At 62.7% G+C, this 55,388-nt stretch carries 56 protein-coding genes (2 of these 56 cut by a window edge); 23 read left to right on the top strand and 33 right to left on the bottom strand.

Features of this window, described 5'->3' with window-relative positions; genetic code table 11:
• Positions 1-2,177: the 5' portion of a DNA mismatch repair protein MutS gene (mutS, locus tag AC07E3_RS02865; RefSeq protein ID WP_478360270.1), read on the bottom strand. The gene continues 472 nt to the left of window position 1, outside the view; 2,177 of the gene's 2,649 nt are visible here — the first part of the coding sequence; the start codon lies at positions 2,175-2,177; its stop codon lies off the left edge, out of view.
• A 225-nt stretch (positions 2,178-2,402) separates the two neighbouring features.
• On the opposite strand from mutS, the gene AC07E3_RS02860 reads away from it, so the two are divergent.
• Positions 2,403-4,688, top strand: coding sequence for an NADP-dependent malic enzyme (locus tag AC07E3_RS02860; RefSeq protein ID WP_478360244.1), 2,286 nt, complete (start codon positions 2,403-2,405; stop codon positions 4,686-4,688).
• A gap of 273 nt (positions 4,689-4,961) precedes the next feature.
• Here the strand turns inward: AC07E3_RS02860 and AC07E3_RS02855 are convergent, their stop codons facing one another.
• From AC07E3_RS02855 to sppA, 10 genes are all read right to left on the bottom strand, one after another.
• Complete coding sequence (locus AC07E3_RS02855; protein ID WP_478360243.1) at positions 4,962-5,591, bottom strand: DUF3800 domain-containing protein; 630 nt, start codon at positions 5,589-5,591, stop codon at positions 4,962-4,964.
• Positions 5,592-5,702: 111 nt separating this feature from the next.
• Positions 5,703-6,578, bottom strand: coding sequence for a l-ornithine N(alpha)-acyltransferase (olsB, locus tag AC07E3_RS02850; RefSeq protein WP_478360242.1), 876 nt, complete (start codon positions 6,576-6,578; stop codon positions 5,703-5,705).
• Positions 6,579-7,001: 423 nt separating this feature from the next.
• Complete coding sequence (locus tag AC07E3_RS02845) at positions 7,002-9,290, bottom strand: PAS domain-containing hybrid sensor histidine kinase/response regulator (protein WP_478360241.1); 2,289 nt, start codon at positions 9,288-9,290, stop codon at positions 7,002-7,004.
• 73 nt (positions 9,291-9,363) lie between these two features.
• Positions 9,364-10,359, bottom strand: coding sequence for an acrylyl-CoA reductase (NADPH) (gene acuI / locus AC07E3_RS02840; RefSeq protein WP_478360240.1), 996 nt, complete (start codon positions 10,357-10,359; stop codon positions 9,364-9,366).
• Between the two features lie 63 nt (positions 10,360-10,422).
• Positions 10,423-10,920: a signal peptidase II gene (lspA, locus tag AC07E3_RS02835; RefSeq protein WP_478360239.1), complete on the bottom strand. Its 498-nt coding sequence runs from the start codon at positions 10,918-10,920 to the stop codon at positions 10,423-10,425.
• Entirely contained in the window at positions 10,917-11,777 is an 861-nt protein-coding gene (locus tag AC07E3_RS02830; protein WP_336071898.1) for a TrmH family RNA methyltransferase, read from the bottom strand. The genes lspA and AC07E3_RS02830 overlap by 4 nt, the downstream gene beginning before the upstream one ends.
• Positions 11,774-12,802: an RsmD family RNA methyltransferase gene (locus AC07E3_RS02825; protein WP_478360238.1), complete on the bottom strand. Its 1,029-nt coding sequence runs from the start codon at positions 12,800-12,802 to the stop codon at positions 11,774-11,776. Before AC07E3_RS02825 ends, AC07E3_RS02830 begins: the two co-directional genes overlap by 4 nt.
• 99 nt (positions 12,803-12,901) lie before the next feature.
• A complete protein-coding gene (locus AC07E3_RS02820; RefSeq protein WP_065817265.1) occupies positions 12,902-13,228 on the bottom strand; it encodes a lipopolysaccharide assembly protein LapA domain-containing protein in 327 nt (108 codons plus the stop codon).
• 40 nt (positions 13,229-13,268) lie between these two features.
• A complete protein-coding gene (locus AC07E3_RS02815) occupies positions 13,269-13,559 on the bottom strand; it encodes an integration host factor subunit beta (RefSeq protein ID WP_007008125.1) in 291 nt (96 codons plus the stop codon).
• A 75-nt stretch (positions 13,560-13,634) separates the two neighbouring features.
• The gene (sppA, locus tag AC07E3_RS02810) at positions 13,635-14,597 is read right to left on the bottom strand and encodes a signal peptide peptidase SppA (protein WP_478360237.1); all 963 of its coding nucleotides are present in this window, start codon (positions 14,595-14,597) and stop codon (positions 13,635-13,637) included.
• A 487-nt stretch (positions 14,598-15,084) separates the two neighbouring features.
• Between sppA and lptC the strand changes: the two genes are divergently transcribed.
• The 6 genes from lptC (at position 15,085) to ptsN (ending at position 20,123) form a co-directional block, all read left to right on the top strand.
• Entirely contained in the window at positions 15,085-15,789 is a 705-nt protein-coding gene (gene lptC / locus AC07E3_RS02805) for an LPS export ABC transporter periplasmic protein LptC (protein ID WP_478360236.1), read from the top strand.
• Positions 15,790-15,833: 44 nt separating this feature from the next.
• Positions 15,834-16,391 (top strand): LptA/OstA family protein, encoded by a 558-nt coding sequence (locus AC07E3_RS02800; RefSeq protein WP_065817268.1) that lies wholly within the window; start codon positions 15,834-15,836, stop codon positions 16,389-16,391.
• 6 nt (positions 16,392-16,397) lie between these two features.
• Complete coding sequence (gene lptB, locus AC07E3_RS02795) at positions 16,398-17,201, top strand: LPS export ABC transporter ATP-binding protein (protein WP_007008121.1); 804 nt, start codon at positions 16,398-16,400, stop codon at positions 17,199-17,201.
• Between the two features lie 94 nt (positions 17,202-17,295).
• On the top strand, positions 17,296-18,789 hold the full coding sequence (gene rpoN / locus AC07E3_RS02790; RefSeq protein ID WP_478360235.1) for an RNA polymerase factor sigma-54: 1,494 nt from the start codon (positions 17,296-17,298) through the stop codon (positions 18,787-18,789).
• A gap of 223 nt (positions 18,790-19,012) precedes the next feature.
• Complete coding sequence (gene hpf, locus AC07E3_RS02785) at positions 19,013-19,588, top strand: ribosome hibernation-promoting factor, HPF/YfiA family (RefSeq protein WP_292898768.1); 576 nt, start codon at positions 19,013-19,015, stop codon at positions 19,586-19,588.
• A 70-nt stretch (positions 19,589-19,658) separates the two neighbouring features.
• Positions 19,659-20,123 (top strand): PTS IIA-like nitrogen regulatory protein PtsN, encoded by a 465-nt coding sequence (ptsN, locus tag AC07E3_RS02780; RefSeq protein ID WP_007008118.1) that lies wholly within the window; start codon positions 19,659-19,661, stop codon positions 20,121-20,123.
• Between the two features lie 53 nt (positions 20,124-20,176).
• Here the strand turns inward: ptsN and AC07E3_RS02775 are convergent, their stop codons facing one another.
• The 3 genes from AC07E3_RS02775 to AC07E3_RS02765 form a co-directional block, all read right to left on the bottom strand.
• Entirely contained in the window at positions 20,177-21,232 is a 1,056-nt protein-coding gene (locus tag AC07E3_RS02775; RefSeq protein WP_478360234.1) for a C45 family autoproteolytic acyltransferase/hydolase, read from the bottom strand.
• Positions 21,233-21,386: 154 nt separating this feature from the next.
• Complete coding sequence (locus AC07E3_RS02770) at positions 21,387-21,644, bottom strand: BQ00720 family protein (RefSeq protein ID WP_007008116.1); 258 nt, start codon at positions 21,642-21,644, stop codon at positions 21,387-21,389.
• Positions 21,645-21,752: 108 nt separating this feature from the next.
• Complete coding sequence (locus AC07E3_RS02765) at positions 21,753-22,178, bottom strand: Hsp20 family protein (protein WP_478360233.1); 426 nt, start codon at positions 22,176-22,178, stop codon at positions 21,753-21,755.
• A 113-nt stretch (positions 22,179-22,291) separates the two neighbouring features.
• Between AC07E3_RS02765 and AC07E3_RS02760 the strand changes: the two genes are divergently transcribed.
• A complete protein-coding gene (locus AC07E3_RS02760; protein WP_478360232.1) occupies positions 22,292-23,233 on the top strand; it encodes a nucleoside hydrolase in 942 nt (313 codons plus the stop codon).
• 25 nt (positions 23,234-23,258) lie between these two features.
• Here AC07E3_RS02760 and AC07E3_RS02755 read toward each other — a convergent pair whose 3' ends face one another.
• From AC07E3_RS02755 to AC07E3_RS02745, 3 genes are all read right to left on the bottom strand, one after another.
• Entirely contained in the window at positions 23,259-24,155 is an 897-nt protein-coding gene (locus tag AC07E3_RS02755) for a ribokinase (protein WP_478360231.1), read from the bottom strand.
• An 86-nt stretch (positions 24,156-24,241) separates the two neighbouring features.
• Positions 24,242-25,126, bottom strand: coding sequence for a methylated-DNA--[protein]-cysteine S-methyltransferase (locus AC07E3_RS02750; RefSeq protein ID WP_223004639.1), 885 nt, complete (start codon positions 25,124-25,126; stop codon positions 24,242-24,244).
• A gap of 106 nt (positions 25,127-25,232) precedes the next feature.
• Positions 25,233-25,718, bottom strand: coding sequence for a DUF2244 domain-containing protein (locus tag AC07E3_RS02745; protein ID WP_478360230.1), 486 nt, complete (start codon positions 25,716-25,718; stop codon positions 25,233-25,235).
• 21 nt (positions 25,719-25,739) lie between these two features.
• Between AC07E3_RS02745 and nth the strand changes: the two genes are divergently transcribed.
• On the top strand, positions 25,740-26,480 hold the full coding sequence (gene nth, locus AC07E3_RS02740; protein ID WP_478360229.1) for an endonuclease III: 741 nt from the start codon (positions 25,740-25,742) through the stop codon (positions 26,478-26,480).
• A gap of 13 nt (positions 26,481-26,493) precedes the next feature.
• Here nth and AC07E3_RS02735 read toward each other — a convergent pair whose 3' ends face one another.
• Positions 26,494-27,228 carry a sulfate transporter family protein gene (locus AC07E3_RS02735; RefSeq protein WP_336071871.1) on the bottom strand — a complete coding sequence of 245 codons (735 nt, stop codon included), beginning with the start codon at positions 27,226-27,228 and terminating at the stop codon, positions 26,494-26,496.
• A 168-nt stretch (positions 27,229-27,396) separates the two neighbouring features.
• Here AC07E3_RS02735 and AC07E3_RS02730 point away from each other — a divergent pair, with 168 nt between their 5' ends.
• The gene (locus AC07E3_RS02730; RefSeq protein WP_336071869.1) at positions 27,397-28,389 is read left to right on the top strand and encodes an adenosine kinase; all 993 of its coding nucleotides are present in this window, start codon (positions 27,397-27,399) and stop codon (positions 28,387-28,389) included.
• Here AC07E3_RS02730 and AC07E3_RS02725 read toward each other — a convergent pair.
• The 3 genes from AC07E3_RS02725 to hrcA all read right to left on the bottom strand — a co-directional run bounded on the left by AC07E3_RS02725 (position 28,381) and on the right by hrcA (position 30,983).
• The gene (locus AC07E3_RS02725; RefSeq protein ID WP_065817276.1) at positions 28,381-29,013 is read right to left on the bottom strand and encodes a trimeric intracellular cation channel family protein; all 633 of its coding nucleotides are present in this window, start codon (positions 29,011-29,013) and stop codon (positions 28,381-28,383) included. The two genes, AC07E3_RS02730 and AC07E3_RS02725, sit on opposite strands and share 9 nt — an antisense overlap.
• Positions 29,014-29,117: 104 nt before the next feature.
• Positions 29,118-29,777, bottom strand: a complete 660-nt coding sequence (grpE, locus tag AC07E3_RS02720; RefSeq protein WP_065817277.1) for a nucleotide exchange factor GrpE — start codon at positions 29,775-29,777, stop codon at positions 29,118-29,120.
• A gap of 120 nt (positions 29,778-29,897) precedes the next feature.
• The gene (hrcA, locus tag AC07E3_RS02715; RefSeq protein WP_065817278.1) at positions 29,898-30,983 is read right to left on the bottom strand and encodes a heat-inducible transcriptional repressor HrcA; all 1,086 of its coding nucleotides are present in this window, start codon (positions 30,981-30,983) and stop codon (positions 29,898-29,900) included.
• 164 nt (positions 30,984-31,147) lie between these two features.
• On the opposite strand from hrcA, the gene rph reads away from it, so the two are divergent.
• Genes rph through hemW form a run of 4 tightly spaced genes read left to right on the top strand, consistent with a single transcriptional unit; the run spans position 31,148 to position 34,100 of the window.
• On the top strand, positions 31,148-31,864 hold the full coding sequence (rph, locus tag AC07E3_RS02710; RefSeq protein ID WP_065817279.1) for a ribonuclease PH: 717 nt from the start codon (positions 31,148-31,150) through the stop codon (positions 31,862-31,864).
• A gap of 18 nt (positions 31,865-31,882) precedes the next feature.
• Positions 31,883-32,296, top strand: coding sequence for a VOC family protein (locus tag AC07E3_RS02705; protein ID WP_336071864.1), 414 nt, complete (start codon positions 31,883-31,885; stop codon positions 32,294-32,296).
• Entirely contained in the window at positions 32,293-32,940 is a 648-nt protein-coding gene (rdgB, locus tag AC07E3_RS02700) for an RdgB/HAM1 family non-canonical purine NTP pyrophosphatase (RefSeq protein ID WP_322339900.1), read from the top strand. The genes AC07E3_RS02705 and rdgB overlap by 4 nt, the downstream gene beginning before the upstream one ends.
• Entirely contained in the window at positions 32,937-34,100 is a 1,164-nt protein-coding gene (gene hemW, locus AC07E3_RS02695; protein ID WP_336071860.1) for a radical SAM family heme chaperone HemW, read from the top strand. Before rdgB ends, hemW begins: the two co-directional genes overlap by 4 nt.
• Before the next feature lie 3 nt (positions 34,101-34,103).
• Here hemW and AC07E3_RS02690 read toward each other — a convergent pair whose 3' ends face one another.
• Entirely contained in the window at positions 34,104-35,321 is a 1,218-nt protein-coding gene (locus AC07E3_RS02690) for a penicillin-binding protein activator (protein ID WP_478360228.1), read from the bottom strand.
• A gap of 88 nt (positions 35,322-35,409) precedes the next feature.
• Here AC07E3_RS02690 and rsmI point away from each other — a divergent pair, with 88 nt between their 5' ends.
• Positions 35,410-36,318 carry a 16S rRNA (cytidine(1402)-2'-O)-methyltransferase gene (rsmI, locus tag AC07E3_RS02685; RefSeq protein ID WP_478360227.1) on the top strand — a complete coding sequence of 303 codons (909 nt, stop codon included), beginning with the start codon at positions 35,410-35,412 and terminating at the stop codon, positions 36,316-36,318.
• The gene (locus AC07E3_RS02680; RefSeq protein ID WP_478360226.1) at positions 36,308-36,676 is read left to right on the top strand and encodes a YraN family protein; all 369 of its coding nucleotides are present in this window, start codon (positions 36,308-36,310) and stop codon (positions 36,674-36,676) included. Before rsmI ends, AC07E3_RS02680 begins: the two co-directional genes overlap by 11 nt.
• An 811-nt stretch (positions 36,677-37,487) precedes the next feature.
• On the opposite strand, the gene AC07E3_RS02675 is transcribed toward AC07E3_RS02680, so the two are convergent.
• Together AC07E3_RS02675 and AC07E3_RS02670 are read right to left on the bottom strand one after the other, a co-directional pair.
• Positions 37,488-40,895, bottom strand: a complete 3,408-nt coding sequence (locus AC07E3_RS02675; protein WP_478360225.1) for a class I SAM-dependent DNA methyltransferase — start codon at positions 40,893-40,895, stop codon at positions 37,488-37,490.
• A gap of 215 nt (positions 40,896-41,110) precedes the next feature.
• Positions 41,111-42,481, bottom strand: coding sequence for a cytochrome P450 (locus tag AC07E3_RS02670; protein WP_478360224.1), 1,371 nt, complete (start codon positions 42,479-42,481; stop codon positions 41,111-41,113).
• A gap of 165 nt (positions 42,482-42,646) precedes the next feature.
• Between AC07E3_RS02670 and AC07E3_RS02665 the strand changes: the two genes are divergently transcribed.
• Positions 42,647-42,844 carry a CsbD family protein gene (locus tag AC07E3_RS02665; RefSeq protein ID WP_223004629.1) on the top strand — a complete coding sequence of 66 codons (198 nt, stop codon included), beginning with the start codon at positions 42,647-42,649 and terminating at the stop codon, positions 42,842-42,844.
• A 77-nt stretch (positions 42,845-42,921) separates the two neighbouring features.
• Here the strand turns inward: AC07E3_RS02665 and aztD are convergent, their stop codons facing one another.
• Both aztD and znuA read right to left on the bottom strand, forming a co-directional pair.
• Complete coding sequence (aztD, locus tag AC07E3_RS02660) at positions 42,922-44,145, bottom strand: zinc metallochaperone AztD (RefSeq protein WP_478360223.1); 1,224 nt, start codon at positions 44,143-44,145, stop codon at positions 42,922-42,924.
• 415 nt (positions 44,146-44,560) lie between these two features.
• Entirely contained in the window at positions 44,561-45,628 is a 1,068-nt protein-coding gene (gene znuA, locus AC07E3_RS02655; protein WP_478360222.1) for a zinc ABC transporter substrate-binding protein ZnuA, read from the bottom strand.
• 156 nt (positions 45,629-45,784) lie between these two features.
• Here znuA and AC07E3_RS02650 point away from each other — a divergent pair, with 156 nt between their 5' ends.
• From AC07E3_RS02650 to AC07E3_RS02640, 3 genes are read left to right on the top strand one after another with little or no spacing between them, the layout of a single operon-like run.
• Positions 45,785-46,657, top strand: a complete 873-nt coding sequence (locus AC07E3_RS02650) for a metal ABC transporter ATP-binding protein (protein ID WP_336071830.1) — start codon at positions 45,785-45,787, stop codon at positions 46,655-46,657.
• Complete coding sequence (gene znuB, locus AC07E3_RS02645) at positions 46,587-47,480, top strand: zinc ABC transporter permease subunit ZnuB (RefSeq protein WP_418793237.1); 894 nt, start codon at positions 46,587-46,589, stop codon at positions 47,478-47,480. The genes AC07E3_RS02650 and znuB overlap by 71 nt, the downstream gene beginning before the upstream one ends.
• Positions 47,477-47,872, top strand: a complete 396-nt coding sequence (locus AC07E3_RS02640; RefSeq protein WP_223004625.1) for a Fur family transcriptional regulator — start codon at positions 47,477-47,479, stop codon at positions 47,870-47,872. The genes znuB and AC07E3_RS02640 overlap by 4 nt, the downstream gene beginning before the upstream one ends.
• A 12-nt stretch (positions 47,873-47,884) precedes the next feature.
• Here the strand turns inward: AC07E3_RS02640 and AC07E3_RS02635 are convergent, their stop codons facing one another.
• Positions 47,885-48,820: an Abi family protein gene (locus tag AC07E3_RS02635; protein ID WP_478360221.1), complete on the bottom strand. Its 936-nt coding sequence runs from the start codon at positions 48,818-48,820 to the stop codon at positions 47,885-47,887.
• Positions 48,821-49,009: 189 nt separating this feature from the next.
• On the opposite strand from AC07E3_RS02635, the gene AC07E3_RS02630 reads away from it, so the two are divergent.
• From AC07E3_RS02630 to AC07E3_RS02620, 3 genes are read left to right on the top strand one after another with little or no spacing between them, the layout of a single operon-like run.
• Positions 49,010-49,468, top strand: coding sequence for an Rrf2 family transcriptional regulator (locus tag AC07E3_RS02630; RefSeq protein ID WP_478360220.1), 459 nt, complete (start codon positions 49,010-49,012; stop codon positions 49,466-49,468).
• A 2-nt stretch (positions 49,469-49,470) separates the two neighbouring features.
• Complete coding sequence (locus AC07E3_RS02625) at positions 49,471-50,358, top strand: NAD(P)/FAD-dependent oxidoreductase (RefSeq protein ID WP_478360219.1); 888 nt, start codon at positions 49,471-49,473, stop codon at positions 50,356-50,358.
• Positions 50,359-50,366: 8 nt separating this feature from the next.
• A complete protein-coding gene (locus AC07E3_RS02620; protein ID WP_478360218.1) occupies positions 50,367-51,056 on the top strand; it encodes a class I SAM-dependent methyltransferase in 690 nt (229 codons plus the stop codon).
• Here the strand turns inward: AC07E3_RS02620 and AC07E3_RS02615 are convergent.
• The 6 genes from AC07E3_RS02615 to AC07E3_RS02590 form a co-directional block, all read right to left on the bottom strand.
• Positions 51,049-51,591 (bottom strand): P-loop NTPase family protein, encoded by a 543-nt coding sequence (locus tag AC07E3_RS02615; protein ID WP_478360217.1) that lies wholly within the window; start codon positions 51,589-51,591, stop codon positions 51,049-51,051. The genes AC07E3_RS02620 and AC07E3_RS02615 overlap by 8 nt on opposite strands.
• Positions 51,592-51,693: 102 nt before the next feature.
• Complete coding sequence (gene hisD, locus AC07E3_RS02610; protein ID WP_478360216.1) at positions 51,694-53,025, bottom strand: histidinol dehydrogenase; 1,332 nt, start codon at positions 53,023-53,025, stop codon at positions 51,694-51,696.
• A 129-nt stretch (positions 53,026-53,154) separates the two neighbouring features.
• Positions 53,155-53,610 carry a GNAT family N-acetyltransferase gene (locus tag AC07E3_RS02605; RefSeq protein WP_478360215.1) on the bottom strand — a complete coding sequence of 152 codons (456 nt, stop codon included), beginning with the start codon at positions 53,608-53,610 and terminating at the stop codon, positions 53,155-53,157.
• Positions 53,603-54,532, bottom strand: coding sequence for an ABC transporter ATP-binding protein (locus AC07E3_RS02600; RefSeq protein ID WP_478360214.1), 930 nt, complete (start codon positions 54,530-54,532; stop codon positions 53,603-53,605). The genes AC07E3_RS02605 and AC07E3_RS02600 overlap by 8 nt, the downstream gene beginning before the upstream one ends.
• Complete coding sequence (locus AC07E3_RS02595) at positions 54,529-55,338, bottom strand: ABC transporter ATP-binding protein (RefSeq protein WP_478360213.1); 810 nt, start codon at positions 55,336-55,338, stop codon at positions 54,529-54,531. The genes AC07E3_RS02600 and AC07E3_RS02595 overlap by 4 nt, the downstream gene beginning before the upstream one ends.
• Positions 55,335-55,388, bottom strand: the end of a protein-coding gene (locus AC07E3_RS02590) for an ABC transporter permease (RefSeq protein WP_336071814.1). The gene runs 855 nt beyond the window's last position; the window shows 54 of its 909 coding nt (coding positions 856-909); its start codon lies beyond the right edge, outside the window; its stop codon occupies positions 55,335-55,337. Before AC07E3_RS02590 ends, AC07E3_RS02595 begins: the two co-directional genes overlap by 4 nt.

Below are 55,388 nucleotides of genomic sequence, written 5' to 3'. Positions count from 1 at the left end.
ATGGAGAGGCCATCGAAGGTCGCCGTGCCGCGGCCAATCTCATCGAGGATCACCAGCGCACGCGGCCCCGCCTGATTGAGGATCGCCGCGGTCTCCACCATCTCGACCATGAAGGTCGAGCGGCCGCGCGCCAGATCGTCGGACGCCCCGACGCGGCTGAAGAGCCTATCCACCACGCCGATGCGCGCAACGGACGCCGGAACGAAGGAGCCCATCTGCGCCATCACGGCAATGAGTGCGTTCTGGCGCAAAAATGTCGATTTACCGCCCATGTTCGGACCGGTCAGAAGCCAGATCGCGCCCGCCTGCTCCTCACCTGTCGGCGACAGGTCGCAGTCATTGGCGACGAAGGGTTCGGCCAGTTGCCTGCGCAGCGCCTGCTCCACCACGGGATGCCGTCCACCCTCGATGTGAAAGTCGAGACTGTCATCCACCTGCGGGCGGCAATAGTTTTCCGCTTCCGCAAGCTCGGCAAGGGCGGCCGAAACATCGAGCACCGCCAGCGCATCGGCGGCAGCGCGGATGCGGTCGGCGGCGGACACGGCTTCCGACAGCAGCTGATCGAAGACGCCGAGCTCGATCTGCAGGGCCCGGTCGGCGGCATTGGCGATTTTCGTTTCCAGTTCCGCCAGTTCCGTTGTGGTGAAGCGCATGGCGTTGGCCATGGTCTGGCGATGGATGAAGCGCGCCTTCGCCTCATCCGTTCCGATCATCACGCCGGCATTGTTGGCCGTGACCTCAATGTAATAGCCAAGCACATTGTTGTGCCGGATCTTGAGCGACTTGACGCCGGTTTCATCGACAAGCTGCCGCTCCATCTCGGCGATCACCCGGCGCGACTGGTCGCGCAGCGCGCGCATCTCGTCGAGCTCGTCATTGTAGCCCGCGCGGATGAACCCGCCGTCGCGCTTTAATAGCGGAAGCTCATCAGAAAGCGCGCGCGCAAGATGGGCGGCAAACTCCATGGGAAGACCGGCTATGCCGGAAAGCGCTCCGGCGATCTCCGCAGGCGCGTCCCTGCCCTGAAGCAGCGCCGCCACGCCATGCGCCGCCTCGAAACCGGAGGCGAGCGCGCCGAGATCGCGCGGGCCGCCACGGTTGAGCGCCAGGCGCGAGAGCGCGCGGGCAATGTCCGGCACGCCCTTCAGAAGCCGGCGCACATCTTCGCGCAGGCCCGGCTCGGAAAGAAAGAACGAGACCGCATCGAGCCGCGCGCCAATCGCTTCCGGATCGGTGAGCGGTGACATGAGCCGCTCGAACAAAAGCCGGCTGCCCGCCCCCGTCACCGTGCGGTCGATGGCTTTGGCAAGGCTGCCATCGCGGCTGCCCGAAAGCGTCCGGCCAAGCTCCAGATTGGCGCGGGTCGCCGGGTCGATGAAGAGGCTCGCGCCTTCATCGTCGCGTTCCGGGCGGCCAAGCGGCGGACGCTCTGCCTTCTGGGTCTTCTCCACATAGGCGACAGCACCGGAAATGGCCGAAAGCTCGGCGCGGGAATAACGGCCAAAGCCTTCCAGCGTCGCCACGCCATAAAAGCGCGTCAGGCGCATTTCGGCGGAGGCGGAATCGAACAGGTTCGCCGGCTGTGGATTGGCCACCCGTCCCAGAACATCGAAGGCAGACCGGAAGGCATCGTCGTAATAGACGGCCTCGGGCACGATCAGCTCGCGCGGGTCGATGCGCAGCACATCGGCCAGAAGCCGGTCGGGGCGCGTGGGCGCGACGCGGAACGCGCCGGTGGAAATGTCGATCCAGGCAAGCGCAAGGCTCTCATCCCCGCCCTTCACCCGGCCAAGCGCCATCAAATAATTGGCCTCGGAGGGATCGAGCAGCTTTTCCTCGGTGATGGTGCCCGGTGTGACCAGCCGGATCACATCGCGCTTTACCACGGATTTCGAGCCGCGCTTCTTCGCCTCGGCAGGGTCTTCCATCTGCTCGCAGACGGCCACGCGATGGCCAAGGCCGATCAGCTTCTGCAGATAATCGTCTGCCGCATGCACCGGCACGCCACACATGGGAATGTCGTCGCCCTGGTGCTTGCCGCGCTTGGTGAGCGTGATGCCCAGCGCTCGACTGGCGATTTCCGCATCCTCGAAGAACAGCTCGTAGAAGTCGCCCATGCGGTAGAACAGGAGCGAATCGGGATTGGCCGTCTTGATCTCGATATATTGTGCCATCATGGGCGTCGCCCCGGCGGCGGCCTGCATTGCCTTGTGGCGCATGGGCGTTTCGTCGTTCAAGGAGGGCTCCCCAGCCTTTGCATTGGCTTTGTACTGGCTTCAAATCAACAGCTTCAATCTGCTTGGCCATTTACTGGGCAAAAGTGTAGCCTTATGCACCCGTCACTGGCAAAACTCCACAGAAAGCATAAGCCAGAGCCCGTCTCCCGGAGGAAACAAGCCGACATGCCCAACGATAAAAAGTCCGAACGTCAGGGACCGTCCGTCAGCCCGCAGGAAGCGCTGGACTTCCACTCATCCGGCAGACCCGGCAAGCTGGAAATCACCCCCACCAAGCCCATGGCAACGCAGCGCGATCTTTCGCTCGCCTATTCTCCGGGCGTGGCCGTGCCCGTTCAGGCCATTGCCGAAGACCCGAGCCGCGCCTTCGACTACACGACGCGCGGCAATATGGTGGCCGTCATTTCCAACGGCACGGCGATCCTCGGCCTTGGTAATCTCGGCGCGCTTGCCTCCAAGCCGGTGATGGAGGGCAAGTCCGTCCTCTTCAAGCGCTTTGCCGATGTCGATTCCATCGATCTCGAGGTCGACACGGAAGACGCCGACGCCTTCGTCAACTGCGTCAAGCTGCTCGGCCCCTCCTTCGGCGGCATCAATCTGGAAGACATCAAGGCGCCCGAGTGCTTCATCATCGAAAGCCAGTTGCGCGAGCTGATGGACATTCCCGTCTTTCATGACGACCAGCACGGCACGGCGATCATCGCGCTTGCCGGCCTCATCAACGCGCTGCACCTCACCGACCGCGACATCAAGACGACAAAGCTTGTCTGCAATGGCGCGGGGGCTGCCGGCATTGCCTGTATCGAGCTTGCCAAATCGCTTGGCCTCGCGCCGGAAAACGTCTTCCTCTGCGATACGAAGGGCGTGGTCTACAAGGGCCGCGAGGAAGGCATGAACCAGTGGAAATCCGCCCATGCCGTCGAAACCGAAAAGCGCACGCTGGCCGAGGCGCTGGAAGGGGCGGATGTGTTTTTCGGCCTTTCGGCCAAGGGCGCGCTGACGCCGGCCATGGTGCAGTCCATGGCGAAAAACCCGATCATCTTCGCCATGGCCAATCCCGACCCGGAGATCACGCCGGAGGAAGTGGCCGAAATCCGCACCGACGCCATCATGGCGACAGGCCGCTCGGACTATCCCAACCAGGTCAACAACGTCCTCGGCTTCCCCTATATCTTCCGTGGTGCGCTCGATGTGCGCGCGACCACCATCAACGACGCGATGAAGGTGGCCGCCGCCGAGGCGCTGGCCGAGCTTGCCCGCAAGGACGTGCCGGACGATGTGGCCGCCGCCTATCAGGGCAACCGCCCCAAATATGGCCCCAACTACATCATCCCCGTGCCGTTCGATCCGCGCCTCATCTCGGCCGTGCCGGTGGCTGTTGCAAAGGCGGCGATGGATTCGGGCGTTGCCCGCCGCCCCATCCTCGACATGCAGAAATACGAAAACGAGCTTTCGGCCCGCCGCGATCCGCTCGCCTCGACGCTGCAGCGCATCTACGACCGGGTGCGCCGCCAGCCCAAGCGCGTGGTCTTTGCCGAGGGCGAGGAAGAACAGGTGATGCGCGCTGCCGCCTCCTATGTGAACCAGAAGCTCGGCACCGCCATCCTGCTCGGCCGGGAAGAGCAGATCCGCGAGACGGCGCGGCAGGCGGGCGTCGATCTTTCCAAATCCGGCATCGAGATCATCAATGCGCGGCTTTCGCGCCGCAACAGCATCTATGCCGACTACCTCTATGAGCGCCTGCAGCGGAAGGGCTATCTCTTCCGCGACGCGCAGCGCCTGATCAACAACGACCGCAACCATTTCGCCGCCACCATGGTGGCGCTGGGCGATGCGGATGCGATGGTGAGCGGCGTGACGCGCAACTATTCCACCGTGCTCGACGATGTGCGCCGCGTGATCGACGCGCGCCCCGGCCACCGGGTCATCGGCGTCACGCTGGCGTTGTGCCGCGGGCGCACCGTGCTCGTGGCCGATACGGCGGTGCACGACATGCCCAATTCCGAGGAGCTGGCCGACATTGCCGAGGAGGCCGCCGGACAGGCCCGCCGCATGGGCTATGAACCGCGCGTGGCGATGCTCGCCTATTCCACCTTCGGCCACCCGCCGGGCGAACGCTCCGAGCGTGTGCAGGAGGCGGTGAAGATCCTCGACAAGCGCCGGGTCGATTTCGAATATGATGGCGAGATGGCCGCCGATGTGGCGCTGAACCCGAGCCTGATGCAGCAATATCCCTTCTGCCGCCTGTCGGGCCCGGCCAATGTGCTGGTCATGCCCGCCTTCCACTCCGCCTCCATCTCCACCAAGATGCTGCAGGAACTGGGCGGCTCCACCGTCATCGGCCCGCTTCTGGTGGGGCTGAACAAGTCTGTTCAGGTGGTTTCGCTGAACGCGAAGGATTCCGATATCGTGAACATGGCGGCGATTGCGGCTTATAATGCGGCGGTTTGATTTGGGGACCCATCCGGTTGGTCGCGCAATAGCGCGACCAACTGCTTCTGCGCGCCACCTAAGTAAGTTAAACGTCCTCCTGAACAGGCTTCCAATAAACTGAATCGATCAACCGTTCCTCATACCAGAAATGAATTCCCGGGTCTCATCATCAACATTCAGATCTCGCACTGAATGAACACAATACAGACCGGAATCGCAAACTTTCTTGGTATTATGGCTTGCAAAAAACTTTCCAGACAATTCACGAAGGTATCTTATCTCAGAAATCCCTTAGTTACCCTTGCTCTTGTCAACACATCTATACAGCGCGTGAGCTACCAAATCGGCTATTTGAAGAAGGCTTTCTTCAGATTTCTTTTTCGTGGATATCCTGTCAATATTTATGTACCTCAAATTCTCTGTGAACTTTATCAAAGGCTTCCTTTGGCACGCTTTGAGAAAAGCCCTCATTCTTGAATAGTTTAAATTCGCCTCTTCAAAAACTATATCTATATCTTCCGGCGAAATCCCGCGCATCCTTGCGAAAAACCCAATGCGCTCCATAAGATACTGAGAGCATTTATTATAGCACTTTCCACTATCATTCGATATTGAATACTTGTAATCCCGCAACGTTTCCTTCCTGGAGATTACACCAAATAACGTCAATTCAAGATTCGACACAGTTTTTGCAAACTTGACTATTTGATTATGATTCAAACTCGCGCAATGAAGATTGTCGCGCTTGAATTCAGCACAAAGATCTACCAAGAATTGTTCAATATGATTTCGAGATGATTCCTTAATAAGAACAGCACCTAAAGTCATATACGGAGAAGCACCGCCTGATGTTTCGGAACGGATTCTCTTGATACCAGGCTCACCACTTTCATCGATGAGTACGGTGAATTTTTCCGCCACGCTTTGGTCTCCCACATGATTCTGGCCACCAATTGTAGCAGCGCAGAGACACAAATGCTGCGAACGCAGCAGGCGGAAGACGGAACAAAACGAACTGAGAAACTCGCAACCTCAAGCCGCAAAACGCTGCGCTTCAGCCCCGTAGTAATTAATATACCGATCCGAGATCGCCTCCACCGGCAGCACGACGAACACATCCGTGGTGCCGAAATCATGGTCGATCACGCAGCCATCGCCAAAGCGGGCGCCGAGGCGCAGATAGCCTTTGACGAGGGGCGGCATGGCGGCAAGCGCCGAGCGGGTCTGGATCGCTTCCTTCGGCATCAGGTCGAGCGGGGCATAGCGGCTGGCGACGGCGCGCACATGCCACTCGGCCTCCACCTGGCAGAAATGCCCGAGGAAGGAGAGCGCTTCCGCATGGGCGGCCGGCACGACGCCGGGGAAGGAGGCGCAGCCCATCATCACGTCGATGCGCTTCTTGCGGCAATAGGCCCAGATGCCCTGCCACAGAAGCTCGATTGTGCGCTTGGTGCGGTAGGGCGGCAGAACGCAGGAGCGGCCAAGCTCCAGAAAGCGGCGGCCCTGATGGCGGGCCATCAGCGTCTCGATGGCGAATTCGTCTGCGGAATAGAATTTTCCGGCCCGGCGCGCGCCCTCCGGCGTCAGGAGCCGGTAGGTGCCGACAATGCGGTCCACATCCTCGCCCGGAAGCGCGGTGTCGAACACCAGAAGGTGGTCGCACACGGCATCGAATGCATCCGCGTCGCGGTCGGCATTCAGCGCGCCGAGCGGCGCTTTCGCGCCCATCTCATTGTAGAAAACCCGGTAGCGAATGCTCTGGGCCGCGGCAATCTCCTCCTCGCTGCGCGCAAGGCGCACTTCGAGCGAGCCGATGCGGCCCAGAAGCGCATCCCCGGCATCGCCGGCGAGCGGCGGCCTTGCGGCCTGGTCATCGAGAGGGGCCCGGTTCAGCGTGATGCCCTGCATTGCTGATTCTCCTCCGCTTGGCGTTGACGCTGAAATAGTGGTCGCTTGCGACAGAACTATGACACTACCGTCACAGGGGGTGAGCGGCAAGCGGGTGTGCGATCCGGGCATCGCCCCTGCTTCACCGGCAGCACCTTCTGCGACACCCGGCCTCGCTTCTCAATGGGTCCCGGGTCAAGCCCGGGATGACGCGGTGCTTGGAAGGGGAAGACACACACAGCCCTCATCCTGAGCGTGTCGAAGGGCGAGGGCGGCATGGAGTGCAGCGGCGGTGGCGAGGGTCGTGCATGCCTTCACCCCGCCCTTCGCCCTTCGACAGGCTCAGGAAGCGCAGGATGAGGGTGAAGGCACGGAGAAGCGGCATTCGCAACCCGCCCAATCGAACCGCTCATTCCGCACCTGGGTCTGTCCCCCACCCTGTTTTCAGGCCGTGACCTGCAGCTCCAGCGCGGCCAGAAGTTCGTCAGGGTCGAGCGGCTTGGTGACAAAGCCATTGGCGCCATGGGCAAGCACGCCGCTGCGCGTCTCCTCCTGCCCGTCGGCGGTGAGAACGAGGATGGGCAGTGGCGCCAGCCCGGTTTCCTCCTCGTGCCGGCGGATGGCGTTGATGGCGTCGAGCCCGTCCATCACCGGCATGTGCAGGTCCATCAGCACCGCATCGAAGCGTGTGCCCGGCGCGCTCACCGCCTCCACCGCCTCGCGCCCGTTGGAGACGAGCGTGACCCGATGCCCCGCGCGAGACAGTGTGGCGCGCGCCAGCATGGCGTTGATCTCGTTGTCCTCGGCGACCAGAATGTTGAGCCCGCCCGCGCGCCGGCCCATGGTCCCGGCATCATGCGTGCGGCCGAGCGCTTCGGCAGCCGGCCAGATGGCCTCGCCCTTGCTGCCCAAAAGCTGGCGCAGAAGCGTCCTGCCACGCACGGGTCGCGCGAGAAAGGCGCCATAGCCGCTGGCGCGAAACGCGGGAAGCCGCCCGCGCTCGGAAGGCGTGATCAGCGTCAGCGCACGATCTCCGCCCACGCCGAGCTTGTGCAGACGGGTGATCAGCGCGCCATCGTCGCTTTCGAGCGAGGCGTCGACCAGCACCGTGTTGAACGGCCGGCCGCTCTCCTCGGCGAGCCTTGCCGCATCCTCCGCAGTGGCGGCGATGGCCGCGCGCCCGCCATGGACACGCACGGTCATGGCGATGGTCTCGGCCTCCTGTGCGAAGGGCGAGAGAATGACGGCGTTGATCCCTTCAAGCACGGGTTCGACGCGGCCCGCCTCTTCCGCCTCCGCGCCCAGCGGCAGGAGCACGGCAAATTCCGAGCCCTCGCCCGGCGTGCTCGCCACGCTGATCGAGCCATTCATCGCGTCGACAATGCGCTTGGTGATGGCAAGGCCGAGCCCCGCGCCGCCATGGCGGCGGGTGGAGCTGCCGTCCACCTGTTCGAAGTCCTTGAAGATGCGACTGATATCGTCCTTTTCGAGCCCGGGGCCGGAATCGGAAACGGCAATCCGCAGCGCCGGCGCACCATTCTTCTCCGCGCGCGAAACCGCGACCGTCACCCCGCCCTCGTCGGTGAATTTCAGCGCATTGCCGAGCAGGTTGATCAGCACCTGGCGCAGGCGGCCCGGATCCGCCGTGATGGTTTCGGGCACATCCGGCGCGATGTAGCAGCCAAGGCCGATGTTCTTCGCAAAGGCGCGGGCAGACAGCAGTTCGACCACGTTCTCCACGAGCTCGTTCACCGGGAGCGCCTGGGGCTCCAGTTCCAGCCGCCCCGCCTCGATCTTGGAATAGTCGAGCAGGTCCTCGATCAGCGCCACAAGCGCGCTCGCAGAAGTGGATACCGCGCCCACATAGGTGCGCTGCTCGGGCGTCAGTTCCGTGTCGGCCAGAAGTGTCGCCATGCCCATAATGCCGTTCATCGGCGTGCGGATTTCATGGCTCACCGTGGCGAGGAAGCTCGATTTCGCGCGGCTTGCCTGTTCGGCGCGTTCGCGCGCGTTGATCAGCGCCGTCTCGGCCCGCTTGCGGGCGGTGATGTCGCGCGCAATGGCCCGGTGCGACACCGAATCCGCGCTGTCGTCGCGCACCGAGTGCTCGATCCATGAATACCAGCGCACCCCGCCACGCGTGTGGATCGCCACATCGGTGGAGCTCAGGCATTCGCCATCGGTGAAGGCGGCATCGGGCACGAGGCCGATATCGATGCCGAGCTGGCTCAGCGTGCGGCCCACCAGGGTGGAAGGGTCGCGGCCCAGAAGGTCTGCAAACACGCGGTTCACATAGACGATGCGGCCGCTGCGGTCTCGGTGGACAATCAGGTCACCCAGCGCATCCACCAGCCCGTGAAAGCGCTCCTCGCTTTCGCGCAGCTCCCACATGCGGTCGGCCAGTTCTTCGAGCTCGCCGCGATTGACCGCTTCGGATTCGGCCAGAACCGATGCCATGCGTCGATCCACCATGGACGCCCGAAGGGCGAGCGCCAGCGCAACGCCACCCAGTGCCAGGAGCGCCATGCTGATGAGCGGTGAGGCACCGGTCAGATGACTCAGCCCCGCAATCAGCAGAATCGCCAGGCCGATGGCCAATTCGCCATGATGCGTCGGCACGGGAAGCCGCACCGGCGCCAGCGCCGGTGGCCTGATGCGGATCCTCTTGCGCGGCTGCCGCTCCGGGGGGAGCGTCCTTGCCGGCTTCGGGTCGCCTTTGTTTTTCCCCGCCATTGTCATGGCGCAGACAATAGGCGGCGGGCATTACGGAAGCTTTTGGCTGGCCGTTCGAATTTTAGCGAATGGCTTAACTGGGCATCTCCACAACCACGCGTCCGCGCACCCTGCCCTCGATGATGTCCGTTGCAGCCGAAATCACGTCGCTGAACGGCACGACGCTTGCGATGGCGCCAAGTTTTTTGTGGTCGAGTTCTTTGGCAATGCGCTGCCAGGCCTCCATGCGCAGCTCCTTCGGCGCCATGACGGAATCAACGCCCAATAGCGAGACGCCGCGCAGGATGAACGGCGCGACACTGGCCGGCAGGTCCATGCCCTGCGCCAACCCGCAGGCCGCCACCGCGCCGCCATAGGAGGTCATGGAAAGCACATTGGCGAGCGTGTGGCTGCCCACCGCATCAATGCCACCTGCCCAGCGCTCCTTGCCGAGGGGACGGGCGGGACCGGAAAGCTCCTCCCGGTCGATGATTTCTGATGCGCCCAGCTCCTTCAGGTAGTCGGCTTCGGATGCTCGCCCGGTGGAGGCGATCACGTGATGCCCCTGCCCGGCCAGAAGCGCGATGGCGACAGAGCCGACACCGCCGGCAGCGCCCGTCACCACCACCGGCCCACGCTCCGGGGTGATGCCGTGACGCTCCAGCGCCATAACGCACAGCATGGCCGTATAGCCAGCAGTGCCCACAGCCATCGCGTCCTTCGCGCTCATGCCATCGGGCAGCGGCACCAGCCAGTCGCCATTCACCCGCGCGCGCCCGGCATAGGCGCCGTAATGCGTCTCGCCCACGCCCCAGCCATTGAGAATGACCTTATCGCCCTCTTTCCAGCCGTCATGGGAGGATTTCACAACCGTGCCGGCGAAATCGATGCCCGGCACGAGGGGAAAGCGTCGCACCACGGGCGCCTTTCCGGTGATGGCGAGCCCGTCCTTGTAGTTGACGGTGGTCGCCTCCACGGCAACTGTAACGTCGCCCTCCATCAGATCGTCTTCGGAAAGCTCCGTCCATTCGACGGACTGCTTCTTGTCCTCGTCGCGCGAAATCAGAACCGCTTGAAACGTGTCCGCCATCACTCACTCCGGCTGGTTACGGTCATCGATGATCGCAGACTTTGCGGCGCGGCGGACGCGAGGTCAATCCGCGCGCGTCTCGCCGCCCGTGCGGCCGCGCCGCCAGTCAAGAAACTCGTCGAGGATGACAAGTCCCGCGCCGACAGTGATGAACACATCGGCCAGATTGAAGATCGCAAACGACCAGACCGGCGTGTGGAAATAGATGTAGTCGGTGACGAAACCGTTGGTGAGCCGGTCGATGAGATTGCCGAATGCCCCACCCAGAATGAGCGCGAAGCCGAGCCGTGCCCATTTTTGGGCAGACCCCGTGCGCAATGCGAGATACCCGATGAACAGAATCACGCCTGCCATCACGAGGCTGAGTGCCATGTCGCTCATGCCGGAAAACATGGAGAAGGCAATGCCGGTGTTGCGTGAATGCAGAAGCGAGAGGAACGGCAGAAGCTCGATCCGCTCATGCAGCGGCATCATGGTCTCAACCACTTCCTTCACCACCTGATCTGCGACCGTGAAGAGCACGATCAGCAGCGCGTAGAACCCGATGGCCCGCGCGCTCATGCGTCGGCTCTTTCTTCAAGCGGCAGCGCCGCACGCCGGATTTCATAAAGCATCACGCCCGTTGCCACGGCGAGATTGAGCGAATCCGCTCGCCCTGCCTGCGGAATGCGCACGAGCGTGTCGCAGCTTTCGGCTAGCCGGTCCGGCAGGCCCTGCTGCTCATTGCCCATCAGGAGCAGGACCGGACCCTTTCTGTAATCGACGGTGCGATAGTCGACCGAGCCCTTCAGATGCGTGCCCACAACCCGGCCGGCAAAACCTTTCCGCCAGGCGAGGAACGCTTCTTCGCCCGTCCGCACGATGGGCACGGCGAAAATGGAGCCCATCGTGGCCCGGACCGTCTCGAAGGAAAACGGGTCGGTGCAGTCGCCCACGAGGATGACACCCTTTGCGCCCACGGCGTCCACGGTGCGCAGAACGGTGCCCAGATTGCCGGGATCGCGAACCCGGTCGAGCGCCACCCAGACCTCGCCATCGGCGGGTTTTACGGTTTCAAGCCTCATTGTCTTCTGCTCGAAAACACCGACAACCATCTGCGGATTGTCACGTTTGGTGATGGTCGACAGCACCTTTTCGCTGACGATGAGAACAAGACCGCCGGATGCCACGGTGCGCGCGGCCAGCCGCTCCACCGCCTCATTGCCGCGCCCCGCTTTGGCATAGAGAAGCGTGCGGATCGTCCAGCCGGCATCGAACGCGTCGATCACCAGCTTCTGTCCCTCGGCGATGAAGGCGTGTTCGCGGTCGCGATACTTCTTCTGCGCCAGCGCGCGAATGTCCTTGATGATCGGATTGGTGAGGCTGGTGACTTCCTTCACCTGACCCGGCCTGCGCCTCTCGTTGTCATGTCCGCTCATGATGCCACCCAGCGCGAAAACAGCGAGGTGGACAGGGCGCGGCCTGCCGACTTCTCGCGAATGATCAGTTCACCCGATTCCACCCGGCCACCATCGCCGGCAAATGTGTCGCGCATCAGGGCGTGGATGGCGAAGAAGGAAGCGCGGATGGAATAGGCCGTCAGCACCACTGCCAGCGGTTTGGGTGTCAGGATCGAGCGGCAGAGGTCGGCCAGATAGGGCAGATCCTCGAACAGCTGCCACACCTCGCCCTTGGGTCCGCGCCCATAAGCGGGCGGGTCGAACAGAACGATGTCATAGGCATTGCCGCGCCGCGCCTCGCGCTCGGCAAACTTCACCGCGTCCTCACAGATCCAGCGGATCGGCCTGTCGCCAAGGCCAGCCATTTCCTGGTTCTCGCGCGCCCAGCCGATCGCCTTTTTCGACGCATCCACATGGGTCACTTCCGCACCGGCCCGGGCTGCAACCAGCGAGGCAAGCCCCGTATAGCCGAACAGGTTCAGCACCTTCACCGGGCGGCGCGCCTCGCGCACCAGCGTTTCCATATGGGACCAGTGGGTCGCCTGTTCCGGAAACACGCCTACATGGCGAAACGAGGTGAACCGTCCAAGATAGTCGATCCCGTCATGGCGCATTGGCCATGTCTCGCCGAGCGGCTCCCTGGGGAAGCGCCAGCGGCCCATACCTTCTTCGTCCGTATCGCCGGTAAAGATGGCATCCGCCCTGTTCCACTCAGCCGGGCCAAGAGCGGGTTGCCAGATCGCCTGCCCCTCCGGCCGCACGATGCGGTAGGGGCCATATTGCTCAAGCTTCTGCCCGCCGCCGGAATCGAGCAGCGCATAATCATCATTCGGCAGCACTTCGAGAATGACGGGCAGGCGCTCGTCCGGCAGGGCACCGCTGCGCCGCGGCGGCGCGGGGCGCGCGCTCGGCTCGGGCTGGCGCTGCGGCTTTTCACGCGGAGCTGTCTGTTTCTTCGGGCTGCGCCGGTCATCGTTCCGGCGTTTGGCGCGCGCAGGCTTCAATCGGGTCTCCGACACTGGGCAACTATGCCCGCGCTTCTGCCACAGCCGCGCCCCGCAGGCAACAAAGCGTCAGCGAAGTTCGCGCCTGCCCGGCAGGTTTCAGGAAGGGGAATGTTTGATCTGCGGCGCATTGCTGGCGGCAGCCGCCGGAGCCTGACGCAGCTTGTCGACCTCTTTCCTGCGTTCCCGCGCGTCGCGGCGGTAGCGACCCTGGCGGAACCAGGTGGCGAGGCTGCCCACCACCATTCCGAGTGCCACGGAGGCAAAAAGATAGGCGAACAGCGGCCAGTGAACGGTGAGGGCGGGATTGCCTGGGTTGAACGGGTCGATCGTGAAGGGAACCAGGGCGCGGTTGGCTACGGCCAGCGCAATGATGATCACTGCCAACGGCACGAGAACAAGTACGAGAATGATGCGGTTGGCCATTTCAACCCACTGTTAATCTGGAAGACGCTTCAGGGAAGACTTACCGGTCCTTCTCTGCGTTCAGGCGTTCGCGCAGTTCCTTGCCGGTCTTGAAGAAGGGAACCCACTTTTCTTCTACCTCAACGGACTCGCCGGTGCGTGGATTGCGCCCCGTGCGGGCCGGGCGGTTTTTTACCGAAAACGCGCCGAAACCCCTTAATTCCACGCGGTTTCCTTCCGCGAGCGCGTCGGAAATTTCCTCGAAGATCGCGTTGACGATGTTTTCCACGTCACGCAGATAGAGATGCGGATTGCGATTGGCAATCGTCTGCACGAGCTCTGATTTGATCATGGGTTCTTTTCCGCCGCTGAGTTGCCCTGTTTGTCGCCGGTTGTCTCTGACACAAAGATGATTTTGTTTGCTTTTTTAGTCAGTCAACCTTTTCATTTCAGGTTGCCAGACCGATAGCAGACCGTCAAGGAAGATGCGGTCGGCGCCAAGCTCACGCAGGACGTCGGCACCGCCTTGCGGCACGCCCAGAAAACGCGAGGCGATCTCGGGCAGAAAAAGGCTGCTCGCCGTTTCGCGCTTCTTCCATTCGACCACGTCGAGATCGTCGCTGAGCCCCTTGGAGACCAGCCATTCCTTTGCTTCACGCTCACCGCCAAGCCCGTCCACCAGCTTGTTCTCGAGCGCCTGACGACCGGTGAAGACCGAACCGTCGGCGAGCTTCAGGACCTCGTCGCGCGAAAGCGGACGGCGTTCAGTCACGAGGTCGACGAACCAGTCATAGCTGTCGAGGATCATGGCGCGGATCATGGCGCGCGCCTCGTCGCTGGTCGGCTTGAACGGCGAAGGCTCTGCCTTGAGCGGCGAGGATTTGATCTCTTCCAGCTTCACGCCAAGCTTGTCCATCAGCCCGCTGACGTCGGGATACTGGAACAGGACGCCGATGGAACCAACGATGGAGGACTGCCGCGCGACGATGTGATCGGTGGCGCTGGCGATCATGTAACCGGCCGAGGCTGCAAGCGTGCCCACCTGAGCCGTCACCGGCTTTTCGCTGGCCAGGCGACGCACCTCTTCGTAGATCGCCTCGCCCCCGGCTGTGGTGCCGCCGGGCGAGTCGATCGTCAGGATCACGCCTTTCACCGATGGGGCTTCACGGATACGCTCGAGCCGCTCGAGCAGTTCGTCATCTTCGAAGATCGTGCCGGAAATCTTGACCTGCGCGATATGGTTCGCGGAAACGTCCACCGCGCTTCCCATGATCTGCCGTGTCGCGAACGCGATCGCCAGCACGATGACGGCAAAGGCCACGATCCGCCAGAATGTCAGCTTGCGCCGCAATCGCCGACGGTCGATGAGTTCATCCGCTCGAATGGACATGACAGCCTCGCTTTCACCGGAAAATTCGGTCCAAATCAAGCGCCTTTTAGTGCAAAGGCCAGTTCGGAGCCACCGCCTTTGTGCAAGATTCCGCAACAAGCTCGCATCATGGGCACAAAAGCTGGAAAAATTGCGCTTAAATCATTGTCGTTAATCCAAAAATAGCCATATTGGGGTGAAAGTGAGAAGCAAGGGGCAAGTTTAGGACTTGGAGTTTTCCGGCCACGCAGTATTGGCTAGAGCATCGGACCGAAAAGTGGAATCCGGTTTTTGGATTATTCCGATGCTCCATCAATTGTTTAGATCGTCCTTTGCGCGTCTGGATGGACGCACGGAGATCTAGAGAGGGGTCGGCGACGGTGTTCCGCCGACATACGGATGGTACGTTCCCAATCGGAACGATGCTGGCTGTATCCGGGAAGGGCCACGCCCAGGCGGCCGAGTGACCGACTTGAGTAACCGGCTGCGGAACACGCGGAAAAATATGATGAGCAATCCTGTCAACAGCGGCGCCGGTACGGCGAAGAGCGGGCGCGGCGAGGCAATCCGCAGCAGCGAACGCGGTGTGGAAGCCTTTGAGCAGGCATCACGCCATTCGCAGCGCGTGCGACTTCTCAAACGCGTCCTCCCCGCGGCGGCGCTTGTCATCACCGTCGTGTTTGCCGGATATTCCTACATCTTCTCGGGCACGCGCGGCGCCATAGATCTGGCGAGCGCGTCGATCGAGGGCGGTTCGCTGGTCATGTCCAGCCCGGAGCTGAACGGTTTCACCAATGACGATCGCCCTTACAAGATGACCGCCGAGCGCGCGCGTCAGAAGCTGGGCGGCGAGGATGTCATCGAGCTTGAGGGCATTCGCGCCCATGTGCCGGTCGACGCCGACAATTTCGCCACGATCCAGGCAAGCGACGGCATCTACGATCGCGGCAACAACCGTCTGGACATCACCAGCAAGATTTCGCTACGCACCACTTCCGGCATTGTTGCGACCCTCGATTCCGCCGAAATCGACATCGAAAAAAGCAACCTCACCTCCTCCAAGCCCGTGGAAATCGAGCTTGACGGAACGAAGATTGCAGCCGATTCCTTCGCGGCGGAAGACGGCGGTAAAGTGTTTGTATTCGATAAACGCGTTCGCGTTACAATCGACCCGTCGCGGCTTCGCGAAACAGCGTCGGCAACGGGAAACTGAACCACGGTCACCGGCGCGATGGCCAGGCAATGGAGAGGAACACAATGCGCATCGGAAGCTTTTCAAGGCTCGCCTCTGGCGTGCTCCTTCTGGCGGGATTGTCTTCTGCCGCTTTTGCGCAGGATTCCCAGAGCCGCCTGACGGGCCTCCAGCTTTCCGGCGACAAGCCCATCCAGATCGAGAGCGAACGCCTCGAGGTGCGCGAGAGCGAGAATGTCGCGGTCTTCTCCGGCAATGTCTCCGTCGTGCAGGGGCCAACCCTGCTCAAGGCCGGGCGCATGAAGGTCTACTATCTGAAGGATGGCGGTTCGGCCGCCACCGGAAGCGCGAATATCGACCGGCTCGAAGTGGACGGCAATGTCTACGTGAAATCTGAGAACCAGGTCGCCACCGGCGACAGCGCCACGTTCGACATGGCGACCGAGGTGCTCGTCCTGTCCGGCAAGGAGGTTGTCCTCTCGGAGGGCGAGAACGTCATCGTCGGCTGCCGTCTCACCGTGCAGATGAAGAATGGTCAGGCAAAGCTCGATGGCTGCAAGGGCGGCAGTTCGGGCGGCCGCGTGAAGATGCTCCTCACCCCCGGCTCCCAGAACAGGCAGTAATCCGCGTTGATTTCCAAGTTGCGTAAGAAGCGGGCGGCGAAAGAGCCCGCCGCAGAGAATCCGGCGAGCGGCAAGCTGCCCAATTACAAGGGCACGCTCATCGCGCGCGGCCTGACCAAGGCTTACAAGGGCCGCCAGGTCGTCAGCGGGGTTTCCATCGGTGTGCGCGCGGGCGAGGCCGTGGGCCTGCTCGGTCCCAACGGCGCCGGCAAGACCACCTGCTTCTACATGGTCACGGGTCTCGTTCCCGTGGATCAGGGCACGATCCACATCGACGGGCACGACGTGACCGGAATGCCCATGTATCGCCGCGCGCGGCTCGGCATCGGCTACCTGCCGCAGGAAGCTTCAATCTTCCGCGGCCTGACGGTCGAGCAGAACATCCGCGCCATCCTCGAAGTGGTCGAGCCAAGCCGCAAGGAACGCGACAAAAACCTCGATGCGCTGCTTGAGGAATTCAACATCGGCCATCTGCGCAAATCGCCCTCGGTTGCGCTTTCGGGTGGCGAACGGCGAAGGCTGGAAATCGCCCGCGCGCTCGCCAGCCGACCCAACTTCATGCTGCTCGACGAGCCGTTCGCCGGCATCGACCCCATCGCCGTGACCGATATTCAGCAGCTCGTGCGCCATCTCACCGCGCGCGGCATTGGCGTTCTGATCACCGATCACAATGTGCGCGAGACGCTGGGATTGATCGACCGGGCCTATATCATTCATGCCGGCCAGGTGCTCACGCACGGACGTCCCAACGACATTGTCGGCAATGCCGATGTGCGCCGTCTTTATCTCGGCGAAGGTTTCACCCTTTAGCCATCTGCCTCTTTCAGCTTGACAAGCAAAAGTCGGGCCAATTGAATCCGGTTTTCTCCCGGCACCCCTGCCGGGCGCAATCGGGGCTCATGTGATGGTGCTTGCGCCAAAACTCCATCTGCGTCAGACGCAATCGCTCGTCATGACGCCGCAACTGCTGCAGTCGATCAAGCTGCTGCAGATGACGCATCTGGAGCTTGAGCACTTCCTCGATGCCGAGATCGAGCGCAATCCGTTGCTGGAACGCGGCGAAGACAATGCCGAGGAACGCGCCGAAACCTGGCAAAATGAGCCGGAGCCGCGCGAAAACACAGCCGAATCCATATCGGACAAGCTCGATTCCTCGCTCGAAAACCTGTTTCCTGACGATCCGGGCACGCAGGAGCGCATCAGCGCCGATCTTTCGGCGCAGTGGAAATCGGCGGGCGGCAACGGGCTTCAGAGCGGCAGCGGGACGGCCTTCGACCTGGAAAGCACAACGGCCGCCACCCCAACCCTGCGCGACCACGTCAACGGCCAGATTGCCCTGGCCTTCACCGATCCGGCGCAGTTGCTCATCGCCCATGAACTCGCCGATGGTCTGGACGAGGCGGGCTATCTCAGCCTAGGCACCGAAGAACTTGCGCAGCGCGTCGGCGCGACCCGCGAAGCCGTCAATGCCGCGCTCTCCACCTGCCAGACCTTCGATCCGCCCGGCATCTTTGCGCGCGATCTGGCCGAGTGCCTCGCCCTCCAGCTGATGGCACAGGATCGCTACGATCCGGCGATGAAGGCGATGGTGGAGAACCTGGAGCTTCTGGCCAAACGTGACTTCCGTACGCTTGGCCGCCTGTGCGGCGTCGATGCGGAAGACCTCGCAGACATGCTGTCGGAAATTCGCGCGCTCGATCCCAAGCCCGGCATGGCATTCTCGGGCGGCACCGCAGACCCGGTCGTGCCCGACATCGTCGTCAGGGCGGCAAGCGACGGGAGCTGGGCGGTGGAACTCAATCCCGAGACCCTGCCCCGCGTTCTCGTCAACGAGCCATACTACGCACAGGTTTCCAGCCAGGCCCGCGAAGGGGAGCGCCAGTTCCTGAGCGAATGCCTGCAAAGCGCCAACTGGCTCGCCCGCAGCCTCGACCAGCGGGCAAAGACCATCCTCAAGGTTGCATCCGAGATCGTGCGCCAGCAGGACGCATTTCTGGTTCATGGCGTCAGCCATCTGCGGCCGCTCAATCTGCGCACCGTGGCAGAAGCCATCGGGATGCATGAATCGACCGTCAGCCGCGTGACCGTCAACAAATACATGATGACCCCGCGCGGAACCTTCGAGCTGCGGTATTTCTTCACATCGGCGCTCGGCTCCGCGTCGGGCGGCGACGCGCACTCCTCGGAATCCGTGCGCGATCGCCTTCGCGCCCTCATCGATGCCGAGGAACCATCAGCCGTGCTTTCCGACGACACCCTTGTGGATATGCTGCGCGAAGAGGGCATCGATATCGCCCGCCGCACCGTGGCCAAGTACCGGGAAGCGCTCAATATTCCCTCTTCAGTACAGCGCCGCCGCGAGAAGAAGATGCTGTCGGCTGCAGGCACGCGCGCCTGATTGCGCCTGCGGTTGAATTGACAAGGGCGACGGAAGCCACTAGAAGCCCGCCCGCATGGACTACCAGGCCTTGAGAGCCTTCGACTTTTGTCCGCAGTGCCAGCAACCGAAGAAGGGATACGCGGCCGACTTACATCACAATCCGCCGCGGCACCTTGTACATGCAAGCCACACGTATAAACTCGATTCGTTCGGTGTCTGATCAGGAAAGGTCTGTTTTCAGATGAGCTTACGTATTTCCGGAAAGCATATGGACATCGGCGAAGCGTTTCGCTCGCGTATTGAGGAGCGGATCGGCGAAGCCGTCGACAAGTATTTCGATGGTGGGTTTGCCGGTCGCGTGACGGTTGAAAAGTCGGGTTCTCGTTTTGCCGCCGATTGTATGATCCATCTCGACACGGGCATGGTGTTGCAGGGCACTGGCCAGGCGCAGGAGCCGCAATCCGCTTTCGATGCTGCCGCCGAGCGCATCGAAAAGCGTTTGCGCCGCTACAAGCGCCGGCTGAAGTCCCACAACAACGGCCAGACTGTCGATCCGATGGACATTGCGTATCGCGTCATGGCGCCGGTGGCCGAAGATGAAGAAGAGGTCCCGGAAGATTACGCGCCCACCGTGGTCGCCGAATCGAAGATGGCTCTGCAGACCATGTCTGTCGCCTCCGCCGTCATCGAGCTCGACACCAAGGACAATCCCGTCTTCGTGTTCCGCAATGCCGGAAACAACGAAGTGAACATTGTCTACCGCCGCGCCGATGGAAACATCGGCTGGATCGATCCGTCGGCAGTGGCAAGCGCATAGGTTCCGTGCCAGCCTCAGCGCCGGTCATGCAGCATGACCGGCGAACAGACAAAGCAGAGGATGCATAGACATGGATCTGAGCGATCTGATCGACCAGAAGGCCGTGATCCCCGCCCTGAAGGCCAATTCGAAGAAGCAGCTCCTGCAGCTTCTGGCCGAAAAGGCCGCCGCAGTGACCGGCCTGCCGGAACGCGAAGTCTTCGATACCATTCTGCAGAGAGAACGCCTGGGCTCCACCGGCGTCGGCAATGGTGTCGCCATTCCGCACGGCAAACTGCCCGGCATCGACCGTATCACCGGCGTGTTCGCACGCCTGGAGACCCCGGTCGATTTCGAGGCCATCGACGACCAGCCCGTCGATCTCGTTTTCCTGCTTCTTGCGCCCGAAGGGGCCGGTGCCGATCACCTCAAGGCGCTGTCGCGCATCGCACGCGTTTTGCGCGATGCCGACAACACGGCCAAGATTCGCGGCACCAAGGACGCGGCCGCCATTCACAGCTTCCTGTCGCAGACACCGGCTTCCAACGCCGCCTGAACGTTCAGCGCTTTTGGCGGCAGGACCATCGGTCCTCTTCGTGGACGGCCTTCTCACATGGAGAGGGCCGTTTCCTTTTCGACGACCGGTATCTGGTGAAACGGATTGGCCGGATCGTTGCCGCGACGGATATGCATGCGCCGTTCGGCAAGATCCATCGCAATCGTGCAGACCGTGCCCTTGCGGCCAAGGAACCCTTCGCTGTCCCTGTAGGGTGCCAGGATCGCGTGCTCGGAGTGCTCCTGATCGGAAAGAACCGATTTGAGCCGTGCAAGGTCCGTCGGCGAACCGGGAACCGTCAGGGCGCGGATGCGGTCGAGCCGTGCTGTCGAATTTTCCAGCAATTCGGGATCCACAGGCGCATCGCAGGTCAGGTAGTGGTTGGTGTGGGTCGTGGCAGTGCCCCCTGCCTCCATGCGCCGCGCGGCATCACCCTCATATTCGATGTTGATACCGCGCCCGTCCGCACCTGCGACCAGCAGGTTCAGCGACCGGCCGGTGCCGGCACGCTCAAGCGCTTCTTCCACTTCTGCCCAGGATCCCGCGTCCAGAAGGGCGCGCAGGAGCACGTGCGAGGGCAGGCCATTTGTCGGTTTCGGCGTGGGCAGAAAATTGAGACACACGCAGAAACCCGCATCGTTGAGTCCGACCTTTGCCAGGATGCCGGGCTCTGTCATGGTCAGGAAACGCCTGCCCCGCTCATCCTCGGAACGGATCAGAACGACCAGATCCTCAAGCTTTTCGGACCAGTCCCAGTTTTGACCCGCAAAAGGCGTTCCGGTGTATTGCACCACCGTGCATTCAGAGGCCGAAAGGGCCGCAAGCAACTCGCTGCGCGCATTGAGCGCGTAGACCCATAACGGATCGACCTCGGCGTCCTCGGCGATCCCTTCGATTTCAGCCGCGTAGTGGGGATCGAACGCGCCGATAACGCCGCGAAAATGAGCAGCCACCCGAAGCAGTTCTTCGTCGGGCCGCGCGAAATACGCCCTGTAAAGGGAAAGCGTACGGTCAATCCGCTCGCCGAAGGCAGCGCCTATCTGCCGGCCCCGTTCCTCCGGTCTGCCCCAAACGTCGATCAGTGGAAATCTGGTTTTGCTGGCCGGCATGGCCTCCCCTCCAATCCTGGTGCGCGAAAGGCGCGGCTGCCATTGCCTGGAAGATCGGCTCTGCTGTCAAGACCCGGAAACGCTCCGGGGTCAGATATGCGTCAGGGCGCGCGGTCACCCACGCACCCTGAAACTCTTGTTCAATGCCCCTGCCTCAGTGGAGGCTGACGGTTTCCAGATCGTTCTGCATCGCGCCTGCGAGCGCTGCGTCGCGTGCATCGGCCAGCAGGATCGGCTGTCCATCGGCCCCGAAAAGCGCCCATAACCGTGTGCCTGGCTTCAAGTCCGGCATGCCGGGGAACTTGCCCTGCAGATCCTCGGCGTCCATTTCGCGCATGTAAGCCACTGCGCCTTCGCCGATATGGGCAAGCTGCTGCTGGGTAATCGCGAATTTGTGCTCATGTTCGGTCATGCAAGCCTCCTTAGCGCAGGCGTTTCCCTATGAAACCAACCCGCTGAAGAGCCCAAGGTTCCGAAACGGGTCAGCCCGTCCGGTTTCCTCCCGAATAAGACCAGTATGTCAGTCTTTCACGGAAATGTTTATTTTTTGTACCAGCCGTTCCGGTTCGGGGCGGTCGAGATCGATGGAAAGAAGGCCGTTTTTCAGTTCGGCATTCAGAACCCGCATCCCTTCCGCCAGCACGAACATGCGCTGGAACTGGCGCGCGGCGATGCCGCGGTGCAGATACTCACGCTCGCCTTCATCGGCCTGCCGGCCACGAATAATGAGCTGGTTCTCTTCCGTCGTGACATCCAGATCATCAGCGCTGAAACCTGCCACGGCCAGCGTTATGCGCAGCGTCACGCCCTGTTCGTTCTCCGCGCGGATGCGCTCGATATTGTAAGGCGGGTAGCCATCGCCCGATTTCGCAATGCGCTCGAGCGTTTTTTCCATACTGTCGAACCCAAGTAGAAGCGGATTCGAAAAAGGAGTCATACGCGCCATTTAAACAGTCCTCAAAGAGCGACGTGGATAGAGAAAAACCCGGTTGGCATTTTCCTCTTCTCAACTGATATGGTCGCTCAAAACCCGCGTTTCAAGCATTCTGGAGCAACTGCATGGCGGCAGCGCGCAAGATTATTATTGACACGGATCCCGGCCAGGACGATGCGCTGGCCATATTACTGGCGCTGGGCAGTCCGGAGCTGGATGTGCTTGGCATCACCGCCGTTGCCGGCAACGTTCCGCTGGCCTTAACCGAGAAGAATGCACGCAAAATCTGCGAACTGGCCGGCAAACCCGGGACGAAGGTCTTCGCGGGCGCAATCCGCCCGCTGGTCCGCGATCTGATCACCGCTGAACATGTTCACGGCCGCACCGGGCTCGATGGCCCGGACCTGCCCGAACCTGAAATGCCCCTGCAGGAACAGCATGCGGTCGATTTCATCATTGAGACCCTGATGGCGCATGAAGAGGGCGAAATCACCCTGTGCCCCCTCGGCCCGCTCACCAACATCGCACTCGCGCTCAACCGAGAGCCGCGCATCGCCTCCCGCATCCGCGAAATCGTGCTGATGGGGGGCGGTTTCTTCGAGGGCGGCAACGTCACGCCTGCTGCCGAATTCAACATCTATGTCGATCCGCATGCTGCCGATGTGGTGCTGCGCTCCGGCGCTCCCGTGGTCATGATGCCGCTCGATGTCACGCACAAGGCGCTCACCACCCGCAGCCGCATTGCAGCCATTCGCGATCTGGGAACGAAGGTCGGGGACGCCTGTGCCGAGCTGCTGGAATTTTTCGAGCGTTTCGACGAGGAAAAATACGGCACCGACGGCGGCCCACTGCACGATCCCTGCGTGATCGCCTATCTGCTCCAGCCCGACCTCTTCAGGGGCCGAAACTGCAATGTCACGGTGGAGACGGGCTCCGAGCTCACCATGGGCATGACGGTGATCGACTGGTGGCAGGTGACTGAACGGTCGAAGAACGCCCTCGTAATGCGCGACATCGACGCTGACGGCTTCTTCAAGCTTCTGACAGAACGGCTCGCGCGGTTATAAACCGCGCCGCCGATGAAGAGCACACTTATGCGAGTGCCGCGTCGACATCCTTGCGTAGCGGGATGGCCGGCTGCGCGCCCGGCTTCAGGCAGGCAAGCGCTCCGGCCACCGTTGCCTGCCGCAGTGCGGTTTCAAGGCCCAGCCCCCCGGACAGCGCTGCAGCCAGATAGCCGCAGAAAGTGTCACCCGCACCGACAGTATCGACGGGGGCGATCTTCATCGAAGGGCAGGTGACGAAGTTGTCAGGCGTCGCAGCCCACGCGCCCTCGCCACCCAGCGTCACAATGACGGTGCGGCCTGTTTTCGCGGCAAACGCCTTCATGCGCGCGCGGCGATCCTCGCCGTCAAGTCCGAGCGCATCGGCGTAAAGATCGAACTCGGTCTCGTTGGCGACAACATAATCGGCCCCTGCGAGGAGGTCCGTCGCCTCTGACCGATAGGGCGCCGTGTTGAGAATGGAAACTGCTTCGGCCTTACGCGCAGCCTCTATCGCGGCGGCCACCGTCTCGATGGGAATTTCGAGTTGCAGGAGCACGTGGTTTCCGGCTGCGAGCGCTGTCTGCGCCACATGCCCCGGCAGAACGTCGGCATTGGCGCCCGGCACCACGGCAATGGTGTTTTCGCCCCCGCGGTCAACAAGGATATGCGCCGTGCCCGTGGCGCTTTCGGCCTGATGTACGGCAGAGAGATCGACGCCCGCCGCTTTCAGAAGCTCCAGTGCCTCGCCGGCAAACGGATCGTTGCCCACGGCGCCGACAATGCGGGTATGCGCGCCGGCACGTCTGGCGGCCAGCGCCTGGTTTGCCCCCTTGCCGCCCGGTGCGGTGACGAACGTGTCGCCAGGCACCGTCTCGCCCGGCTTGGGCAGACGGTGAACGGTTGCGATCAGGTCGAGATTGATGGAACCGATGATGACGATCAAGGCACACTCCCACGCAGATTCGCAGGGAACCTAGACCATTTTGCAACACGGTGGAATCCACCGGTACTCCAACAGGAACAGCCGCATCAATCGGCCTGAGAGAGTTGCCCGGCCTCCCAGCCAAGGATGGCGCGCTTGCGGGTCAGACCCCAGTGATAGCCCGTCAGGGCACCGGATTTGCCGACCGCGCGATGGCACGGCACCACGAAGGAAACCGGGTTCGCTCCCACCGCCGCGCCAACGGCGCGCGACGCCGTGGGCTTGCCGATCCGCTCGGCGATATCGGAATAGGCGCAGGCCCGGCCCATCGGGATCTTCAAAAGCGCATCCCACACCCGCACCTGGAAATCCGTCCCGATCAGCACCACACGCAGCGGTTCTTCCGCGCGCCAGCGCGACGGATCGAACACCCGCGCCGCATAGGGCGCGGTGGCCGCCATGTCTTCCTCGTAATCGGCGTTCGGCCAGCGTGACGCCATATCCTCGAATGCCGCGCGCTCATCGCCCGGATCGCAGAAGGCAAGCCCCGCCAGACCGCGCTCCGTCACCATGACAAGCGCCTGACCGAAGGGCGAGAGATGAAAACCGTAGCGCATGGTGAGGCCCGCGCCCCGCGCCTTGTATTCACCGGGCGAAATCGCCTCATGCGTTACAAACAGGTCATGCAGACGCCCCGGTCCTGACATGCCGAGCTCCAGTGCCGCGTCGAGCAGCGGCATGCCCGAATCGAGCAGTCTGCGGGCGTGATCGAGCGTCACCGCCTGCAAAAACGCCTTGGGCGAAAGCCCCGCCCACCGGGTGAACAGCTTTTGCAGGCCGGTCGGCGTATCGCCCACTTCACCGGCGATTTCCTCCAGCGAAGGCTGGTCCCGATAGTCGAGGCTGATTTTCTCGATCACCCGGCGCACGACCTCGTAGTCGCTGCCTTCCGGCGTCACATCGCGTTGCAACAGGGCTGTCTGCACGTTCATGGTCTAAACTCCCGGCACCCGCCTTTGCGCTGGTGCCACATGACATCTTTCCTGAGCATGACCATGCCGCGTTTCGGGCCAATCAACCACCCGTTTCCTGCCAAGTTCACCGGCCCCTGGCGGTGGCGAGCGCCTCTCCGAAAGCGGCGGCGAAACTCTCACGGTCGTCCGGGTTCAGGAAACTGCCGAGGGCCACGCGCTTGCCGCGCATCTCGACCGCCATGCCGGTGATGCCGATCTCATCGTGCCGGTCGATGCGAAATCGCGTCCAGAACGGGTTGAAATGGTGCTCCTCGGCCCTGCCAGAGGGCGGCACCTTGCGAATGTCGAGACTGGTGCGCGACAGCCGCACTTCCTCGCGCACACGGGCGGCGCGATAGTTCAGCCGGAAGGCCACGTAGATCGCCAGAATGTCGAGCCCGAAGAAACCGAACACCGGCCAGGCGCCGAGCTTCAGGAACACCGCACCGATGGTCAGCCAGACGAGCAGCAGAACGGCCATGAGAATTGTAAAGCCGCGCGTGCTCAGCGAGCGGTACGGCGTCAGCAACGCCTGAAAGACGGGAGCGTCTGCACTGTTTGTTTCGGCCATGATCCCGATTATAGAAGGCCCATGGAAAAGCCCAAGAAGAAAATTGCCGCGGCCCGCAAAACCGTCCGCTCCCGCAAACGCAAAACCGTCTATTCGCCCGAGGAGATCCACGAGATTTTCCGTCGCTTCTCGGTTCAGCGGCCAGAGCCGAAAGGCGAGCTTGAGCATGTGAATGCCTTCACGCTTCTTGTTGCGGTGGTGCTATCGGCGCAGGCGACAGATGCGGGCGTGAACAAGGCGACGCGCGATCTCTTCAAGGTTGCCGACACGCCGGAGAAGATGCTGACACTCGGCGAGCAGAAGGTCGGCGAATACATTCGCACCATCGGGCTCTGGCGCAACAAGGCGAAGAACGTCATCGCGCTCAGCGAGGCGCTGATCCGCGATCACGGATCGCAGGTGCCCGACAGCCGCGAGGCCCTCGTCACCCTGCCGGGCGTGGGCCGCAAGACGGCCAATGTGGTGCTCAACATGTCGTTCGGTCAGCCCACCATGGCCGTCGACACGCATATCCTGCGCATCGGCAATCGCATCGGCCTTGCCCCCGGCAAGACGCCGGAGCAGGTGGAGGATACGCTGGTGAAGATTATCCCGGCCGAATTCATGCGCCACGCCCATCACTGGCTGATCCTGCACGGGCGCTATGTCTGCAAAGCGCGTAAACCCGATTGCCCGGCCTGCGTCATCGCTGACATCTGTAAATCGGCAGAAAAGACAAGCGAAATTCCCGCTCCGCTGGTGGAGCTGGCGCCGCAGGCCTGATCGCTCGCTTCGACTACCCGCGCAGCTCTGCACTTTGCCCAGCGCGGGCTGCATCTTCCTGCGAGATCATCTTGTGCAGATGAACCATCATGGCTGCGGCGAAAAGCGGTGTCAGCAGGTTGAGGATCGGCACGGCGAGGAACCCCGCGATAACGAGACCGGCCAGAAAGATCGTGCCCGCATGGCGGCGGCGCAGCGCCTTGGCCTCCGGCTCGCTGCGAAAACGCATGGCGGCAAACTCGAAAAACTCACGCCCAAGCAGATAGCCGTTCACCAGAAAGAAGGCGAGAATGTTGATGCCGGGTACAAGAAGCAGGAACAGCGCGACAATATTGCCGAGAATGACAACGCCGAAAAACTTGATCGAGCTGGCGATGGCCGGCCCGAGCGGCAGCGCCCTGCCCGGCGGGTCCTGCGGATAATCTTCCTTCTCGACAACTTCGGCCACGTCATCCAGAAAAAGACCTGCAATCACGGCGGTTACCGGGCCGATCAGGAGCGCGAGCCCTGCGGCCAGGCCCAGACCCGCAGCAATCAGCGCCACGAAACTCATCCAGCCGAGCCAGGAAGGCAGATCGGGAAAGATCGCGTCAAACCAGGGCAGCGCGATATATTCGAACAGCTCCTTTGCCCCAAGCCACACGCCCAGGAGCACCAGCAATGTCAGCCCGAGCGTCTTGAAAAACACGCTGCGGAACTCACTGGAGAAAAGACGGCTGATGGCAGCGCGGGCCGCGTCGAATATCATGCGGGTTCAGGGCCTTTCGAGGTTGTCTGCCGTTTCGAGATAGGAACCCTTTCGGGTCGGCGCAAGGCGATCGCTTTTCACCGGTGGCTTGCAAATCGCGCCCAAACCGCTAAACCGCCCGGAGTCTTAATCCCAAAACGCTTCCCTTGCATATCTGGAGATCTGAACTTGAGCGAATATGACGTGCTGTGCATCGGCAACGCCATTGTCGACATCATCGCCCGCTGCGACGAAGCGTTTCTGGAAGAAAACAACATCATCCGTGGGGCGATGAACCTGATCGACGTCGATCGCGCCACGCTGCTTTACGACCGCATGGGGCAGGCCATCGAGGCCTCCGGCGGCAGCGCCGGAAACACGGCAGCCGGCATCGCCAGCCTTGGCGGCAAATCCGCCTTCTTCGGCAAGGTCTCCAACGACACACTCGGCGAAATCTACGCGCACGACATCCGCGCGCAGGGCGTGGCCTTCGATACGAAGCCGCTCATGGGCCACCCGCCGACAGCGCGGTCGATGATCTTTGTCACGCCTGATGGCGAGCGTTCCATGAACACCTATCTCGGTGCCTGCGTGGAACTCGGCCCCGAAGACGTCGAAGAAGACAAGGCCAGCGGCTCGAAAGTGACTTATTTCGAGGGCTACCTGTGGGATCCGCCACGCGCCAAGGAAGCGATCCGCATGACCGCCGACGCGGCCCATGCTGCGGGCCGTGAAGTGGCCATGTCTCTGTCCGATCCATTCTGTGTCGACCGCTATCGTGACGAATTCCTGGAGTTGATGCGCTCGGGCCGGGTCAACATCGTCTTCGCCAATGAGCACGAACTGCTCTCGCTTTATCAGACCGCATCGTTCGACAGCGCTCTGGAGGCAATCCGCAGGGACACCCGTCTGGCAGTCGTCACCCGCTCCGAGAAGGGCTCGATCATCATCACGGATGACGAGACGATCCCCGTCGAAGCCATCCAAATCCACGAGCTGGTGGACACCACCGGTGCCGGCGATCTCTACGCTGCAGGCTTCCTTTACGGCTACACGAACGGGCACAGCCTGCGCGACTGCGGCCGTCTCGGCTCGTTCGCCGCCGGTCTCGTGATCCAGCAGATCGGCCCACGCCCGCAAAAGGATCTGCGCTACGAGGCGCAGCAGGCCGGTCTACTCTAGTTCCTCGGGCGGCCGGCCGGGCCGCGACCGGTAGCGCGGGATTGTCCAGCCAAATCCGAGAGCTCCGCCGCGCACCAGAAATGCAGCGGTGACAGCGATCAGGGCTGCAACCGCCCCCTCAACTCCGGCAAGGTCGGCCACGGTGAACACACCCGCGCCGACAAGAGCGGCCGTGACATAGACCTCGGGTCTCAGGAGCACCGAGGGTTCACCGGCCAGAACATCGCGCAGGACGCCGCCGAACGTGGCCGTTAGCATGCCGGTGACCAGTGCGACGATGGCCGATCCGGAAGCCTCAAGTCCCTTGGCAGCACCAAGCACCGAGTAGGCCGCGAGGCCGGCTGCATCCAGCCACAGGAGCAGCCGGTATCGATACTCCACCAGCGGCGCGGCGAAAAAGACCAGCACCGCAACCGCAGCGCAGACGATGATGTAAATGTGGTTTTCGACCCAGAAGACCGGCACACCAAGCACAAGGTCACGCAGCGTGCCGCCGCCGGTGCCCGTCACCCCGGCGAGAAAGACAAAGCCGATGAGGTCGAGTTCCTTGCGCGAGGCGGCAAGCGCCCCTGTCGCCGCGAACACGGCCACGCCGGCATAATCGAGAAGCTGAATCAGATCCATCTGGCCCTCCACACTCTGGATAGCCGAAGGGCCGATGAATAGGAAGTAAGCAGCGACCTGACTGTCGCTGCCATGCCTTCAGAACCGGGGCAGCGGTTTTGATGTCAGGCGTCGCGCTCGGCCTGCGGATTGGGCGGACCGGGTTCCGCGGCGACATTCTCGCCGTTCTGTACAGCACCCGCCTTGGGGCCGCCCTTGGCGACACCCACCATGGCCGGGCGCAGAACACGCTCGCCGATCACATATCCCTGCTGCACCACCTGAACGACGGTGTTTTCAGGGGTTGCCGGATCCGGCACTTCGAACATCGCCTGGTGAAAATGCGGATCGAAGCGCTCGCCCTTGGGGTCGATCTGCTTCACGCCATGGCGCTCCAGCGTGGAGAGCATGGAGCGCTCGGTCATCTCGACGCCTTCCATCAGCGAGGAAAGGCCGCTGTCAGCGGTAGCGCGAGCCTCCGCCGGCACCGCCTCGAGCGCACGGCGCAGATTGTCCGAAACCGTCAGCATGTCGCGGGCAAATCCGGCGATCGAATAGCTGCGCGCTTCGGTAACATCGCGCGCGGTGCGCTTGCGCAGGTTTTCCATCTCGGCGGCGAGGCGAAGGGCGCGTTCCTTCAGCTCCTCGTTTTCCTTGGCCAGCCTTACCAGGACGTCTTCTTCCGAAACCGCCTCTTCGCCGGCGTTCTCCTCGAACGCCTTCACGTTCGGGTCCTCTGCCGCTTCGGTTCTGGCCTGTTCGTTGTCCTTAGCCTGATTGGTCATGTCAGTCCGTCTATGGTTTTAGAATTGTTCGAATATTGCGCCCGATATCGAGGTTCGCGTCGGCAAAATCAAGGGGTGGCCTGATGCTTGGTCCGGTGAGTTCTCCCCCGCCAGTCTCAATCAGCGCAGCAAACGCCCCACGATCTGCGCCGTATAGTCCACCATCGGCACAATGCGGGCGTAATTCAGCCTGGTGGGGCCGATAACGCCGAGCGCGCCGATCACACGCGATTCCTGGTCGCGATAAGGCGCCACAACGAGTGACGAGCCGGAGAGCGAGAAAAGACGATTCTCCGAGCCGATAAAGATGCGCACACCGGACCCCTCTTCAGCCATGTCGAGAAGCTGGATCAGACCTTCTTTGGTTTCCAGATCTTCGAACAGGCGCCGCAGGAGTTCCAGATCAGCTTCGGCCGTCAGGTTTTCAAGCAGATTGGCCCGCCCACGCACAATCAGCCGCGCCGGCTGGCCGCTTTCGGCGCCCGCCCAGACGGCAAGCCCCTGCTCCACAAGCTCCTGCGACAGCGTGTCGAGTGCGGCGCGCGTTTCCTCCTGCAGACGCGAGAGCTCGGCCCGCGTTTCGGCCAGTGTGCGGCCACGAATATGCGCATTGAGGAAGTTCGAGGCCTCGTGCAGTTGCGATATGGTGACGCCCTCGGGAAGGTCGATCACGCGGTTCTCCACGTCCCCGTTCTGCGAAACGAGAATGGCCAGCCCCTTGCGCGGCTCCAGCTGCACGAATTCGATGTGCTTGAGCGCCGCTTCGGACTTGGTTGCAAGAACAACACCCGCCCCGCGTGAAAGCCCGGAGAGAAGCTGGCTTGCTTCGGTCAGCATATGATCCAGCGAATGCCCGCTGCTCGATGCCTTGACCTGCGTTTCGATGATGCGGCGCTCATCATCGGAAAGATCGCCGATCTCCATGAACGCATCGACGAAAAAGCGCAGCCCCTGCTGCGTGGGCATGCGACCGGCAGAAACATGCGGGGCATAGATGAGCCCCAGATGCTCAAGATCGCTCATCACATTGCGGATGGTGGCCGGGGAAAGCTGCGTCGACAGAATGCGCGAAAGATTGCGCGAGCCGAGCGGATCGCCATCTCTCAGATAGGTTTCGACGATAACCCGAAAAATCTCGCGGGACCGGCTATCCAGCGATTGCAGCGCGTGTTCCTGAAATTCTCTGTCCAAGACCGGTTTCGTCATTCACGACCTCTGATCAGCTGAATATAAGCGCGGCCAGTATGAAAACAACAGTCTTCTTGGTTTGTATGTGGCCGGTTTTCCGCCGGTTTCCGGAATTCCTTTGCGTTCGTGAATGCGTAAAGTTACAAGCCGCCGATACTTGATAACTCTGGAGAGAACCGCCCATGCGCCCGTCCAAACGCGAACCCGACGAAATGCGTGCCGTCAGCTTCGAGCGCGGCTTTTCCAAGCACGCTGAGGGGTCGTGTCTGGTGCGCTTCGGCGACACCCATGTGCTGTGCACGGCAAGCCTTGAAGAGCGTGTGCCGCCATGGCTGCGCAATTCCGGCCAGGGCTGGGTGACCGCGGAATACGGCATGCTGCCGCGCTCCACCGGCGACCGCATGCGCCGCGAGGCCTCTTCCGGCAAGCAGGGCGGCCGCACGCTCGAAATCCAGCGCCTCATCGGCCGCTCGCTGCGCTCGGTCGTGGACCTGCAGGCCCTTGGTGAAAAGCAGATCACCGTCGACTGCGACGTGATCCAGGCCGATGGCGGCACCCGCACGGCGGCCATTACAGGCGGGTTCATCGCCCTTTCGGACTGCCTTTCATGGATGGAAGCGCGCCAGATGGTCAGCCGCGACAAGGTTTTGAAAGATCATGTCGCCGCCATCTCCTGCGGCATCTACAGCGGCACGCCCGTTCTCGATCTCGACTATGCCGAAGACTCGGCTGCCGAGACCGACGCCAATTTCGTGATGACGGGCAAGGGCGGCATCGTCGAGATTCAGGGCACGGCCGAGGGGGAGCCATTCTCCGAAGACGAGTTCGCAGCCTTGATGGGGCTTGCCCGCAAGGGTATCACCAAGCTCGTGGACATGCAGAAGATGGCAATCTCCTGAACTGAAGCAAAGTAAGCCATGCAACCCTCGGCAATCCTTGAAGCCGCGCTCTACGTAAGCGATCTTGTCGAAGCTGAACGCTTCTACGGCGAAACGCTTGGGCTGGAGCGGATCGCCAGGGTCGAGGGCAGGCATGTGTTCTTTCGCTGCGGGCAGACCGTTCTGCTGCTGTTCGATCCGTCGGCAACCGCCGAACCGCCCGCAGCCGACGCCCGGCTTCCCGTGCCGCCGCATGGCGCGCGCGGACAGGGCCACCTCTGTTTTGCCGCAACTGCCGAAGAGATTGCCCGCTGGAAGGCGCATCTCGAAGCGGACGGCATCGCCATCGAAGCGGATTTCGAATGGCCAGGTGGCGGCCGCTCGATCTATTTCCGCGATCCTTCCGGCAATTCGCTCGAATTCGCCGAACCGCGCATCTGGGGACTGACTTGAGACCGATCGACAACAAGACCTTCGTACTCGCCAGCCATAACAAGGGCAAGCTTCGCGAATTTTCAGACCTTTTGGCCCCGTTCGGCTACACGGTGCGTTCGGCTGCCGAGCTTGGCCTGCCCGAGCCGGAAGAAACCGGCACGACGTTTGAGGAAAACGCCCGCATCAAGGCACTGGCCGCCGCCGCGGCCACCGGCCTGCCGGCGCTTTCCGACGATTCCGGCCTCTGCGTGGACGCGCTGGACGGTGCGCCCGGCGTCTACACCGCCGACTGGGCGACCAAGGACGACGGCAGCCGCGACTTCATGATGGCCATGGAGAAGACGGAAAAGCTGCTCTCCGAAACCGGCGCAGACACGCCGGAAAAGCGTACCGGCCGCTTTGTGGCAACGCTGTGCCTGTGCTTTCCCGATGGCGAGACCGAGTATTATCGCGGCGAAGCAGAAGGCCATCTGGTCTGGCCGCCGCGCGGCACGGACGGATTCGGCTACGATCCGGTGTTCCAGCCCGAGGGCTACAACGTCACCTTCGGTGAGATGACGGCTGAGGAAAAGCACGGCTGGAAGCCAGGCGACGAGCACGCGCTCTCCCACCGTGCCCGCGCCTTCCAGAAATTCGCCCGCGCCAGGCTGGGCGCCGCGTGATCACCCCGCTCGATACGGCTCCGGGTTTCGGCGTCTATCTGCACTGGCCGTTTTGCGCGGCCAAATGCCCCTATTGCGACTTCAACAGCCATGTGCGCCACCAGCCGGTGGACCAGGCCCGCTTTGCCGCCGCCTTTGAGCGCGAGCTTGCCACCATGCGCGCCCGCACCGGCCCGCGCACCGTTACCAGCATTTTCCTGGGTGGGGGAACGCCCTCGCTGATGGAACCCGAAACAGTCGGTGCGCTGCTTGATGCCGTTGCGGCCAACTGGAGCGTTCCCAACGGTATCGAGGTGACGCTGGAGGCCAATCCGAGTTCTGTCGAGGCCGACCGCTTTCGCGGTTACCGAGCGGCCGGGGTCAACCGTGTTTCGCTCGGCGTTCAGGCGCTCAACGACCGGGATCTGAAATTTCTCGGACGGCTGCACAATGTCGAGGAAGCTCTGAAGGCGATCGGGCTTGCCCGCGAGATTTTTCCACGCCTCTCCTTCGACCTGATCTATGCCCGCCCGCACCAGAGCGAGGAAGCCTGGGCCAGCGAGCTCGAACAGGCCATTGGCTACGCGGCAGATCATCTCTCGCTCTACCAACTCACCATCGAGGAAGGCACGCGCTTTCAGCTTCTTCATGAGGCAGGCAAGCTTGCCATGCCGGACGGAGATCATGCCGCCCGCCTCTACGAGATCACGCAGGAGGTGACGGCGGCGCGGGGGCTGCCGGCCTATGAGATTTCCAACCACGCCCGGCCGGGCGCGGAGAGCCGGCACAATCTCGTCTACTGGCGCTATGGCGAATATGTCGGCGTCGGTCCCGGCGCCCATGGGCGTTTCATCGAGGATGGCCGCCGCCATGTGACTTTCACCGAAAAGATGCCGGAGACATGGCTCGAACGCGTCGAGACCGAGGACCATGGCGTGATCGGCGGCGAGGTTCTGACCCGCGACGAGGAAGCCGATGAGTTCCTGCTGATGGGCCTGCGCCTTGTCGAGGGCATCGACCTGCCTCGCTATGAAGCGCTTTCGGGCCGGGCGCTTTCCAATGCGCGCATTGCGGTGCTGCAGGAAGAGGGCCTGATAGAGCCCGTCGGCAACACGCGCCTGCGCGCGACAGCAAGGGGCATGATCGTGCTGGACGCGGTTGTCGCCGATCTGGCCCGATAGCGCCTAACTGCCGCCACCAAACCGTGACGGCGCCGCGTCAATGATGCCGGCCCTGCCTTCGCGCACTTCATAAATGGCGTATCCGCGCTCGGTCGTGCCGTCGCCCAGGAAGCGGAAAAGGCCAGTATAGCCATTGAAGCCGACCGGCGTTTCAAGCGCGTGACGCTGGATCCCGCCGCCGCCCTTTGCGATGTTGGCGACCAACACAACCGAGTCATAGGCAAGCGCGGATGTGAGCGACGGCTCGGCACCGAACCGCGCCTGATAGCGCTGCTTGTAGGCGTTGACGCGGCTCTGGTCCGTATCGGCAAACCAGCCGCCCTGAAGCGCCGGATCGGCCAGATTGGCGCTCGTCCATTGCCCGGTCCCCAATAGCTTCTTGCCGGAAATGTCTATGCCGGTTTCGGTCATGGTGGATGCGATGGTGGCCGGGCTCGTGCCGCCATCGGGGATGAATACGGCATCCGCCGCACGCACCGCATCGGCAACGCCCTGCACCGCTTCATAGACTGACATGTTGTCATAGGCATAGCGGGCAACCGCCGTCACCTCGCCGCCCATGGAAAGCATGGTGCGGCGCGCTTCGGCTTCGGCGATGTCGCCGGCAGCCCCCTCGGGCAGGATCGCCACCACGCTGCGCACGCCCTGCCCCGCGGCATAGGAAAGCGTGCGCTGGACCACGCCCTGCGGCAGGAAGGAATTGAGATAGACCCCCGGCGATGCCGCCCCGCGGTCGGAGGAAAACGCGATCATCGGCGTCTGCGACGGGCCGAGCGCCGGCGCGGCGGCGCGCACATTGGCCGAAAAGAGCGGCCCCAGCACGGCGACGGCACCTTCGGCGGATGCCTGGCCGGCGGCGATTGCAGCGCCCTCGGTGGTCCCGCCCGTGTCCTTCACGACCAGTTCAAGCGCGTTCAGGCCGACATCGTCCATGGCCAGCAGTGCGGCGTTCCTGAGCTCGGCAGCGATGCGGCTGGCATTGCCTTCGCCGGTTAGTGGCAAAAGCAGCGCCACACGCGTCTCACCGGTGCCAATCACCTCGCCCGAGGCCGGCAGACGCGGCGCATTGCTCGCGACCGGCTTCGTGGCAATGGCCTGACCTCCCGGCTGCGGCATGCCGTAGGGCACATCGCCCCCCACGCAGCCACCGAGCGCCAGAAGGCCGGCCAGCGCCAGCGAGAGGATCCCGGTTCTGCGACCGGGCGATGTCGATAATTTCATACGTCGCATTCGTCCCAAATTCAGCGCGCGACTTTGCAACCCACATGCCTCCATGTCAAAGAGATGAGCGAATAAGGATCAAAGAGTTATGGATAACCCGCGCGGAGAGAAAAGTTTCGTCGTCGGCAGCGCCCGTATTGGCGCGGCGGCGCTGGAGCCGGCGCTCTATCTCGTGGCAACGCCCATCGGCAATCTTGGCGACATCACGCTGCGCGCGCTCGAAGTGCTTGCCGGGGCGGATATCGTTGCCTGCGAGGACACCCGCGTTTCGCGCGTGCTTCTTGCGCGCTACGGCATCGGCCAGAGTCTCACCGCCTATCACGAGCACAATGCGGACAAGGCCGGCCCGCGTCTTCTGGCCGCACTGGAAGCGGGGCAGAGTGTCGCGCTCATCTCCGACGCCGGCACGCCGCTCGTCTCCGACCCCGGGTATCGTCTCGTGGATCAGGTGATCGAAAAAGGTCTGCGCGTCGTGCCCATTCCGGGGCCCTCGGCGGTGCTTGCAGCACTCTCGGCGTCGGGCCTGCCGACGGATGCTTTTCTCTTTGCCGGCTTTCTTCCCGTGAAGGACGGGCAGCGCCGCGCGCGGCTCGAAGCCTTTCGCCAGACGCCGGCGACGCTGGTGTTCTTTGAATCCCCGCGCCGCCTCGCTGACAGTCTGGCCGCCATGGCGGAGGTGCTCGGCGGCACGCGGCAGGCCTGTGTGGCGCGCGAGCTTACCAAAACCTTCGAGGAATTGCGGCGTGGCGCACTCTCCGATCTGGCCGCGCATTATGCCGACACCGGTGCGCCCAAGGGCGAGGTGGTGGTGTGCGTGGCGCCGCCGGACAGCGAGGAAGAGACAAGCGCGGAAGATGTGGACCGGCTGCTCATGGCGCTCTCCGATGAGATGTCCGCCTCGAAGGCGGCGGGTGAAGCCGCACGCATGACCGGAGGGCGCAAATCGGAGCTCTACCAACGGCTTCTTGCCCTGAAGGCCGAGCGCGATGCGGAGTGAGGCACGGCAGAAAGCCTATCGGCTCGGCCATCGCGGCGAGTGGCTGGCGGCCATGGCGCTGCGGCTGAAGGGCTATCGCATACTTGCCCGCCGCTACCGAACGAAGCTTGGCGAGATCGACCTGATCGCCCGGCGCGGCAATGTGGTGGCGATTGTCGAGGTGAAGGCGCGCCCGACCGTGGAGGCGGCGATGGATGCAGTAGCCTATCATGCGCAGACCCGTATCGAGCGTACTGCCGATCTGTGGCTTGCCCGCCAGCCCGACCACGCGCGCCTTTCGCTGCGCTTCGATCTCGTGGCCGTGCTCCCCCGCCGCTGGCCGGTGCATGTGGAGAATCTGTTCCAGGGGCGTGATTGAGGACCGGGCCGTGCTCCTGCACGTTCTTCCAATGGGTCCCGGGTCAGGCCCGGGATGACGGGAGCGGGGTGAGCGCTTCATCGTCGTCATCCCGGCCGAGCGGAGCGAGAGCCGGGACCCATTGAGAGGCGTGGCCGGGTGCCGCAGAGGGTGCGGCTGGTGGTGCCGGGGTGAGGACCGGGCCGTGCTCCTGCACATTCTTCCAATGGGTCCCGGGTCAAGCCCGGGATGACGGGGTGGTGTGGCGCGGGCATTTCGGGCAGGCTCCAACGTTGCCGCGCGGGGTTGCCGCCGGGGTTTGGATCGTTCGGGAAACGGGGCGCGTTTTTCGTGCCTCTCTGTTGGGAATTGAAGTGGCGCGAAAAGCGCGCCCCGCCGGCCGCTGTCCCGTCTGCCGGCCGGTCACTCGGGCAAACGTCGCCCTAGCGGCTTTTCCGCAACCGACATGATGCCGGCCGCCGGCCTTTCGCGGGCCCTCACAGGCCTCGGGTCACCGAACCCGAGGGGGAGGCTGCCGTCGCCCCTCCTGATCCCCGGCTCCGGACCCGGTTCCCGACAGGGGCGATAGGGGAAGTGTAGTGGCGGTTTTGGGGGTGGGGAGAAAAGAGCGAATAGGGAGTAGCGAATAGCGAGTAGGGACCGCGCTTCAACTCCCTCGTCATCCTATGGCTTGACCATGGGAGCCATGCCTTTGCGGGGGTGACGGGGTGCGGGTGAGAAAAAGTGGGGCGGTTTCTTGGAGGCCGGAGTTTATCCCCGGTGTTGCGGCATGGGTCCTCGGGTCAAGCCCGAGGATGACGAAGGTGGGGGCTCAGGCGGCGCGGCGGGCGGCGTAGGTGCCGTCGGGCAGCGCGGTGACGTGGCCATAGGCGGCCAGCGTGCGCAGATGCTGCTCCACCCGGCCCTCGATGCGCTTGCCGCCGCGCTTGAACTGGCGGGCGATCTCGGCTGCCGCCATGGGGCGGGCCTCGACGGCAAGAATGCGCTCCACCGCGAGCGGCTGCTCGTAGGCATCGGTGGGGAAGGAGGGCCTGTCCCTGTCGATGGCGACCACCGGCGCATCGAGCGCAAGCTCGCCGCTTTTTGCGGCAGCGCCCTTTGCGAAACGGGGGATCTGATATTCTGGCCGCAGCCAGCGCACATGGCCTGCCGCCTCCTCCTTCGCCCGCTCGGCATTGAGCGCGACCAGCCGTTCGAGGATATCCTCGTCGGAGAGATCGTGCGGCCAGCCATAGGCCTCGGCGGTGAGCCGGTCGATGGTTTCGTGCAGCTCTTTGAGGATCAGCACGAGGCCGCGCGTCTTCACATCCTCGTCCTTGTCCGAAAGCGCCTCGCCGGACTTGAGCTTTTCCAGAACGTTGTAAAGCCCGGTCATGGTGAGATCGGGATGCTCGGCCAGAACCTTTTTGCGCGTGGCATCGAGTTCTTCTCCGGCAGCGCGGAGCTTTTCGCGCAGGGCATCGGAGGGGTCGGGGAATGGGAAGGGGTCGAACGTTCGCGTCTTGGTGTAAACGGAGTCGTTGCCTTGTCCGAGCCAGCCGCCGGTTCGAAGCGACCAGCGGATATGTATTCTAGAAGAAACTACCGCCAAAATATCAGCATCTCGGTCAGCAATTATAACAGATTTATCATCCAAAATATAATGGCAATCAAAGAACTGAAAAACTCTATGTCGTGACGTGTCTACCGTTGCAATAATTCTTTCAATGGAATTTATCGCTGGACGCATATCTCTGCGGGGTTCGCCAAATATCCACCATCTATTTCTGTAACTATCTCTTTTGTTTTTCTCTCTTTCCGGCTTAACATGCTCCAGTATATGCTGATAAACTTTTGGATATTTCTCTCGAACTTCTGATGATTCAAGACCCAAAAGGTCGATTGCGAATAGATCTCTCGATCTGTGCGCAATATCTCTACCGTTCCGATAAGGACGTAGGTGGTTTGCCAAATCGTCGCTTTGCCCCAAGCCTAGAAGTGTTGCTTCAGCGCGTGAAACAAGAAACCCTTTCCCATGCAGTTTCACACCATCATGTGCGATACCGGCATTCGCCAAGAGCGTTGTGATGTTGGTTACATCCACCCCCACGCTCAAATCCGAATTGATCTTCCCCACCCGGTTTTCAAACACGATCCTCGGCTCGTCCGTGTCCAGCGCCGCCTCGCGCACCACATCGCGCAGAAGCCCCTCATGGCTGCCGGCCGCGCCCACGGTCATGGCGATGCGCACCGCCGCGCTGTCGCGGGTGGCCTTGGTCCAGGGGTGGTCGGGCACCGCATAGATGAGGCTTATGGGCTTTTTGGCATTGAGGTGGCGCTCCATGACACGGCGCTGAAACACCTGGCTGATGGAATTGGTGGTGACGAAGCCGAAACGGCGCAGCGGGGTTTGCTTTCGCGTCAGAAGCTCGGCGGCGCGGTCCCACCAATACATGACGAAATCCGCGCTCTCATTCATGTGTTTGTGGGCGGCCCACAGCGCCTCGGCATAGAGCGAGCCCATGCGGGAGCGAATTGTCCCGCCGCCGACAAAGGGCGGATTGCCGACGATGAACTCCGCCTCCGGCCAGTCGGGCCGGCGTGGATTGGGGCAGGCTTCCACGCGCTCGCCATCCTTTTCCACGATTGTCGGCACGGGATGGCCATCCCATGTCAGCACCGCGTCATAGCCCTCGCGCCGGCCGAAATTGATGTTCCTGAACGCCTTGAGGATCGGCTCGGCCGGGTGGCCGTCGCGGTTTTTATAATGCTGTTGCAGATAGCCGATCCACACGACAAGCTCGGCGATTGCCGCGGCGCGCGGGTTGATCTCCAGCCCGAGAAACTGGTGCGGATCGACGGTTTCGCCCTCCAGCCCCAGCGCCTCTGTCTCGCCAAGGCGGGCCAGCGTTTCCAGCACCTCGCCTTCGAGCTTTTTCATCAGCTCCAGACTGACATAGAGGAAGTTGCCCGTGCCGCAGGCGGGGTCGAGCACGCGGGTTTCGCAAAGCTGGTGGTGGAACGCCTTGACCAGTTTTACGGCGTCCTTTTCCTTGCCGCTCTCCTTGGCGGTTTCGGCGCGGGTGAGCACCTTGCGCCAGTCGTCGCGCAGGGGCTCCATGACGGTGACTTCCACCAGACGCTGCACATAGGTGCGCGGGGTGTAATGCGCGCCGAGCTTGCGCCGCTCGGTGGGCTCCAGCGCCTGTTCGAGCAGCGTGCCGAAAATGGCGGGGTCGACCTCGGTCCATTTTGCTTTTGCCGCCTGCCAGAGCTCGCCGATCTCTTCCCGCCCCAGCGGGAAGGCACGGGCATTCTTGAACAAATTGCCGTTGAAATGGCGCAGATGGGTGCGGAAGGCGGAGAAGAAACGGTCGTCGCGCCTTGGCGCGTCCATCTTCTTCCAGAGCTCCTCGACCAGCGGGACGAAGGCATCGGGCGATTTGGTGCAGTCTTCCAGAAGGCCGGTGAAGGAGGCCTCCGGCAGGAGCGCCACATCCTCGGCGAACATGGTGAAAATGCAGCGCATGAGAAAATGCGCCACCTCTTCGGGCGGGTGCTTCTTCTCCAGCGCCTTGCTGACGGCGGCGAGCCTTTCGGCGATCTCGCGGGTGACGCGGGCGGATTCGCGCGTGGGGTCGAGCGCTTCGGGATCGGTCCAGATCTTGCGCAGGCGCTCGCGGATCGCCTCGTCGCGCAGATCTTCCATATAGATGCGGAAGCCACGGCGGTCGGGAAACTGGTCGTAGGCGCGGCCGGTGCCGGTGAAATCGGCAAAGATCTCGATGGCGTGGCCGACATCGCAGACGAGAATGAAGGGCGGCGCGGGATGGCTGGCATCGAGGCGGAAGACATAATCCTCCGCCTGACGGCGCGCCTCCAGCATCATGCGGTCCCAGCCGCGGGCGACGGTGCGTTTGCCGCGCGGGGCGGGCTCTTCGGCAAAGAGCGCCGGCTGCTCGGCGCCGCGCCCCTGTTTCATGCGCGACTGCTTGGCCTCCAGGATGAAGGCGCCTTTCTTATAAAGGTCGATGCGCTTTGGGGCGGTGGTGCCTTCGCTCCTGCGCGGCTTGACGGCGCGCTCGAACACATAGTCATTCAGCGCGGTTTCAGAGCCGGCGACATCGGGATGGGGCAGGCCCAGCACATCGCACAATTCGGTGATGAACATGGCGTAATTGGCGCGCTCTGCCCCGCCCTCGCGCGCGGTCCAGCGCTCTATGAATGCCTCGACGTCCATGCTTCCCCCGGTCGCTACGGGTTGCACTTTATGCAACCGCCGTTGAAAGGCAAGGCGGTGATGGGGGAGGAAGGGAGCGAGTAGCGAATAGCGAGTAGCGAATAGGGGACGCGCTTCTACTCCCTCGTCGTCCTATGTCTTGATCATAGGATGACGAGGGTTTGGGGTTGTGGGGAGAAAGCGGCTCTGGTGGTGATCCTTATTCTGAAGCCGTTTCAGCGGCGGGTGACGCGCATGGGCAGGCCGCCCTGGGGCTGGGTGGTGAGCTTCTGGACAGGCCAGGGCTTCGTTTCCGGCAGCGTGTCGAAGCGGAAGCGGGAGAGGAGAATGGCGAGCGCAATGACCGCTTCCTGCATGGCGAAACTGGCGCCGATGCACACGCGCGGGCCGGCGCCGAAGGGCAGATATTGATAGCGGTCGAGCTCTTCGCGGTTCCCGGGGTGGAAACGCGACGGCATGAAGGCATCCGGCTCCGCCCATAACAGCCGGTGGCGATGGACCGTCCACGGCATGACCAGAACCTGCGCACCCCTGACGATGGTGAAATCGCGGTAGCGATCTTCCGCTAGCGCTTCGCGGTTTATCGAGGGCGCGGGTGGATAAAGCCGCATCGCCTCCTCGAAGGCGGCGCGGGTGAAGGGCATGGCATCGAGCCAGCGAACGGGATCGGGTTCGCGGGCGAGCACCGCATCGATCTCAGCCTCGACCTTTTCGCGCTCCCACGGGGCTGAGGCGAGGCAGTAGATCGTCCAGCCGAGTGCGCGCGCCGTGGTCTCGTGGCCGGCACCGATGAAGGTGATGATGTTGTCCTCGATCTCCGCACGGGTGAGGCCTTCCGGCCCCTCGGCGCGCAGGAGGAGCGTGAGGAAATCTTCCGGCACGTCGTGGCCGGACGCCATCTTCTCGCGGCGCATGGCCATCGTCTCGGCGACGATGTCGCGGAAGAACTTTAGCGAATTGCGGCCCAGAAGACGCGTGATGCGCGGGAGCCAGTCGGGTGCGCCCAGAAGATCGAGCGGGTCGACGCGGCCCATGGTCTCGAACAGGCGATCCACCTGATGCGCGAAACTGCCGGGCTCGCCGGCGATCTCGCCGGAAAAGAGCGTCTCGGCGAGAATGTCGAAGGTGAGCAGCGTCATGTCGCGGGAGACATCGACCGGCTCGTCTGCGTTTTCGTATCGTGCGACGAAGGCCTGGGTGCGCTCGAGCATCGGCCTGGCGAAGCCGGCGATGTGGCGCGGGGTGAAGACCGGCGCCATGGCCTTGCGCGAACGACGCCAGACCGCGCCTTCCGCCGTTAGCAGGCCATCGCGCAGGATGGGGCGCAGGATCTTCTGGCGCACGCGGGCCATCCTGTAGTTTTTCGCATTGTCGACGAGGACATGGCGGATGAGGCCCGGATCATTGGCGATGACGAGCGGGCCGCCGATCGTGTTGTCGATGGAAATCCACGGTTCGTTGTAGGAGGGCTCGCCCCACAGTTCGAGCGGATTGCGATAGACGATGCGCATCATCTCGAAAGTAGAGGGCGGGCTGGTGCGCGGGCGCGGCGCAGGCGGCACGAAAGGCGCGGGCTGGCTTTCCATCAAAGGTTCCTTTCCCGCTTAATCTAGGGACAGGAGCCCCGGCGTTCAAATCGGCATATGGCGAAAACAAGGCGGGAACCACATCGTGCCTCGCGCATTATCGAGCCACCTAGGCCGATGACCTCAACCGGAGTGCACTCCTTTCAAAAGCGGAAGGATACCGACATGAATTGGAATCAGATCGAAGGCAATTGGGAACAGTTCAAGGGCAAGGTCCAGCAGCACTGGGGCAAGCTCACCAATGACGACCTGGATGTCGTTCGCGGCAACCGCAAAGAGCTCGCCGGCAAGCTGCAGGAACGCTACGGCAAGGCTGAGGAAGAGGCCGAGCGCGAGATCGACGACTGGCTTTCCCGTCACTGATCGAACCATGGCATGAAAATGCAAAGCCCCGCCGGAAAGAAAGGCGGGGCTTTGTTTTTTGCGGGGTTGGCCCGCGATCAGTGGTTTTCGTGGCTTTCGCCCGAGCCGCCGACGGCGACGATGTTGTAGGGCATGCCCTCGACCGCTATGTCGCGGGCCTTCTCGAAGCTCGCAGCATCGACGGCATGGACAACGCTTTTGAGCGGGTCGGTGACCACGATCTCGTCATGCGTGACGGCAATGCGCGGGCGCGGGTCTGACCAGTGACCGTCCATGGAATAGGGTGCGGTCAGCTCAAGCGACTGGTCGATCTTGCCGGACAGGACATTGATGCGGTTGAGCTTGCCGTCCTCGGTGAAGACATAGGCGAATTTGGGCCGCACCGGGTCCACCACGAAATGCACGGCACGCACGGGAAGCTCGATCAGGCGGAAGGCGTCTTCATCTTCCGGGTCGATCAGCACGAGATTGGACTTGCCGAAATTTCCGAGGAAATACTGCAGCGCCTTGCCGCCGGCGAGCGTGGAGACCTTGAGGTCGTCCGGCAGACCGTCGGTATAGGCAATGTGACGGATTTCAGGAACCGCACTGCGTCCGCCCGTGACGAGCAGCAGGCCCGTATCGCAGGCGATTGCCGTGATGTTGCCCGAAGTCGCCTCACCGTGCAAACCGGGGCAGGCAACGGATTCGCCGATGGCTGCGCCCTTTGCATCCACCACCTGTACACCCTCGGGCAGTTCGCTCGGGTCTTTGCTGTTGGGCACTGTGACGATTGCGTGTGCGCCATAGGGGATCACAACGCCATGGTGCGGTGCCGAGGTCGTGATTTCGCGGATGTCGGGCTTTCCCTCGGTGACCGCCTTCTCCGACACAAGCCGCGCAACGCCTTCGCCATCGAAGAAGAGCGCGATCTCGCCATAATGCGCCACGAAATGCACCGGGCGCTCGCCGTCGACAGAGCCTTCCAGCGCCCTGGGTGCCGTGACCTCGATATCGGCATGGTCGCCATGGTCGTCGAAGTGAATGCCGGTCGAGAAAGCCGTGACCGTGTTGGCATCGCGCTGGACGGCGAAGACGGTTTCATTGCTCTCGGTCGCATAGATGCGGGCCGGAGCTTTAAGCGAGAAGGTTTCAATCGTCTCGCCCTTTTCCGCATCGAGCACGCGAAGCTCCGGCGCGGTGTGATCGGCGATGAAGAGGCGCCACGCCTCGTGATCGTCCGCGTGAACGGGCTGGATGGCGGCGAGCGCCGTGCCCAGTGCGAGAACGCCCGTGTTCATAAGACGGTTGAACGGTCGCATTGCAATTCTCCTTACTGTTATAACGTTTCGACATCAGGTTGAAATCTTGCTGCGCCCCCCAACGGGGGGGGCTGTGTGTGTTGGGGGCATGGGCACCCCTGAAGGCCCCTTGGGGACCGACACCTTTGCCGGTTCTGAAGTCTGCTTTTGAGAAGGGCTGGATGTGCGCAGACCCGTGCGCCGATACCGCCCTCCCCCGATGTTCGATCATGAGCGCCATGGCCCAGTGAACGGCGCCCGGAACAGGCACTGTCTGAACCGGGCGCCCGCCTGACCCTGGGGGCTTGTGTGCCAGGCGATCCCCTTGGCTTTGCCGGCCGTGGGCCGGGACGTTCATCGTTTTGCCGAAACGCTGACGCGGCGGCGGCACCCAATCCCCGGCAATCGCGGAAGGAATCCGATTTCCGCTTTTTCCTTACTTCGTCAGACAGCCCCTGAAGGAAGCCGCCATGCCGCGCATCAGCTCGAAATAGAGATCCGGGCCATCGGCGATCTCGGCACCGAGCGGATCGAGAACACCAGATCTGGCATTGGTTCCCTCGGTGACGACTTCCACGAGACGTGGCTCGAACTGGGGTTCGGCGAAGACGCAGGCGGCGTCGAGTTCGCTGACCTTTGTGCGGATTTCATCCACGCGCTGTGCTCCGGGGATGACTTCCGGGCTGACCGTGATGGACCCCGCCGCGGCAAGGCCGAAGCGCTTTTCGAAATACTGATAGGCATCGTGGAAAACGATGAAGGGACGCTCTTTCACCGGCTCCAGCCCGGCTGCGATTTCCGTTTCCAGCGCCTCGATGCGCTCGTTGAGCCTTGCCGCATTGGCTGCGTAGGTTGAGGCATTCCCGGCGTCGGCTTCGCTCAGGGCCTCGGCGATGGCATTGACGATGCTTTTCGCATTTTCCGGGTCGAGCCAGATATGCGCGTCCGGGCCATGATCGTGGTGGTCGTGTCCCTCATGTGCTTCGTCGTCATGTGCATCGTCGTCATGGGCATGGTCATCATGGGCATGGTCCGTTTCGGCGTGATCCTTCTCACCCTCCTCGTGATCATGGCCTTCCTCATGATCACCATGACCGTCTTCATCGCCGTGGGAATGCGCTTCGAACGCCCCGCCCTCGCGCATGTCGAGAAGCGTGATGCCTTCGCTTTCGGAGAGGCTTACCAGCTTTGCCTCGCCGGCCAGCGTCTCAAGCGGCTTCGCCAGAAAGACCTCCAGATTGGGGCCGACCCAGAATACCACATCGGCAGCGGCCAGCATGCGCGCCTGGGAGGGACGCATGGAATAGGTGTGCGGCGAGCCGGCGCCCTGCAGGATGAGCTGCGGCTCGCCGACACCTTCCATCACCCCGGCCACCAGGGAGTGCACCGGCTTGATGGAAGCCACGACCTCCAGATCGGCTGCGGAAGCGCCGGTTGCCCCGGCCGAAGCAAGCAGCGTGAGGGCGGATGCTGCGGCAGCGAGGGAAAGGCGAAACGATTTCATGGCTGGCTCCTGTCAGGCGTCGAACGAACAGACGGACATGCAGCCACAACACCGGCTCTCCACTTGGCCCTTGCTGGCGCAAATGTTATGACATTACATATCCTTGCGTTACGCTATAACGTGTGCCATATCCGCTGACAAGTCGGAAAAATTCACATGCTGGAAAAATCAAAATCATTGGCACAGACCTCCAGCGACATGCTGGTGGAGATGCACAATGCCGGGGTCAGCCGCGGCGGGCGCTGGCTGGTGCGCGGGGTTGACCTTTCGGTGCGGCGAGGCGAGATCGTGACGCTGATCGGGCCCAACGGATCCGGCAAGAGCACGACGGCCAAGACGGCGATCGGCATCATCCAGCCGAGCGAGGGCCATGTGCACCGGGCAGGCACGCTGAGAGTGGGCTATGTGCCGCAGAAAGTGGCGCTCGACTGGACGCTCCCGCTCAGTGTGGAACGGCTGATGACGCTGACGGCACCGGCAGGCCGGCAGGAGATCCGTGCCGCTCTTGAGGCTGCGGGCGTGGGGCATCTGGCGGAGCGGCAGGTGGCTGCCCTTTCCGGTGGCGAATTCCAGCGCGCGCTTCTGGCCCGCGCCATGCTGCGCAAACCGGACCTTCTGGTGCTCGACGAGCCGGTTCAGGGCGTGGATTTCACGGGCGAGGTGGCGCTCTACGAGCTGATCCGCGACATAAGGGACCGGACGGGCTGCGGCATACTGATGATCTCGCACGACCTGCACATCGTGATGGCCGACACCGACACGGTGATCTGCCTGAACGGCCATGTGTGCTGCCGTGGCGAACCGCAGAGCGTGATGGACAGCCCCGAATACAGAAAACTGTTCGGCACGCGCGCCGCAGAATCGCTGGCGCTCTATCGCCACCACCATGACCACACGCATCTGGCCGACGGCCGTGTGCGCCATGCCGATGGAACGATCACCGAGCACTGCCACAAGGATGACGGTCACCACCACCATGACCATGCGGGCTCCGAAGCGCCGGCAAAGGGGGGCAGCGATGCTCGATGATTTCTTTATCCGCGCGCTTGTCGCCGGTGTCGGCCTTGCCCTGGTGACGGGTCCGCTCGGCTGTTTCGTCGTGTGGCGGCGCATGGCCTATTTCGGCGACACGATGGCGCATTCCGCACTTCTGGGCGTGGCGCTGTCTCTGGTCATGGACATCAACCTCATGGTGGGCGTGTTCCTGGTGGCCGCACTTGCCTCGCTGGCGCTCATCTTCCTGGAACGGCGGCGGGCGCTTTCCACCGACGCGCTGCTCGGCATTCTGTCGCATTCCACCCTTGCGCTCGGCCTTGTCATGGTCGCCTTCATGACGTGGGTGCGGGTGGACCTGATGGGCTTTCTGTTCGGCGACATTCTCGCGGTGTCGAAGGCCGATATTGCGGTGATCTATGCCGGGGGAGCGGCAGTGACTGCCCTGCTCGTCTGGCTGTGGCGGCCGCTACTGGCAGCCACGGTCAACCCAGACATCGCGCAGGCCGAGGGGTTGAAGCCCGAACGCTCGCGCCTCGTCTTCATGCTGTTGATGGCGGCGGTGATTGCCATTGCCATGAAGCTTGTGGGCATCCTGCTCATCACCGCACTGCTGATCATCCCGGCGGCCACGGCGCGCCGCTTTGCCAGCGGGCCGGAGGTCATGGCCGTGCTCGCCGCGCTGATCGGTGCATTTTCGGTTGTCGGCGGGCTGACGGCGTCGCTGCAATTCGATACACCTTCGGGACCGTCCATCGTGGTGGCGGCGCTCGTGCTCTTCCTTCTGAGCCTGACGCCCTCACCCATGGCGAAAGGTGAAGCGCCCTCCGATACACCCTCTACGGAGACAAAACCATGAGTGCCGATCTGACACGCAACCAGGCGCTGGTGATGAAAACGCTTTCCGGCGCAGAGGCTCCGCTCAGCGCCTACACGATCCTCGACCGTCTGCGCGGCGACGGGCTGCGCGCGCCGCTGCAGGTCTATCGCGCGCTCGAAAAACTGACGGAGCTGGGGCTGGTGCACCGGCTGGAGAGCCTCAACGCCTTCGTCGCCTGCGCGCATCCCAACTGCCATGAACAGGAACTGATCGCCTTTGCCATCTGCGAGGCCTGCGGCAAGGTGGAAGAGTTTTCCGACGACGTGGTGAAGGACCGGCTCGATGGCTGGACCCGCTCGCACGGTTTCAGGCCGGCCAAGACGACAATCGAGATTCGTGGCAATTGCAGCGGGTGTGCGGGCGGAAAATAGCGAACGATTGCTCTATCGCTGTCCCGTTTGCACCCAAGCAGGGCGTTGCCTCCAATCCCCGGGAAAGCCCATGTCGCGGCGATGCTCAGAAGATACCCCTTCCAAGAGCCCCCTTAACCTCATCCGAAAGCTGCTGTCGGTTCGCTGATGATCCAAGAGGCGCAATAGTACAATCAGAACATTGTATATGTGATTGTCGTTCTGGCGCTGTCCCTTGTGTTCAACCAGTACCAGATCATTGTTCCAGTGATTGATTTTGGGTATGCGCTTCAGGATACGACGATTCCATAGTCGAGCGTGATGCGCGCATATATTCCGCACAAAAGACAAAACCTGCAGAACGCCCTCTGTGACCTGCCCGGATGGCAATCCCAAATCCGCCGCAACAGCCGATTTAACGCTGCTGTCTTTTGTTGCCTGAAACCATTTCGACAGTTCGCCCAATGACATCAGTTCCGTGGCAGCCCAAAGGGGTGGAGAGTAGGGCTCCGTGTACTTGCCTTTATAGTGAATTACAAAAGTCTCTTTAGAAGAGTCGACTGATCGCGCTAATCGTACAAGCTGCTCACTGTGACGCAATCCATCGCCAAACAGGCTGTGGTCCAGATGAGCGTGTGCACCATACTTATGGACCAGTCGATAGGTCCAACGTGAGCGCAGATGAATTTCGATACGCTCTATTGCCTCCATTAGAAGAAGGCGCAACCGTCGATCAAAAATATATGTATCTCTAATGCTGTTGAAATGCGTGCCTGCTTTGAAACGTTTACTGCGAACCTTGCCTTCTGGAGCCACTTCTTCGTGTGGAAGCCAATAAGTGCTCATCCGGTAGTAACCGACTGATGCAAGCCACAACTCCGCATCTTCCCGCGATGGGACCGCCATCCCCCGCTCGATCAACAGGTCGACTTGCTCAGCAATACCCGTCGGTGTCTTGGAGTATTTCACTGTACCGCAGTGCAGATAAAAGGAACCCCCCGGTATTGAGCTCAGTTTTACAACTGATCGCCTGGGGGGTGTTGTTATAAGCATAGATACACACGCAATGCTCACCTGTCAAGAATCCGACCTGAACGATTACATGGAAGCAAGCTTCTCCCCTTGACGCATGCCTCGAATCGTAACTACATAAGTTACATGAAACGAGACAGCCGCCTTTCCTCCGTCCTGCATGCGCTGCTTCACATGCACGAAGCGGACGGGGCGATGACATCCGAGACGCTGGCCAAGTGCCTCGGCACCAATCCCGTGGTCGTGCGGCGCACGATGGGGCTGTTGCGCAAGGCGGGGATCGTGACGTCGGATCGCGGGCCGGCCGGCGGATGGCGCATCGCGGCAGACCTCAGGACCGTCACGCTCCGGCAGTTGCATGCTGCCCTGGGCGAGCCCGCATTCTTTGCCATCGGAAACCGCAATGAGACGCCCGAATGCCTGGTTGAGCAGGCGGTCAATGCGGCGCTCGACGACACATTCATCAAGGCAGAAGCGCTGCTTCTGGAGCGATTCTCTCAAATCACGCTTGCCGACCTCGCCGCCGATTTCTCTAGACGGTACGCCGAGCGCCGCAGGCAGGGGGCCCAGGGTCAGGACCTATGAATATGAAACAGGATGTCATCATCATCGGCGGCAGCTATGCCGGCATGGCCGCGGCGCTGCAGCTTGCCAGAGCGCGGCGCAGGGTGCTGGTTATCGATGCGGGCGAAAGACGGAATCGTGCGGCCAGGCACTCCCACGGATTTCTGAGCCGCGACGGCGCCGATCCGGCACAGATCGCGCTGGAGGCCCGGCGTCAATTGCAGGCATATCCAACCGTGAACATGATCACCGCCCGCGCCACTGCCGTTTCCGGCGAGCGCGACCGGTTTGTCGTCGAATGCGCTGATGGCGCGCACCATCCCGGCCGCCGGGTTATCTTTGCCACGGGCGTGCGCGACCATCTGCCGGCCATCGAGGGCATGGCAGAGCGCTGGGGCCGTCACATTTTCCATTGCCCTTACTGCCATGGGTATGAGCTGAACCAGGGGCGCATTGGCGTGATCGGCAGCGGCGAAATGTCGACCCATCAGGCCGAGCTTCTGACCGAGTGGGGTGAGGTCACCTTCCTGCCCAACGATGCGCTGACGCTCGACCCGGAGACAAGGGAGAGGCTCATCCAGCGCGGTGCAAACATCGAAACGACCGGCATCGCACGCATCGCCAATGACGCGGATGTGGAACTTGCGGACGGGCGGGTCCTCTCTTTTTCGGGGCTCTTTGTGGCGCCGCGGGTGGAGCCGGCCAGCAACCTTCCAGTAGCGTTTGGCTGTGCGCTTCAGGAGACGCCGATGGGGACGCAGGTCGAAACGGATGCGTCCAAGGAAACCAGCGTTTCGGGCGCCTTTGCCTGCGGCGATGTCGCGCTGGTGCCGCATTCCGTTTCGCTTGCCGTGGCGGACGGGGCGATGGCCGGCGCGCAGGTTCACCGCTCGCTGGTCTGGCCCGGATAGGACGCGACATGCCTCCTTCACAGATGACAGCCACCACTCCGGCAGACGGGTATGAGGAGCGGGTGATGCGGCAGGTACCGGGCCTTGCCGACATGCATCGCATGGCCGGTATTCTTCTCGCAGAGCATGTTCCGCAGAAGGGCCGCGTTCTTGTGCTGGGTGCGGGCGGCGGAGTTGAGCTTCGGGCCTTCGCACTCGCCCATCCCGGCTGGCGCTTCGAGGGAGTGGACCCTTCTGCCGATATGCTGGCGCTGGCCCGTGCCACGCTTGGCGACCTGCAAAACCGGGTTACCTTCCGCCAGGGCTATATCGAGGACGCACCCGAGAAGCGTTTCGATGGCGCCTCCTGCTTCCTCACCCTGCATTTTCTGCCGCGTGAGGCCCGGCTCGACACGCTGCGGACGCTGCATTCCCGGCTTCAGCCCGGAGCGCCGCTTGTCGTGGCACATCACAGCTTTCCCATCGAAACGCCAGCCGGCGAACGCTGGCTCAGGCGCAATGCGGCCTTTCACGCAGCATCGGGTGAGGTATCGGGCAAGGTGATGGCCCAGATCGCAGCGATGCGACAGAACCTGCCCGCATTGGCACCGGAGGAAGATGAAGCCCTGCTGGCGGAAGCCGGTTTCGGCGATATCGAGCTTTTCTATGCGGGCTTCAGCTTCAGGGGCTGGGTGTGCCGCGCGCTCCCCTCTATCTGACCGGGGACTGAAGCTCCCAGGCGTGGTAGAGATCATTCAGCGCGCGGGCCGTCCGGCATTCAACGGCTGGCAGGCCGGACCTGCGAACAACATCTGCGTATTTGGCATCGCTGTTGCGGGTCTTGACGAGGATCCAGTGGATCATCTCCCATTTGATGCTGTCCTGCGCGCCTTCCAGATGCCCGGCGCGGTCAGCCCGGTTGACCAGCGTGCGCTTCAGATAGCGCCCGATGCGCAGCCACGGGCTGGACGTGATGAGGATGATGCCGGTGGCGCGAGCCAGCCGCTGCGGCATGAGGCGGGAGTAGTTTCCTTCCATCACCCAGTATTCTTCCTCAATCGCCGCATCGTGCAAAGCCCTGAACTCGGCCTCCGGCCGCGTCTGCCAGTCGGTGCCCGGCAGATGCTGTAGCTGATCGAGATGGACCGCCGGAAGCCCGAGTTTTTCGGACAGGGCGAGAGCCAGCGTTGATTTACCCGCGTTGGACGGGCCGAGAATGACAATGCGCTCGCCGAGCGATGCAAGGGGCAGCATGGGAACACCGGTGGGTTGCAAGGGGCGGTTGCAATGCGCTTTGCAGATGGTTCTGTCAAGCGTTGCGCGCTGGTTGCGTTTCCTTGAAGGCCGCTTCGCGCTCTACTCGCCCTTCTCCACGTGATTGTTCCTGAGCTTCGTCACCGCATTTCCATGGGCGTCGAAGCCCTCATAGCGGGCAAAGCGCAGCGTATGAGGCGCGAACTCGGCATAGCCCTGTGCGGTCACGTGCCCGATGGACGAGGTTTTCATGAAGTCGTGCACGCCGAGCGGCGAGTGCGCGCGCGCCATGCCGGAGGTCGGCAGGACGGCGTTCGGCCCCATCGCGTAATTGGCCATGGAGCCCGCCGCATATTCGCCCAGCAGGATTTCCGACGCATTGCGGACGCGCGACAGATACTCGAACGGCGTCTTGGACAGGATCTGCAGATGCTCGGGCGCGTAGTCGTTGACGAAGGCGAACGCCTCTTCCGGCGTGTCGGCCAGAACGATACCGCCGCTTGTGCCGCCCAGAACATCGGAAGAATAGCGCACGCGCTCGGCGCTCATCTCGGCCCAGTATTTCGGCAGTGCGTCGCGCACCTTTTCCGCGACCTCGCGCGACCAGGTGACGAAGAAGTTGGAGCTGTCGCTGCCGTGTTCGGCCTCGACCAGAAGGTCGAGCGCCGCGATCTCGGGATCGGCGCTCTCATCGGCCAGCACGATGCTCTCGGTCGGGCCGGCAGGAAGCCGCGAGGCGATCTGGCCCTGAAGCAGGCGCTTGGCGGCGGCGATCCACGGGCTGCCGGGGCCTTCGAACTTGGCGCAGCGCGGCACCGTGTCCGTGCCGAAGGCTGCGGCGGCGACGGCCTGACCGCCACCGGCCTTGTAGACGTGTTTCACGCCGGCAATGCGCGCGGCAACCAGCGTCGCCGCATCCACCTTGCCGTCCGGTCCGGGCGGGGTGAGCACGATGGGCATCGGCACGCCGGCCACCACGGCCGGGATCGCCGTCATGAGCGTCATGGAGGGGAAGGTGCCCTTGCCGCGCGGCGAATAGAGCGCAACGCTGTCGATGGGTGTGGCGCGCTCGCCCACCAGCACGCCGGGGCGGATTTCCTTCATCCACATTTCCTGCGGGCGCTGCGCCTCGTGGAAACGGCGGATGTTGTCGGCGCAGAATTCCAGCGTCTCGATCATCTCCGGATCGAGCGCCTTGAAGGCGGCTTCGAAATCCTCCTCCGTCGCCGCGATCTCGTCGGGCTCTACCTGTGCCTTGTCGAACATGCGCGCGAAGCGGGAGAGCGCCACATCGCCTTCCTTGCGCACCGCCTCTACGATGGGCGCGACATTCTCCAGGAAATGGGTGAGATCGTCTTCCGTTCGCGTCAAGAGCGTCTTGCGCTCTTCAGCAGACAGTTTCGACAGTTCGTGCCAGGCAACGCGGTTCGACATTTTCACCCACCAGTTCAAAGGATGCGTTTCGGCGCCACGTATAAATCATTTTCGGGCGAGGCATAGGGTCAGGACCAATCAAATCGGCAAGATTGACCGGCCACGACCTCATGCCGCAACGCCAACCGCTCAGCGCAGCATGTCGCCATAGATGCCGGGGGTGGAGCCGGGAATCTCGATTGCGCCACACTGGCTCTTGTAGAACTCGATGGGTCCGGCTCCGCCAATCACACCATAGACATAGCCCGCGTCGCGCATCGCCTGGAGCGTGGCCATGAGCAGCGCCGCCCCGACGCCGCGCCCGCGCGCGGCCTCGTCAACACCGGTCGGGCCGAAGAAGCCCTTCGCCGTGGCGTCGTAGCAGGCGAAGCCCAGAAGCTTTCCGTCTTCCACCGCGACCAGAACATTGGCCGGCTGCGCCGCCATGGCCACGGCGCATTCACTGGCCCAGTTGCGGCTGAAATGCTTTTCGGCGAAATCGCACACCACATGCATTTCCGGCCCGATGGCGCGGCGAATGACAATGCCCTCCGCCACGGGCTTGGCCGGCGGAAGCTTGTAGAGGGGCACGAGCATATCAGTCATGGTCTGCATCCGAACAGGCAACGAAATGGTCTGGCGCAACTTCACGGTAGCCGGAGATGGGACGCGCCGCACTTGCCCGCACGGCCTCCGCCTGCCGGGTGAAGGCGAGCCCGTCGCCACCGGCATCGTCGAAACGCTTCGACGGATCGGGCACGGCAGAAATGAGAAGACGCGAATAGGGATGGCGCGGACTGCGGATGACCGCGTCGGACGGGCCGCGCTCCATCACCTGCCCGGCATACATCACCGCCGTTTCCTCGGCGATGTAGTGCGCGGTCGCGATATCGTGCGTGATGTAGAGGAAGGCGATGTTGCGCTCTTCCTTCAAGCGCCGCATCAGGTCGAGCACCGATTTGCGGATCGACACATCGAGCATGGAGGTGGGTTCATCGGCAACGATCAGCTCCGCGCCCACCGCAAGCGCACGGGCAAAGCTGACACGCTGGCGCTGACCACCGGAAAGCTGGTGCGGGAACTTCTCCAGCGTGGTGTCGGGATCCAGCTCCACATCGGCCAGCGTCTGCCTGAGCCGCGCTTCGAGATCCGCCGTCCCGCCATGCAGCCGCAGCGGGCGTTCGAGGTGGTGGCGGATCGTGTGGGTGGGGTTGAGCGAAGAGAACGGGTCCTGAAACACCATCTGCACCGCGCGCAGATAGGCGCGGTCGCCGCTGCGGGTGCGGTTCTCAAAAATGTTCTCGCCGCGAAACCGAACCGTGCCGGCGCTTGGTTCGAAATGGCGGATCACGGCACGCCCGCAGGTGCTCTTGCCCGATCCGCTTTCGCCCACCAGCGCCAGCGCCTTGCCCGGCTCGATGGAGAAGGTGACATTGCGCAGCGCATCCACGCGGCGCACAGCACCCAGAACCGGGCGCACATGGAAGGTCTTGGACACGCCTTCAAGCGACAGAAGCGGGGCGTTCATGCGGCTGCTCCCTCAATGCGCGGCATGGCTGCCCAGAGCCTGCGCGTGTATTCGTGCTGCGGATCGGCCACCAGGCTGCGCGCCTCGCCTTCCTCCACGATGCGCCCTTCCAGCATGATCGCGATGCGGTCGGCGAACTGCGCCATCAGCGCCAGATCATGCGTGATGAACAGCACCGAGAAGCCGAGCGTTTTGCGCAGCGCCACAATCTCCTGCAGGATCTCGCGCTGCACCACCACATCAAGCGCGGTGGTCGGCTCATCCATGACGACAAGGCGCGGCTTGAGCGTCAGCGCCATGGCGAGCACCACGCGCTGGCGCATGCCGCCGGAAAGCTGGTGCGGGAATGAATCGAGCCGGTCTTCGGGGATGCCCACCATGGCCAGCATCTCGCCGGCCTTCGCGCGGGCCGCCTCGCGCCCCATCTTCTCGTGGCGGGCAAGCATGTCGCGGAACTGCTCGAAGACCGTCAGCACCGGGTTCAGCGAGTTCATCGCGCTCTGGAACACCATGGACGACCCGCTCCACCGCCAGGCCTCGAGCCGGCGGCGTGAAAAGGCGAGCACGTCCTCACCCTCGAAGAGGATCCTGCCATCGCTGATGAAGGCCGGCGGCCGGTGGAGCCGCATGATCGAGAAGGCGATGGTGCTCTTGCCGCACCCGCTTTCGCCGGCGAGGCCGAGGATCTCGTTCTGCCCGATGTCGAGCGAGACATTGCGCACGGCGCGGAACGTGCCATTCGGCGTCAGGTAGTCGACGCACAGATTCTGCACCGAAAGAAGCGGCTTTGCGGTCTCCATGCTCATGCCTCCTTCTCCGCAAGACGCGCGCGGTCGAGCTTCTTCTGAAGCTTCAT

The sequence above is a fragment of the Nitratireductor lacus genome (genome assembly GCF_056431025.1).
Note: the sequence above shows the minus strand (reverse complement) of the source record. Positions and strands in the feature narration are given on the sequence as shown.

What these genes read in the sequence shown, in the direction of transcription:
- AC07E3_RS02860 (WP_478360244.1), top strand. Translation starts at nt 2,403, where the DNA reads ATGCCCAACGATAAAAAGTCCGAACGTCAGGGACCGTCCGTCAGCCCG.
- olsB (WP_478360242.1), bottom strand. Translation starts at nt 6,578, where the DNA reads ATGCAGGGCATCACGCTGAACCGGGCCCCTCTCGATGACCAGGCCGCA.
- AC07E3_RS02845 (WP_478360241.1), bottom strand. Translation starts at nt 9,290, where the DNA reads ATGGCGGGGAAAAACAAAGGCGACCCGAAGCCGGCAAGGACGCTCCCC.
- acuI (WP_478360240.1), bottom strand. Translation starts at nt 10,359, where the DNA reads ATGGCGGACACGTTTCAAGCGGTTCTGATTTCGCGCGACGAGGACAAG.
- lspA (WP_478360239.1), bottom strand. Translation starts at nt 10,920, where the DNA reads ATGAGCGCGCGGGCCATCGGGTTCTACGCGCTGCTGATCGTGCTCTTC.
- AC07E3_RS02830 (WP_336071898.1), bottom strand. Translation starts at nt 11,777, where the DNA reads ATGAGCGGACATGACAACGAGAGGCGCAGGCCGGGTCAGGTGAAGGAA.
- AC07E3_RS02820 (WP_065817265.1), bottom strand. Translation starts at nt 13,228, where the DNA reads ATGGCCAACCGCATCATTCTCGTACTTGTTCTCGTGCCGTTGGCAGTG.
- AC07E3_RS02815 (WP_007008125.1), bottom strand. Translation starts at nt 13,559, where the DNA reads ATGATCAAATCAGAGCTCGTGCAGACGATTGCCAATCGCAATCCGCAT.
- sppA (WP_478360237.1), bottom strand. Translation starts at nt 14,597, where the DNA reads ATGTCCATTCGAGCGGATGAACTCATCGACCGTCGGCGATTGCGGCGC.
- lptC (WP_478360236.1), top strand. Translation starts at nt 15,085, where the DNA reads ATGAGCAATCCTGTCAACAGCGGCGCCGGTACGGCGAAGAGCGGGCGC.
- AC07E3_RS02800 (WP_065817268.1), top strand. Translation starts at nt 15,834, where the DNA reads ATGCGCATCGGAAGCTTTTCAAGGCTCGCCTCTGGCGTGCTCCTTCTG.
- rpoN (WP_478360235.1), top strand. Translation starts at nt 17,296, where the DNA reads ATGGTGCTTGCGCCAAAACTCCATCTGCGTCAGACGCAATCGCTCGTC.
- hpf (WP_292898768.1), top strand. Translation starts at nt 19,013, where the DNA reads ATGAGCTTACGTATTTCCGGAAAGCATATGGACATCGGCGAAGCGTTT.
- ptsN (WP_007008118.1), top strand. Translation starts at nt 19,659, where the DNA reads ATGGATCTGAGCGATCTGATCGACCAGAAGGCCGTGATCCCCGCCCTG.
- AC07E3_RS02775 (WP_478360234.1), bottom strand. Translation starts at nt 21,232, where the DNA reads ATGCCGGCCAGCAAAACCAGATTTCCACTGATCGACGTTTGGGGCAGA.
- AC07E3_RS02770 (WP_007008116.1), bottom strand. Translation starts at nt 21,644, where the DNA reads ATGACCGAACATGAGCACAAATTCGCGATTACCCAGCAGCAGCTTGCC.
- AC07E3_RS02765 (WP_478360233.1), bottom strand. Translation starts at nt 22,178, where the DNA reads ATGGCGCGTATGACTCCTTTTTCGAATCCGCTTCTACTTGGGTTCGAC.
- AC07E3_RS02760 (WP_478360232.1), top strand. Translation starts at nt 22,292, where the DNA reads ATGGCGGCAGCGCGCAAGATTATTATTGACACGGATCCCGGCCAGGAC.
- AC07E3_RS02750 (WP_223004639.1), bottom strand. Translation starts at nt 25,126, where the DNA reads ATGAACGTGCAGACAGCCCTGTTGCAACGCGATGTGACGCCGGAAGGC.
- AC07E3_RS02745 (WP_478360230.1), bottom strand. Translation starts at nt 25,718, where the DNA reads ATGGCCGAAACAAACAGTGCAGACGCTCCCGTCTTTCAGGCGTTGCTG.
- nth (WP_478360229.1), top strand. Translation starts at nt 25,740, where the DNA reads ATGGAAAAGCCCAAGAAGAAAATTGCCGCGGCCCGCAAAACCGTCCGC.
- AC07E3_RS02735 (WP_336071871.1), bottom strand. Translation starts at nt 27,228, where the DNA reads ATGATATTCGACGCGGCCCGCGCTGCCATCAGCCGTCTTTTCTCCAGT.
- AC07E3_RS02725 (WP_065817276.1), bottom strand. Translation starts at nt 29,013, where the DNA reads ATGGATCTGATTCAGCTTCTCGATTATGCCGGCGTGGCCGTGTTCGCG.
- grpE (WP_065817277.1), bottom strand. Translation starts at nt 29,777, where the DNA reads ATGACCAATCAGGCTAAGGACAACGAACAGGCCAGAACCGAAGCGGCA.
- hrcA (WP_065817278.1), bottom strand. Translation starts at nt 30,983, where the DNA reads ATGACGAAACCGGTCTTGGACAGAGAATTTCAGGAACACGCGCTGCAA.
- rph (WP_065817279.1), top strand. Translation starts at nt 31,148, where the DNA reads ATGCGCCCGTCCAAACGCGAACCCGACGAAATGCGTGCCGTCAGCTTC.
- AC07E3_RS02705 (WP_336071864.1), top strand. Translation starts at nt 31,883, where the DNA reads ATGCAACCCTCGGCAATCCTTGAAGCCGCGCTCTACGTAAGCGATCTT.
- AC07E3_RS02690 (WP_478360228.1), bottom strand. Translation starts at nt 35,321, where the DNA reads ATGAAATTATCGACATCGCCCGGTCGCAGAACCGGGATCCTCTCGCTG.
- rsmI (WP_478360227.1), top strand. Translation starts at nt 35,410, where the DNA reads ATGGATAACCCGCGCGGAGAGAAAAGTTTCGTCGTCGGCAGCGCCCGT.
- AC07E3_RS02680 (WP_478360226.1), top strand. Translation starts at nt 36,308, where the DNA reads ATGCGGAGTGAGGCACGGCAGAAAGCCTATCGGCTCGGCCATCGCGGC.
- AC07E3_RS02675 (WP_478360225.1), bottom strand. Translation starts at nt 40,895, where the DNA reads ATGGACGTCGAGGCATTCATAGAGCGCTGGACCGCGCGCGAGGGCGGG.
- AC07E3_RS02670 (WP_478360224.1), bottom strand. Translation starts at nt 42,481, where the DNA reads ATGGAAAGCCAGCCCGCGCCTTTCGTGCCGCCTGCGCCGCGCCCGCGC.
- AC07E3_RS02665 (WP_223004629.1), top strand. Translation starts at nt 42,647, where the DNA reads ATGAATTGGAATCAGATCGAAGGCAATTGGGAACAGTTCAAGGGCAAG.
- aztD (WP_478360223.1), bottom strand. Translation starts at nt 44,145, where the DNA reads ATGCGACCGTTCAACCGTCTTATGAACACGGGCGTTCTCGCACTGGGC.
- znuA (WP_478360222.1), bottom strand. Translation starts at nt 45,628, where the DNA reads ATGAAATCGTTTCGCCTTTCCCTCGCTGCCGCAGCATCCGCCCTCACG.
- AC07E3_RS02650 (WP_336071830.1), top strand. Translation starts at nt 45,785, where the DNA reads ATGCTGGAAAAATCAAAATCATTGGCACAGACCTCCAGCGACATGCTG.
- znuB (WP_418793237.1), top strand. Translation starts at nt 46,587, where the DNA reads ATGACGGTCACCACCACCATGACCATGCGGGCTCCGAAGCGCCGGCAA.
- AC07E3_RS02640 (WP_223004625.1), top strand. Translation starts at nt 47,477, where the DNA reads ATGAGTGCCGATCTGACACGCAACCAGGCGCTGGTGATGAAAACGCTT.
- AC07E3_RS02630 (WP_478360220.1), top strand. Translation starts at nt 49,010, where the DNA reads ATGAAACGAGACAGCCGCCTTTCCTCCGTCCTGCATGCGCTGCTTCAC.
- AC07E3_RS02625 (WP_478360219.1), top strand. Translation starts at nt 49,471, where the DNA reads ATGAAACAGGATGTCATCATCATCGGCGGCAGCTATGCCGGCATGGCC.
- AC07E3_RS02620 (WP_478360218.1), top strand. Translation starts at nt 50,367, where the DNA reads ATGCCTCCTTCACAGATGACAGCCACCACTCCGGCAGACGGGTATGAG.
- AC07E3_RS02615 (WP_478360217.1), bottom strand. Translation starts at nt 51,591, where the DNA reads ATGCTGCCCCTTGCATCGCTCGGCGAGCGCATTGTCATTCTCGGCCCG.
- hisD (WP_478360216.1), bottom strand. Translation starts at nt 53,025, where the DNA reads ATGTCGAACCGCGTTGCCTGGCACGAACTGTCGAAACTGTCTGCTGAA.
- AC07E3_RS02605 (WP_478360215.1), bottom strand. Translation starts at nt 53,610, where the DNA reads ATGACTGATATGCTCGTGCCCCTCTACAAGCTTCCGCCGGCCAAGCCC.
- AC07E3_RS02600 (WP_478360214.1), bottom strand. Translation starts at nt 54,532, where the DNA reads ATGAACGCCCCGCTTCTGTCGCTTGAAGGCGTGTCCAAGACCTTCCAT.
- AC07E3_RS02595 (WP_478360213.1), bottom strand. Translation starts at nt 55,338, where the DNA reads ATGAGCATGGAGACCGCAAAGCCGCTTCTTTCGGTGCAGAATCTGTGC.